Raw genomic sequence first — 57067 nt, forward strand, 5'->3', positions numbered from 1 at the left:
TCGCCCGCCGAGATGCGCTTCGTCATCGACAAGCTCGAAGGCGCCGACGCGGAAGAGATCTGGCAGACCGAGCGCGGCACCACTTTCGGCTACCAGAACCTGGTCGTCGATATGCGCAATTTCGACCTCATGGGCGGCTACAACCACCCGACGATCATCGACGCCACCCACTCCGTGCAGTTGCCCGGCGCCGGCGGCGGCAAGACCACCGGCCAGCGCCAGTTTGTGCCCCTGCTGATGCGGGCGGCCCTCGCGGCGGGTGCCAACGGCGTGTTCGTCGAATCCCACCCGGAGCCGGAGCAAGCCATTTCCGACGGGCCCAATCAGGTCCCGCTCGCCTCGCTGCCCACCTTGGTGGAGCAGGCTCTTGGCATCTGGCGCGCCGCCCGCAACCTTCCGACCCTCACCCTCAGCTGACATCGCCCTCATGAACAAGCTCACGAAATCCGTCCTCGCGCTGCTCGCTCTCGCCTTGTTGCTGACTGCCGGCTGGTATGCCTGGGCTGAGACGCGCCCCGCGCCTGAGCGCACCTTCGATGGCGATCTGGCCGAAGTGCTCCCGCGTGCGCGTGGCGGCTGGACGATGGAAGAGGTGCCGCTGGGGCCCAATGAAGCGGTGGAAGAAGCTTCGCTGGAGATCCTCCAGTTCGACGACTACGTGTTTCGCCACTACCAGGGCTCCGGCAAGGACTTCTTTGTCTACGTGGCATACTGGGAGCCCGGCAAGATGCCGAAGCGCCAGATCAACACCCACATCCCGGATGTCTGCTGGGTCAACAACGGCTGGACGATCCAGCGCCGCGACAACGCCTACGCGCTCGACCTCGGCAGCACAAAGACGCGCGACGGCCAGTGGCGCGAGATGGACTACCGGGGCCAACACGTGGATGTCGTCTTCTGGCACATCGCAGCCGGTAAGGCCGTTACTTACCAAAGCATGGGTTTTGCCGACAAGGTGGTCTCGATCTTCACCGAGCCATTTTCCTCCGGCTTCGACCTGCGCAAGGAGCAGTTTTTCGTGCGCGTGCACACCTCAGGTAACTTCGATCAGCTGAAGCAAGACCCGTTTTTCCGTGAGGTCATGGCTTCGCTCGGCGTGACTTCCATCGTCCCGACGCCCGCTTCCTAGAGCACACTTTCCGTGTCCGCCTCATCCGTCATCGTCATCCCGGCGCGGCTGGCCTCGACCCGCTTGCCCCGCAAGCTGCTGCTGCCCCTCGCCGGCCAACCCGTGCTTTGGCACACCTGGCAGCGTGCCCAGCAAGTGGCGCCCGAGGTGCCTGTCATCATCGCGACCGACAGCGAAGAAGTCGCCAACCTCGTGCGCAGTTGGGGCGGCGACGTCCGCATGACGCCCGCCAGTTGCCAATCGGGCACCGAGCGCATCTGCGCCCTGCTCGACGAACTGGAGGCCGATTTCTTCCTCAACGTGCAGGGCGACGAGCCGTTTATCGACCCCGACCTGCTGCGCAGCCTCCTCCAGCGCGCCCGCGACACCGGTTGCGACCTCGTGACCGCCGTGACGCCGATCCGCAGCCGGGCCGACCTCTTCAACCCCAGCGTGGTCAAAGCTGTGCGCGCCTCCGACGGTCGGGCCGTCTACTTTACCCGCGCGACCGCACCTTACCTGCGCGACGTGAGCTGGGCCGACTGGATCGACCAGCGCACCCACTTCCGCCACCTCGGCGTCTACGGCTACACGCGCGCGGCCCTCCAGTGGTATGCCCAGCAGGCCCCCTGTGCGCTGGAGCAGCAGGAAAAGCTGGAGCAGCTCCGCTTTGTCGACCACCAGTGGAATTTCCAGACCGTGGTGACGGACTACGCGGGCGTCGGCATCGACACCCCGGAAGACCTCCGCCACGCCTCGCGCCTGATGGAGCAGGGCCTGAGCCCCGAGCAACTGATGCAGCCGCCGAGCGTGCACGAGCAGGTGGCCCAGACCACGCTGCTGCACGAGATCGAAGCCCTGCAAAGCCTCCTGCCGCGCAACCGCCAGGAGATCACGCGTGCGGTCGAGCTGATCCTCACCGCCAAGGGCAAGGTCGTCGTGACCGGGCTTGGCAAATCGGGCCTCGTGGGCCACAAGATTGCCGCGACGCTCGCCAGCACCGGCACCCCCGCCGTTTTCCTCAATGCCGCCGAGGCGCTGCATGGCGACTTGGGGCTCGTCAACCCGGGCGACGTCGTCCTGATGCTCAGCAACAGCGCCGCCACGGTCGAGCTGATCAAGATGCTGCCCAGCCTGAAGAAGATCGGGGTCGACCTCATCGGCATCTTCGGCCAGTTGCAGACCCAGCTCGCGCAGGAGATGCGCGTAGTGATCGACATCAGCGCGGTACGCGAAGCCTGCCCGCTCGGCGTCGCCCCAATGAGCACCACCACCAACACCCTCGCGGTGGGCGATGCCCTCGCGGCGGCCCTGATGAAGGCCAAGGGCTTTACGGATGAAGACTTTGCCGTCTACCACCCAGGTGGCTCGCTGGGGCGCAAGCTGCTGCTGCATGTGCGCGACGTGATGCACCCGGCGGAGGCGCTCCCGCAACTCACCCCCGAGGCCACCCTCGACGAGGTGCTGGTGGCGATGACGCAAAAGAACCTCGGGGCGGTCTGCCTGACCGAAGAGGGCCGCCTCGCCGGTATTATTACGGAAGGGGACATCCGCCGCGCCCTCGTGCGCTACCGCGACTTGAACCTCAAGGCCAGCCAGGTGATGACGCCCCGGCCCATCGCCATCGGCCCCGACGAACGTCTCGGCACTGCGCTCGAGCGCATGGAGGCCAAGCAGATTTACGTGTTGCCCGTCGTCGATGCCAGCCAGCGCTACCTCGGCCTGCTGCGCATGCACGACACTCTTTAGGCTCCGCCACGGCGCACCTGCCGTTACGCCATGTCCACCGCCTCTGCCGAACCGCCCTTGCCGGCGCGCGTCTACGCGCCCGATTCGCCCCTGCGGAGCCTGCGGACGTTCCTGGCTGAAGCTTGGGCCGATCTCGCCAAATGTCGCGAGCTAGCCTGGCTGCTGACCTTGCGCGACATCAAGGCGCAGTTTCGCCAAAGTATGCTGGGATACGTGTGGGCCTTTTTGCCACCCGTCATCACCTCGCTCACCTTCATTTTTCTCAGCGAGACGGGCACGATTCAAGTCGGGGAAACGGCGATCCCGTATCCCGCTTTCGTCCTCATCGGCTCCCTTATCTGGCAGATGTTCGCCGACGCCGTGCAAAGCCCCTTGCGGGCGGTTACGGCGGGGCAAAACATGCTGATCAAGATCAACTTCCCGCGTGAGTCGCTGATCCTGTCCGGCGTGGGCATGGCGCTCTTCAACAGCCTTGTGCGGCTCGTTATCCTCGTGCCGGTGCTGGTGTACTACCAGGTCTCGCCCTCGCTCTCGTGGCTCTGGGCGGGCGTGGGCTGCATGGGGCTGATTGCGATGGGCACCTGCATCAGCACGCTCCTGACCCCGCTCGGCGTGCTCTTCAGCGACGTGGCGCGCGGCATCATGCTCATCATGACGTTCTGGATGTTCCTCTCTGCCGCCATCTTTCCGCTGCCGACGGAGGGCCTCAAGGCCCAGTTGATGCATCTAAACCCTATCATGCCGCTGGTGGTGACTACCCGTAGTGCGTTGCTGGGTATGGATTTACCGCTGCTGCCCTATATGTTGGTGGTCATCGCCGTCAGTGTCGCCCTCCTTTTGGTCGGTTGGCTGCTCTACCGCGTGGCGCTGCCCCACATGATCGCCCGACTGGGCATGTAGCGTCCTCTTTTTTCCGCCATGGCTGGAGAAGTCCTCGTTCGCGCAGAAGACGTCGGTAAAAAGTTTTGCCGCGACCTCAAGCGATCGCTCGTCTACGGCGTGCAGGACACGTTGAGCGACCTCTGCCTGCACGGGGGGCCACGCACCCGACTGCGGCGCGACGAGTTTTGGGCTAACCAGGGCGTCAGCTTCGAGCTGCGGCGGGGCGAATGCCTAGGGCTGATCGGCCGCAACGGTGCGGGCAAGACAACCCTGCTCAAGATGCTCAACGGGCTGCTTAAGCCCGACACTGGCCGGATCGAGCTGCGCGGGAGGGTAGGGGCGCTGATCGCGCTCAACGCCGGTTTCAACCCAATCCTGACCGGGCGCGAAAATATCTACGTCAACGGTTCGATTCTCGGCCTCTCGCGGCAGGAGATCAAAGCCCGCTTCGACGAGATTGTGGAATTTGCTGAGTTGGCCGCCTTTATTGATACGCCCGTGCGGTCTTACAGCTCCGGTATGCAGGTGCGCCTCGGTTTCGCGATCGCCAGCACGCTCCAGCCCGATGTGCTGCTGCTCGACGAGGTGTTGGCAGTGGGCGATGTGGCCTTCCGCAACAAGTGCTATACCCGTGTGGCGGGGCTGCTGAAAGAGGCGGCGGTAATCTTTGTCAGCCACAACATGGAGCAGGTGGCGCAGATCTGCACGCACGGCCTGTTCCTCAAACAAGGCCGGGTGGAGGATGCGGGCAGCCTCGATCACGTTGTGCGGCGCTACTTCAGCGACAACATCAACCAGGGCGAGTCGGAGATCTTCGAGCGGGTCAACGCCCCTCTGACGAAGGTAGAGGTGCAGCTATCGGAGCACGTGCCGTATGGCAGCCGGATGCAAGTCGATTTGACGGTGGAGGCTGCTGAAGACTTGAACGATGTCAGCGCCAATTTCTTCGTGCTGACTTCCGAGGTGCAGCGGGTATTTGGAGCCCTTGGCCGGGAGCAGGCCCTCGCTTTCGATCTGAAAAAGGGTACGAACCGCCTCCAGTTCGAGATTGACGCGCTGTATCTGCGGCGTGGCAAGTACTACCTGACGGTCGACTTGGTCGATGCTCGCACGGCGAACCGTCACTATACGGCTTACCTGAAATACAGCTTCGAAGTCCACGGGCCCACCTTCGCCCGCGACATTCAAGTCCCATCGGTCAAGTTGAACGGATAACGCCTCCTGCTTGCGCCGGATCATGGCCTCCAACGCCCTCCATATCCTCCCGTTTTTCACCAGCTTTCGGCTGAGTCGAAACACCGGCGGCAAAGACAAGGCCGGGGCTGCGATTGTGCGCGCCTCTTACCTGGAAGGCATGTCTCCCTTTGTGCTCCCCTTGCCCTGGGGCGGTGTCGATCAGGTGCAGGAGCGGTTTGAGGGGCGCCACGAAATTTATTTCGACGAGCAGAATACGCCGGTGACGCTGTTGCCCACCTATTGCCACCCCAATGGGTGCGACGTGCTGAAGCGGGGCTGGCGTCGGCTCCGCGAAAGTCCGCCGCGCGGGGCGCCGCTCAGTTGGCTCGGCCAGACCTTCCGCGAGGCGAGTTTCGCCCTCGAAACGGTCGTAGAGGCAACATTGGGGCAGGATCGCTTCGCCATTGCGCACAACCACCAGTCGGGCTCGGCCTTCCCGGAGATCGTCCGTCAGCTTGGGAATGCGACCCTGCCTCTTGTGCTTACCAATCACTCCAACGCAATTACTCCATACCTGGACGCTTACGATCATGTGGTCTTCGTAAGCGAAAGCCAGCGCGAGCAGACGCTGAAGGAACGCCCGGAACTCGAACCCAAGACTTCGCTTATCCACTACTACGGCTCGAATGAGTTTCTGACGCATCCCGTGGCAGAGCTGGGGGAAGGGTTTGTGTTTGCGGGCCTGATGCACAACCACCGCAAGGGTTTCGACCTGCTGCTGGAGGCCTACCAGGTGGATCACACGCTGCACGGCACGCCGCTGCGGCTGGCCGGGGATGGCAAACTGTTCGCGGATAACAAGGGGGCGGCGGAGCAGCATGCGCTGCCCTTTCGCTTTTACGGTCACCAGAAAGCGGCGGAGCTGGCGGCGTTGGTGGCGGGCGCGAAGGCGTTTGTCATGCCCAGCCGCGCCGAAGGGCTCGCGCTGGCTTACATCGAAGCCCTTTGCGTGGGGGCGCCGATCATCGGCTATCCGCCCAACGTGTACGAGCTGGAGAACGTGTTGCAAATGCCCGTGGGCCTGGCCTTCGACGCCAACGCGCACGACGGCAAGGCGCTGGCCGACACGCTGCATACTTTCCTCCAACACCCGGAGTTCTCAACCCCCGGCTACCGCCAGGAGCTGGCTCGCCGGGCCCGCGCCAGATTTTCGCCCGAACGATTCATCAGCCAGTATCGAGAGCTGTATCGGCGACTGCTTTACACTTGAAAGGCTCATGAAAAACGCGGTCATCCTCACGGCCAAAGGCGGCAACACTACCGTCCAGAACAAGAACGTGATCCCCATCCTCGGGGTCCCCGTCATGCTCTACCCCCTGCGCGCGGCCAAGCTCTCCGTCGAGACCGACGCGATTTTCGTCTCTACCGAAGACGAGCTGATCGGCAACCTTGCGCAAAAGGAAGGCGCGAAGATCCTCGTACGCCCGCCCGAACTCTCCACCCCCGAGAGCCAGCACCGCGATGTAATCCAGTATGCCGTGCAACAGGTAGAGGCTTTGCACCCTGAGCTGGAGAACGTCATCGTACTGCTGGGCAATACGGTGCAGGTGACGCCGGGCGTGATCGACAAGGCCTTCCGCATGCTGGAAGAAGACGATTGCGACTCGGTGGCGACCGTCTGGAAGGCGCAGGACGACCACCCCTTCCGTGCGATGACGCAGGACGAGCAGGGCTACATGAAGGCCTTTCACGATCTTGACGTCAGCTCCAACCGCCAGAGCTACCCGCCGGTATATTTTTACGATCAGGGTGTCTGGGCCTTCCGCAAGCACTGCGCCTACGAGCAAAAGGGCCCCAGCCCGTGGGTGTGGCTCGGGCAAAAGTGCAAGATGATCGAGCGCCCTTGGGTGACTGGCCGCGACATCCATACCTGGATCGATATTTCCGCCAGCGTCTGGTATCTGAACTCCATCCAGGTCAACGACTTCATGGACTACAAGGATTTGTAGCCTCGCCCTCGCCGGCTTACCTGCCATATGCAGTTCGTCTTGATCGTGTCTCTGCTTTCCCTGTAACTCGCGTCAGGTAATGAAGATCCTGTTTCTCACCAATGTCATGCCCGTATTCCCTGTGCACCACTCGGGTGGCGCCCAGCGGACGAGCCTGATCCTGAAAGCTCTGGAATCGTTCGGGCAGGTCGATTTCGTTTTTGTATGCCCGCAAGGGGTTCCGAGCCGCCAGCGCTGGGAAGGGATGCAGGAGGCGCGCCCCGAGGTCATCCGCGTGCAGTGGCAAGAGCCGAAACCCTTTCGGGGCGCCCATCGTCTCGGTAGCCTTTTGAGTGCTCCAAGCCGCGAATCCTTCCTGGAGAGTGTGGTGGAGATGCGGCGTTTCGAGGTGCAGCCGACCGTGCGAGACCAAGTGCGAATGCGCGTAGTGGAGGGGAAATACGATCTGGTGGTGGCACGTTACATCCGCCCTGCCGCTGTGGCCGGTTTGTTTGATCGCGATTTCCCTGTCCCGGTGCTGGTTGATATTGATGATCTGGATAGCGAGGTCTTGCGCCTGAAGCTGGAGCAGAAGACGGACTTTTTCTCCCGTTGGACGCGCAACTCCAGGGTGGCCCGTCTGGAGCGCCTGATCCGCGAATACGTAAAGCGGACGAAAGGCGTCTTTATCGCGAATCCATCCGATGCCCAGCGAGTTCAGGATACGCGCGGGTGGTTCTTGCCCAACATTCCCTTCCACTTCATCAACGGAGTAAACGAGCCATTGCCGGATGTTTCCGGCAGTCAGGATATTCTCTTTGTCGGCAACCTCGGCTACGGGCCAAACAAGGATGGCCTCAACTACTTTTTGCAAGCGGTGTGGCCGCAGGTGCTGGGGGAAGAGCCATGTGCTCGGTTGCGGGTGGTAGGTTCGTTCCTTAAACCAGAAGACGGCAGTCGCTGGGCGGAGATCGAGAATGTGGATGTGATTGGATTTGCAGAAGACCTCGAAGCGGAGTACGCGCGCTGCGCCTTTTCTATCTGCCCCGTATACTGGGGTGGGGGCTCAAAAATCAAGATCCTCGAATCGCTTGCTTATCAGCGTACTTGTGTCATTTCACCGCATGCGCACGAAGCCTACGCGACCTCCCTGCGTCACCGTGAGCACCTTTGGGTAGGGCACGATGACGCGGAATTTGCTGCCGGCTGCGTGACCTTGCTTCAGGACGGTGCCCTGCGCCAACGCTGTGCACAGGTGGGGCGTGAAACCGTGTGTAAGGAATTCACCTATGAGTCTACCCGGCGGGTAGTCAGTTCTGCGCTCGCCGCATCTGGCTTCACGGCGGTTGCCAACGCGAATGTCTAGGCGATGAAGATCCTCCTTCTCACCAATATTCCGCCTGTGGTTCCCAGTAGCCGGGCTGGGGGCGCTCAGCGAACAAGCTTGTTACTGCGGGCGCTGGAAGCGGTCGGGCAGGTCGACCTTGGACTGGTATGCGCACCCCACTACCCGCCGCGCGAGCGCTGGGAAGAGTTGGTCGCACTTCGTCCTGAGGTTAGGCGCTGGCATTGGCAGGAGCCCAAGCCTTTTCGTGGCGCCCATCGTATTTTCCGGCGATTGCCTCAGCCTTTACACAAGACGATCTGGGAACCTTTGGTGGAGCGCAAACGCTATACCGCCCAGCCGGCGGTTGCCCGTCAAGTCAGGCAATATGTCTTCGACCAAGGGTACGATCTCGTGGTGGCCCGCTATTTGAGGCCAGCAGCCGTAGCAGGTCTCCATGCTAATGATTTTCCGGTGCCCGTCCTCGTCGACGTAGACGATCTCGACAGCGAGGTTTTACGGCTTCGCTTGGAACAGGAGGCGCAGATTAGCAGATTCATCTGGGCAAGCCATAAATATCGGGTGGGCAAGATGAGGCAGCTAATGCTTGAGGTCCTGCACCACTCGGTCGGTGCTTTTCTTGTCAATCCAGCCGATCAGAAGCTGATTGAGCCCACTCCCAGTTGGCTACTGCCAAACATACCGTATCACTTTTTGCAGGGAGTAATACCCCCTCTCGCGCCGCCTGTAGTTGAGTCCAAAGATCTGCTCTTTGTAGGCCAACTCGGCTATGAACCCAATCGTCAAGGGCTTAATCGTTTTCTCCTCAACGTATGGCCTACCGTCATGGCGGCAGTCCCGGGAGTTCGGCTCAGAATTGTGGGAGCCTTCATCCGCCCGGAAGACCAGGAGGCTTGGGGGCGAATCGAAGGGGTGGATGTGGTGGGCTTTGTCGATGACCTGAGAACTGAATATGCCCGCTGTGCCTTCACAGTCTGCCCAGTCTATTGGGGTGGAGGTTCCAAGATCAAGATTCTGGAGTCGCTCGCCTACGGGCGCACTTGTGTCTTGACTCATCACGCCCATGAGGGCCTTTCGCAAGATCTATATCATCGTAACCATGTTTGGGTAGGAGATAAGGATGATGCCTTCGCACAGGGATGTATTGAGCTGCTGAGTGATTTCCAGGGCCGCCAAGCGTTGGCTGAAAGCGGGCGAGAAGTCGTCGATCAAAAATTTACGTTCAGCGCTTTTTGTGAGGTTGTAGAGAACGCCGTGCGGAAGGCGGTTGCAAAACAAGCATGAAACCTCGCGCGCTCATCCTCTACCCTCAGGTTGCTTGGCCGGCCGAGACAGGCTCCCTGCAGCGGGTCGAAGCGGTCAGAAAATGGCTTGCTCAGCAAATGAGTGTCTCATTGGTAACGCCTTCATTTGCAATCCACCCCGACAGAGTTGGTCAACCTCCTTATGAACATGTTTTTGCGCATATAGGCTCTATACGCCAGACGAAGACTCCTGCGCTTGTCCGAAAGTTCAAAGGCAGGATGGGCTATTACTGGGCTCGCAATGCAGGGTTGAACGAGAAGTGTTCGAGGGATACTCGCATCGACGAGGTCTTTCGTTATCGTCGCGTCTTACGCCAGTTACGCCCGTCGTTAGTTTTTTGTGAATACGTATCGCAGCTCCCTAATCTGTATGTGGCTCGGGGCAAGCTGCCAATTTCGATTGTACTGGATACCCACGACATCATTTGGCGCCGCCAACAACATGAAGTGGAGCTTGGTTTGATTGCAAAGGCAGGCATTACACAGGCCGAAGAAGCCTATCTCTGGAGCCTGGCCGATCTTGTAGTGGGCATTCAGCCGGAAGAGGCTGCCGAGATCGCGTCGCTCCTGCCCGGTAAGCCCGTTATCTCGGTCCCACAGGCCTACGAGCCTCGCTTTGTCAATCCAGCGCGGAAGGAGGCGCATCGCTTATTGTTTGTGGGCTCCAAGGCAAGGCCCAACGTCAATGCGTTGGAGGCTTTTTTGCAGACGACTTGGCCTGCGTTGAAGGCGCGGCACCCGCATCTGCAACTGGATGTCTGCGGGACCGTCTGCGGCACTTTGGAAGCTGGGCTGCTCGCCTCCGAGGGCGTGGCGTTTCACGGTCGAGTGGAGGATCTTGAGCCTTTCTATGCGCGCGCGGCCTTGGTCATCAACCCGATGCTGTATGGCAGCGGTCTCAAGATTAAGAACGTGGAGGCCCTCAGCTATGGCAAGGCCTTGCTTACCTCTCCGGTTGGCGCGCAAGGGATGGACCTGCCATCCGGCATTGCGGCAGTGGAGCCGAAGCATTTTGGCGGCAAGATTAGTGAGATTATGTTGTCTCCGGAGACGCTGGCGCGCTGGGAAAAGGACTGCCGCAATTTCTTCCTTGCCACCTACACCCCTGAAGCCTGCTTTGCGCCACTAGCACAGTGGCTGCAGCAGCAATCTCTATGAACTCTCGCACCGTCGCCGTCATTCCTGCACGGGGTGGATCCAAGGGGATCCGCCACAAGAACCTGCGCCCTGTCGCGGGGCGCCCCATCTTGCAACGCAACATCGAGGCGGCTCGCCTTTCCCAGCACATCGATGCCGTTTACGTCTCGACCGACGACCCCGACTACGCTCGCCACGCCCGCGAGTGGGGGGCCGAAGTCGTGATGCGCCCGGCCGACCTCGCCAGCGACACCGCCAGCAGCGAGTCCGCTCTCCTGCACGCGCTCGACGAGATCGAGCGCCGCGAAGGCCAGGCCCCGGAGGTGCTCGTCTTTCTCCAATGCACCTCGCCGCTCACGACGGCGGCCGATATCGACGCCTGCCTGGAGCTGCGCGCGCAGCAAAATGCCGACGTCTCCTTTAGCGCCACGCCCAGCCACAGCTTTCTGTGGAAGAGCGATGAAAACGGCAACGCAGTGGGCGTGAACCACGACCGCAGCTTCCGCCCGCGCCGGCAGGATCGCCAGCCCGAGTATCGCGAGACGGGTGCCATTTACGCCATGAGCGTAGCCGGCTTTCGCAAATACCGGCACCGTTTCTTCGGTCACGTGGCCATCTACCCCGTGCCGGGCGAGCGTGCCTGGGAGATCGACGACCCGGCCGACTTCGCCGTCTGCGAGGCGCTGGCCCACTTTGCCAAGGAAGACGCGAGCAGCCTCCCCTTCCCGAAAGACCTGAAGGCGGTGCTGTTCGACTTCGACGGCGTCTTTACCGACAACCGCGTATGGGTCAACCAGGACGGCATCGAATCCGTCGCCTGCAACCGCTCCGACGGCCTGCGCCTGTCCAACCTCAAGGAGACCGGCCTTGCGCTGATGATCGTCTCCAAGGAGCAAAACCCGGTCGTCACCACCCGCGCCCAAAAGCTGAAGTTGCCCGTGATGCAAGGGATCGACGACAAGCCGGCGGCCATCAATGCCTGGCTGCAGGAGCGCGGCTGGGGCTGGGAACAAGTCATTTACGTGGGCAACGACCTCAACGACGCGGACTGCCTCAAACGGGCGGGCTGCGGCGTGGCGGTGGCCGACGCCTATCCGGAGGCCAAACAGGCCGCCGATTTCATCCTTTCGCGCGCAGGCGGCCACGGTGCGATCCGTGAGCTGTGCGACCTGTTGCTGCAACACCTGAACGCCTAACCTTATCTCTCTGGAATCGTCATGAGCTTACCGATTGAATACCGCACCCCCCGGGTGATCGCCGAAGTGGGCTGCAACCACAAGGGCGATATGAACATTGCGCGCGAACTCATCGCGACCGCGGCCATCTTCTGCAAGGCCGACGTCGTGAAGTTCCAAAAGCGCAACCCGCGCGAGCTGCTCACGCCTGAGCAGTATGCCGCCCCGCACCCCAATCCCATCCACGCCTATGGCAAGACGTATGGTGAGCACCGCGAATTTCTCGAGCTCGATGCCGATCAGCACCGCCAGCTCAAGGACTGGTGCGAGGAATTCGGCCTCGTTTACAGCACCTCGGTCTGGGACACCACTTCGGCCCGCGAGATCGTGCCGCTGAACCCCCAGCTGATCAAGATCCCCTCTGCCTGCAACATGCACTGGGAGATGCTCGGCTACCTCTGCGAGCATTACGAAGGCGAAGTCCACCTCTCCTTTGGCATGACGACGCATGAGGAAGAAGAGAAGGTCGTCCGCTTCTTCGAAGAGCGTGGCCGTGCCAAGAGCCTCGTGCTCTACGCCTGCACCTCCGGCTATCCCGTGCCGTTCGAAGACATCTGCCTGCTGGAAATCACCCGCCTGCGCCAGACTTTCGCCGAGCGCGTGAAGAGCATCGGCTTCTCCGGTCACCACCTCGGCATTTCCGTGGACATCGCTGGGTACACCCTGGGCGCCGAATGGATCGAGCGCCACTACACGCTCGACCGCACCTGGAAGGGTACCGACCACGCGGCCTCGCTTGAGCCCGACGGTATTCGCCGCCTCTGCCGCGACCTCCGCGCCACCCACCAGGCCCTTACCTACAAGAAGCAGGAAGTGCTGCCGATCGAAGAAGTGCAGCGCAAGAAGTTGAAGTGGCAGCCCCGCTAAGATGGCTCAGCACAAGCTCAAGATCCTGTGGATCACCGGCACGTGGCATCTCATCCTGGCACGTGCCGTGTTGGCCCAGCAGGGGCAGACGGTGACGCCGGAAGAGTGGGTCGTCGCGGTTAGCGGCGGCCGATCTTCTCCGGAGTTCCGGCAGCGCCTGGCGGAGCTGTGCCGCCTGGGGTTTCCGGGCGTCGAAGTCATCGACGTCCCTTATACTGCCGCCTGGGATCACGAGCTGTTGCAGTTCTTCCTCGCGTTGATGCGACGTCGCGGCGCGAGCGGATACAGTGATTTTTGGACCTGTTTCCCGACAGAGCCTCCCGTCCGGTGCGTCAATCTGATCAGCCCGGGTTGCCGGTGCTGGGGGATCGAAGATGGGCTGGTGACGTATGCCCCGACCTTCTCCACCTTGCCCCGCACGGCGGGACGCAGCAGGGTGGGCCAGCTTGCGGCGATCACAGGGCCCGCCCTCACACATTCCGCGCTTACGCCATTGTTTGGGGTGAATCAAAAGCTGTACCGCAAAGTCCTGCGGCGGCTTCAATTCAAGAATTCCCTGCCGCTCACCCGCTATTACGGCCTCCTCAACGACTTGCTGCCTGACTTTGCGCGCGGGCATCCGCAAGAGCTTATTCGCCCGGAGATCCTGCAGGCAGAGGTGGAAGCCTTCCGCCAGCTCATTGGCTACCAGCCCCCGGAATTCGATCAGCCCACCTTGCTCTTCCTGGGCGACAACCTGCATGCGATCATGGGCGATCAGGCTGCAGCGGTAGAAGACCTCACGATCCAGTGGCTTCGCCATGTGATCGACCTCGGCTACCAGGTTTACTGGAAACCACACCCTCGGGCCGCTGCCTCGCTGACGGAAAAGCTGATCAGCCGGTTTGACGATCAGGAATTGCGGCGCGCGCCCGATCTGGACATGGCACCGGCCGAAGTGGCTTTCGCGGTGCCGAGCCTGGCCGGCGTCATCTCGATGCTCTCTTCGGCCTGCTTTTACTTCCCGCGTTATTTCGATATCCCCAGCTATCGTTTTCCCTTCCCTTGGGAGGCGATCGACCTGCCGCTGGAGCTCAAGGAAGTCCTTGCGCTCAGTGAGGCGGAGGTGATGCCGATTGACCGTTTACCTCCCGCTACACTTGTCCCTCAATCGACCGAGACCTAAAGGCCCCCTTCCTCTATGGCACATATCCTGATGCTCAGCACGATGGACGGCACCCCTTGGGGGGGCAGCGAATTGCTGTGGGCCGATGCGGCCAGCCATCTCGTCCGGCAAGGCCACCAAGTCTCTGCCTGCACGATGCTGCACCCGGGGGTAACGGTGCCGGCCCTCCAGAAGCTGCAAGGCGAGGGCGTACAGCTGCACCACTGGCGCCGCCTGCCGAAAGTCTTCCGGCTGGTGCGCTCGCCGGAGAGGCTGACTACGCCCAATCCCCAGCATTTTCTGGCCAAGCTCCGGCCAGACCTGTTGCTGATCAACAACGGCTACCAAGTGCCGCCTGCCGTTTGGACGGAGGCCGCCTACGAGTTGGGCATCCCATACGCGCATCTCTGCCACTCGTTCATCGAGTCGATCTGGCCCGATGAAGCTGTCATCTCGCGAGGAGCCAAGGCCTTGGAGCGCGCGGCCGCCGCCTTTTGGGTTAGCGAAAGCAACCAGCGCGGTGCCTACCGGCAGTTTGTCGCAGTTGCGCCCGTCAGCGAAGTCGTCCGCAACCCCTACCAGGTGTCGCGAGACATTCCCTTTAGCTGGCCTGGGAATGAGGGCCTGCAGCTGGCCTTCGTTGGCCGGCTCGCAAACGCCCACAAGGGTTGCGACTTGCTGCTCGAAGTGCTGCAGCAGCAAAAGTGGCAAGGGCGAAACCTGCACGTCAGCTTTTTCGGCACCGGGCCTTCGGAAGCGCGCCTCAAGCTGCTGGCCGAGCGCTGGGGGCTGAACAACGTATCTTTCCGCGGGCACGTCAGCGATGTCGATGGCATCTGGAGAGAGCACCACGCGCTGGTGCTCCCTAGCCGTCAGGAAGGCCTGCCTATCGTGATCGTCGAAGCCATGATGCGCGGGCGCCCCTGCATTGTCACGGAAGTGGCTGGCAACGCCGAGCTGCTCGTGCGGGGTGAGACGGGCTTTGTCGCCGACGGACCCAACGTGCGTGCGCTCGACCGCGCGCTGGAGGAAGCCTGGGCCGCCCGGGAGCAGTTGCGTGAAATCGGCGAACGCGCCTACCAGCAAATCCGTGCTGCCGTGCCGGCCGAGCCGGGTGCCGTCTTCGCCCAGCGCCTCCTGCAGCTGATTGGCCAATAGAGGCCTCTCCTGGCTCCCTTCCCATGTCTTCCTGCCGCATCATCGCATTCAATGGACCTTGGCAATTTATCGTGGCCCGGGCTGCCATCCGTGCGCATCATGGAGCCACCGAAGAGGGCAGTTGGAAGTTGGTCCTGACCGGGGCTGCCGCCAACACGCGGCTTCACCAGCTTCTCTTGCGCCTCGCGGCTCACTACTTCCCCCAGGCGGAGGTATTTGATCTCACGGGGCTGCCACCTGCTCGCATGATGGAGACGATGGCAGGCGCACTCGCCGGCCGGCGACTGCCCGTGGAAGAGGTCTGGTGCGGTTCTCCCAAGACGCATCTGGCTTCCACGCTTTATCTGCTCTTCCCGCGTGCTTCCTTTCATATGTTTGAGGAGGGGCTGCACAGCTACACCGCGTCCTTTTCCTTGAGTTCAGGCCCGGCCATGCCGCAGAAGCTCGGGCGCTGGCTAGGCCCAGGCCTGGGGCGTGGGCGCCACGCCGGGCCAAACCGCCTCTGCCCGCCGCTCTACGACAAGGCGGTGCAGATGTTGCAGAACCGTGCGTTGCCCCCTGCGGCTGCCTTTCACGGCATTCTCTCCGATCAGCTTCCCGTCCAAGCCGATTCAGGGGTGCCGCGGCATGTGATACCAGAGGCGGGGGTGCGAGAAGAAATCGCCTTGTATTGCAGCTTTGTCGGCAGCGAACTCCCTCGTTATGAAGAGCCTTGCATCCTGTTCCTGGGAGAAAACCTGCTTTGGACGCTTCGGCATGATTACGAACGGCTTCTGGATGCTACCGTGGCCGCCTTTCAAGCCGCCACAGAGGCAGGCTATCGTGTCCTCTGGAAGCCTCACCCGCGCATGCCCCGCTTTTGCAGCGAATACCTGGTGCTAAAAAGCGCTTCCCCTCGCGTCACCTGGCTGCCAGAAATGGACCTCTTGCCTGCCGAAGTGGCTTTTGGCCAAAGCGGCCTCCGGGCAGTCGCTTCGCTGATGTCGAGCTGCCTGTTCTACTTTCCCCGCTTTTTTGGGATCCCAAGCTATCACCTGCCTTACCCGGAAAGCCTGCCCGCTCTAGGCGGCGGGTTGGATGAGGTGCTCCAGCTTTGCCAACGCCACAGTGAGCCGCTCGCGCAGTGGCAACCTACTGAATCCGAATGAAATTCTCTGTCATTATTTGTGCCCACAACCCCCGCCCGGAGTTTCTCCAGCGCACGATCGACGGCCTGCGGGGGCAAACGCTGCCGCTCGGTGAGTGGGAATTCATCCTGGTCGACAACGCGTCGGACCAGCCACTGGCGGACCGCTTCGACCTCGCTTGGCATCCCAACGGCAAGGTCGTAGTTGAGCCCAAGCTGGGGCTGACTGCCGCCCGCATCTGCGGCTTCCGCCAAGCTCAGGCACCGCTCGTGGTGATGGTGGACGACGACAACGTGCTCTCCCCCGACTATCTGGAGCAGGGCTTCAAGCTGCTGGAGCAGTTCCCGCAAATGGGCGCCATCAGCGGTCGGATCGAGCCGGAGTTCGAAGCCGAACCGGCGGAAGAGGTGCGCCCCTTTGTGCGCCGTCTCGCGATCTGCCTCATCGACAAGCCAGAGTGGGGTAACATTTACGAGCCCGCGCTCTGCCCCTGCGGTGCCGGGATGATTTTGCGGCAAGAAGTGGCCCTGGAATTCATTCGGCAGCTCGAGAACAGCCAGCTCCGCCAGAGCCTCGACCGAAAAGGCAAAGACCTCGCCTCCTCCGGCGATACCGACATCGCTTTCTGCAGCTGCGACCTCGGCTACGGGATTGGGCGCTTCCCTCAGCTCCGCGCCATCCATCTCATGCCCGCTGGCCGGGTGCAAAAGGACTACCTCCTCCGCCTGGTGGAGCGCGGTTCGGAGACCGAGGAAATGCTGCTGCTCGTTCGAGGCATCAAGCAGCCCAGCAAAGGCCGCGAGCTGAACCATTTGTTGGAGGAATTGACGAGCCCGTTCTTGCTCAAGGGCTTTACCGCCAAGGTGCGCCACGCCAGCGCCAAGGGCAAGCGTCGGGGGCTCCTGCGTTATCGTAAGCTAAAGTCGAGCGGAGCCGCATGAGCCCGGAAACGCCCATCCTGTACGGTTTCTGCTTCCCGCACCACGGGAAGTATTCGTCTTACGCGCGCCTGCTCGACTACATGCCCGAATGTCGGGTGGTGCGCGTCGAAGAAGCCCTGCCAGCAACCGCCTTCCGGGCGGGGTTCAAGAAGGTGCGTTCGTTTTTCTGGCTCCAGGAATGGCGCATCCGCCGCGTCGCGAACCGCTATCCGCAGGCCGTTTTGCACCACATTTATTCGGAGGCGACGGTGCAGCAGGGGTGGCTGCCCCAGCGCGGCCGTTACGTCTTGACGGCTCACCAGCCGCCGGAAGGCCTCGAAGCGACCCGTGAGCAACGTGCGCCTTTTTTCCGTGCAGCGCAGCGGGCAGACGCGATTATCATTCTCGATGCCTCGCAGGCGGAAGACTACGCCCGCGTATTTGGGCACGATCGCCTCGTCGCGATCCCCCACGGCATCGATACCGACCGTTTTGCCCCCGCTGCCACCCCATGCCAGCGTGGTAGCGATGCCCCGCTCGAAGTCCTGACGGTGGGGGCTTGGCTGCGCGATTGGGACCAGTGGCATGCCGTCTTTCGCGAGACTGTCGCCCGCCTGCCCAATGTGCGTTTCACTGTCCTCAGTCGCCCCGAGATCGTGGCCGAGTTGAAGGAGCGGGTGGGTAATGACCCGCGTTTCAACGGCCTCAGCGGCCTCTCCGATGACGAGCTGCTCGATCTTTATCGGGCCAGCGATGTGCTTTTCCTGCCGCTTTCCGGGGCCACCGCCAACAATGCCCTGCTCGAAGCGGCCAGTTGCGGACTCGCCGTGGTGTGTACCGACCTCTCGGCCCTGCGGGGCTATCTTTTTGGCACGACCGGAAACTGTTGGTATCCCGCTAAAGAGCCTGCTACGGCTGCATCCTACCTTCAACAGTTGGCAAACTCGCCCGCACAATGCAGCTTTGCTGGTCAGCAAAACCGGCAGCGCATGCTCGACGTGTTTGGTTGGCCCGTGATCGCTCATCGCCACCTCGAAGTCTACCGCCAAGTGGCAGAAGGCACGCCCTTCGGCTCTGCCTGATTGCCATTGCCTCAGCCGCGATTAAATGCATCCTCACCTTTCTATCGTCCTATGATTCCCGCTCGCCGACCCGCAGGCCTCATGTCGGCCTATCTGCCTCTCTTTGACTTCCAGCGCTTCCGGCTCCCGGATTGGCTGTTCTGGTTGGGGGTAATACAATTTTTCCTGTATTTGCCGAGCGGCTTGCTTCACATTACGTTAGGCAAGATGGTCTACGGGCGCGACCTGCTGTTGCTCTTTAGTAATTTTATTTTCATCTGGTTTCTTTTCTACCGTCAAGGTCGCCACATCCCGCTTGGTTATGTAATTCCATTGGCTCTGTTCCTTGTCGTCATTTTGCCCGGAGCATTTGCGCCGGGCGGCCGGCGTGGATTTCTTCTTATGGCCAAAATTGTGGCTATGTGGAATTTCTTTATTCTCTTTGGATTCCACGTGTTCATGAATCTCACTAAGCGCCATGCGCAGCTGCTTTTTGGCTTGCTAATAATATATCTACTTGGTGAGAGCTTTGTTGGGTTTTTGGAGAGTCGCAGAATTTTCTTAATTAATCGAGCCGCATTTCTAGAAGATTCTACAGCTTTTGGTAAGGATGTCGTGAATCAGAGAAATCTCTATGTTTCTGGATGGCGTCGATTGAATGGGCTGCAGCGAGACTCATATGCTTTTGGCAGTTTAATGTGCATAGGATGGATCCTTTCTTGGGTAGGGATCGTATTCACCCGATTCAAGTCTTGGTCCGCGATTATGCTTTCTTTTTGCTTCGCTGGTATTGGACTTTGGTTTGCCTATATTTCGATTATTTCAGGGATGCGGGCAGGCTTGGTAGGCATCGCGGCAATGGCCCCTCTCGTTATTTTCACGTTGTTTGGGCTTCACCGCAATTCACTGCTCATGAGGGCTTATGCGGTGTTGCTATGGTTTGGGATGACCCTCTTGATTTTCGTGGATTTCCCCATGATTTTCAGTGTCCTCGCGACGCTTTTTCTGGGTGATTTACCGATGGCTGCGATCGGAAGTACTATGGCCCGGATGATGTGGTGGGGGATTATTTTGGCAGATTTCGATAAAGCACCGATGATTTTGCTGTGGGGATTTCAGTGGACGCAAGTCTTCACGGGATTCGTCAGTCGCATTGGTTATTTCGATAACCAGGCACTGTTTCTCCTCTATTACGGAGGTATTCCTCTGTTTATGGCATTTAACCTCATGTTTATCTCCTCGATCCCGAGGCTCCCCAGAATTGCACAAAATCGCGCCGTTCCTGCTTTCTACTATACTTATATTCTTTTTGTGGCTTTCCAATATGGGGAAAGTTTCCCGCGGGAGACACTCATGCTTCCGAGTGCGTTTGTACTGCTATTCTCCATGGGGATGAACATAGCTTTGCAGGAGCAGCTAAGACAGAATCCGCGCCTGGCCCCCATGTTGCTAGGCTTGATCCCGCAAATGCCACCGCCACCGCCGCCAGGCCGTCGCGGTTGGCAAGACCCCACGCCGGGCTGGAATCCTCGACCGCCGATGCGCCCAGGCCCTCGCCCGATGCCGCAGCCGGGGATGCGGCGCCCGATGTCTCGGTAATCCTTTCCACGTTCTATGGGCCTTCTACGCAATCAAAGCCTCTTTGGGGCTGCTGCCGTCGCTTTTGCGTCGGTTTTGAGTGGCGCCCCCGCTTCCGTGGAATCGCTGGAGCCGGGGTGGGGGGCTAATTACGTGTGGTTTCACCACCAGAGCTCTGACACGCTGAAGAGCTACCTTCAGCGGACCGAGGATGCCGACATCACCTATGCTTTCACGACCTTCTGGACGCGGGTGGACGCGCAAGGCTATTACACGCCCGAGTTGCGTCCCCGGCTCAAGCTGTTGCGCGAGGCGGGGCAAGAGCCGGTTGTCATCATCACCCACCCACCTGCGGGTGGCGGTTCGCGGCTGACTACGCAGGAAAACGCTTTTCTGCAGGATGATTTGCTGGCCGTCTTTCAGGCGAGCAAACGCCTCGGCTACGACCTGCGCGACTATGCCCGCATCTATTTTGGAGCCAACGAGCCAGACCTGAGCTGGATCAGCGACTTGCCGGACCGCGTAACGGCGCACCACAAGGCGCTTTACCTTGGCTTGAAAGCAGGGGCCGCCAGCACCGGCCCATATTTGACGCGTAACCGTGGCTACCGGCCCAGCGACCGAGACGCGGCTGCCGTCTTGATGCCCGGCCTCGGCACCGGCGTCGGTCCCTGGCTGGAGGAAGCGGCGGCCAATGGGCTCTTTAGCTATCAGGATGCGCTCAACCTCCATTATTACGGGTGGGAGCCTTCTTTTGGCGATTTCGTCGACAGCATGCGGGCCGTCTACAGCGCCCACCGGGCAGACGATGCCACCCTGCCGGTCGACCCGCCTGTCTGGGTTACGGAAATCAACACCCTGCACCTGCAAGGCGATATCCCGACCGACCCGCTCTTTCGCCGCGAACAAGCCCGCTACATTGCACTGACCGCGAATACCGCCGTGGACAAAAAAGTAGCGGTCTACATCCCTTACGCGCTCAAGGGCTCCAGCGAGAGTAATTTCGACCTGCTCTTTTCCGCCGAAACGCCTTACCCGGCGTGGCAATCCTTCGCCAAGGTTTCGCGCGACCTGAAGCTGAATCCGCCCGATGGACGTGCAATCAAGGCGCCGCAGCAGGTACACCCGGTCGTGATGCAGTGGTTGCCTGCACCTCGCTCTGTCTGGCCAAGCAAGGCTAATGCCGCCTATCGCTTTGTGCCGGAAGACGAAACCAGGCTGCCTGGCGTGGCTTCTCCTGCTACGGCGACCAAGCTCGCAGGTGCTCCGGGAACCCTGACGTGGCAACCCGAATTTGCGCACGAGCGTGGCTTGATTTATGGAGAGCTGCGCGCCTACAATTTCAGCGAAAAACCCGTGAGTGGCTTCGTCCGCTGGAGCTTTGCGGGTTCCCATGCGGCACTGATGGGCCAACCGGTGATCGATGACGCCTTTCAGGTGCTCGACCAGCCTTACCCCTTCGATACGACGGGCCAATCGAGTATGGTAGAGATCGGGCCCCTCTCAGTGGTGCGCCTGCCTCTGGCCTTCCGCCGGGAAGCCGGGCCGTTGCTTGAAGGTGAGTTCAGAGCGGAGTTTATCACCTTGGCTGGCGGGCCGGAGCCGGTGGTCGAGCGCCAACGCCATCAGGTGATCGCCGCTCCCAATCCCGTGCTCGCCTTTTCGGTCGAGACCCTGCCCGAGGCTGACGAACTGGCGGCTATCCCGGTGGCTGTGGTGGATGAGCCACTACCTTTGCGCTACACGGGTGAGCCCTCGAACGGCACCATTTGGCCCGTCCCTCGTAACTTTACCGACGACCGCTTTGCTCAGGCTCGGGATTTGACTGAGCTGCGCGACCACCCTTTGCCCCCTCGTCAGCGAACGGAGACCCTTCGGCTCCGTCCTCATGTCGAAGGGCCCGAAGGGCAGCTGGATTTCTTCAATACCGCTTTTCCCTTCGGGTATGAAGTCACCTCCCGCTCCGGCATCTGGCATGGGATGAACGGGGTAGATGTCGTGGCGCTCGAAGACGACGGGCTGGGCGATATTGCGCTCCAGCTGGAGCTGACACGCGGCAAGATCGACGCCTCGCGTTCTCGGGTGGCAGTGGCGATGGTCGACGGCATGCCCGGCGAGGGTGCATTTCGCCTCCGCAGCGCTGAAGAGTGGAACAAGCGCTTCGACCTGCGCCTGATCCTGATTGACCGCTTTGGCACGATGTGGACCTCGATTGATTCGGAGCCTCTGCCGAACGCGCCAAACGAGCGCTGGTATCGGTGGGAAGATTTCCGCCCGATGTATTTTGGCAATCTCCGCCCCGGGGCTACTCTGCAGGCCGAAGACGTCGTGTCGCTGCACCTTTCGTTCCGCACGCTCTCGATCGGTCGAGCAGTCAAGGTCGGGATCAGCTTTTTCGAAGACCCCAACTACTGACGCGTAACTTGCCAGTTTGATCGTAGCCTCCGCCACTTTTACACAAAAAGTGGCTTTTTCGTGCCTTGCTAAGGCGGTCTGCGCTGGAAATCAGCTTGCATGCCTCCGGCAGACTAACAAACCTTTCAATTATCATGCGGGCAATAGCACTGATTGTTTGGACATCTTTTGCGATGTGCTTCATCGCGTGCAGCGAAAAGCCCGCCCGGATGATGAGCGACGATACCATTCGCCTGCGCTTCGAGACGTACCGTCCGCAGTTGGAAGCCCTGGTGCGCATGATGGAGGCAGATGAGGAGGTGCTGTTTGTCTGCCGGGAGACGTTTAGGGAGCGAGGCGATTCGCTGGAGCACCAGATGGAGCGCGTAGGTAACCGCCGGGTTGAAAGCTACCGCGAATTGCTGCGCAAGGCGGAGGTCGATTTCATCACGCGGGAGGCTGATGGTCGGATTTATCTGCGGCTCGACCACCGCGACGATCTATACGGTTATTGTTCCAAGGGACTGGTTTATACCCGACAGCAGGTGGAGACTACGGATCGGGAGTTGCAGGAAGAGGATTTTGATGAGGCCGCAGTGCAGCAAGGATTGTATCGTCCATTGGTCTCGTTTTGGTATCTCTACCTGGCTCAGATCTAACGTTAATGGACCCAGCCGGTTGGGAAAAGCGGCTGCCCGGTCTCCTCCTTGGCGCGGATCTCCTCGATCGCCGCTTCCATCCGCAGGTAGCGTTCCGCCGTATCCGGGTGCGAGGGAAAGAGCGGCACGCCTTCGGCTTCGCGTGGCGGGTGCAGCAAGCCGATCCGCCGCCAGAAGGGCAGGGCGTCGGCGATTTCCAGCCCGCTCGCGGCTAGCAAATACAGGCTCAGGTAGTCGGTCTCGATCTCGAACTCCTTTGCATAGCGGGTGGCTCCGGCGAGGCCGAGTGCATTGGGGCTGGGGATGCGGGCGACCATCAGCGCGGCGTCGGCCAAGGTGCCGGTCGCGTAATTCAGCAAGGTCTTGCGCACATGGTGGAGCATCACATGCGCGAGTTCGTGGGCGATGACGAAACTCAACTCCGCATCCGTCTCGCAAAATCGGATCATGCCCGCCTGCATCTCGATCTGCGTGAAGCTGGCCCGCGCATTGGCCTCCTGCCGCCAGCTCAGCTGGATGGTAACGTCGGCGATGGGCTGAGGGCGCGCGGTGAACGTCAATTCCTCCTCGCCTCGGCGGATGGTGAGCCGCAGATCGTGCTCAGTGGTGAGCTGGGAGAGCAGGAACGGCAAGCCGTCGGGTCCATCAGGTAACGATGCGTCATCCACTGCCAGCAACAGGTCGTCGGCGCGCAAGCCGGCGGCTTCGGCTGGGCTGCCGGGTGCCACGGCCCAGATCCGGAGGCCCTGCGGCATGGGCCAGAGCGCTTCGGCTGCCGCTCGCAGGTTTTCAGGCGACGCGGAGGGGTGGTAGAGCAGGATGCCGAGGCTGGGGCGGGTAGGCAGTTGCCCAAATGCGACCGCTCCGGCGAACAACGGGTAGGAGGCGCGGAACAGCTTCAAGCGTAGGCGCTTGCTCTCGTGGAGAAAAGCCTCCTGCTGGTAGCGCGTCTCGGTTTCGAGCGCGGCCGCGTCGATGGCGGGGGCCTGCAAGGTGGGGCCGATGCAGCCAGTGGGCAGCGCCGCAATCAGGCAGAGCAGGGCGGAATAGGCACCCCACCGCGCTTTCACGGAGCCTCCGCCGCTGCCAAATGGCGACCGAGCGCGTAACACCAAAGCTTGGCATCGACGACTTCGCCTGCGGCGACTGCGGCCTGCAGACGTGGAAACAACTCTGCCAGCGGCCAGCGCAAGACCTCGATATTCTCGTCATCTTCGGGGGCTGCCGTTGTTTGGCCGGTGATCTGCACCTCCACGACGCAGTTGCCCTCGTTGGTCATGCCGGGGGAACTCATCACGAGCGGGCCGGCAGAGCTGACATGGCCGACGTAGCCGGTTTCCTCCTGCAACTCACGCAGGGCGGCGACCTCGGGTGCCTCGTCGGCGTCGAGGAGACCGGCCGGGAACTCCAGCACGGTCTTGGCAATGGCGGGGCGAAACTGCCGCACCAGGATAACCAGGCGCGGCTCGTCGGTGGTAGTGGCGATGATGCAAACGCCACCCCCCGTATTGGGTCGGGTGACGTAGCTCCAGCTTTTGGGCTCTCCGTGCCGCGTGTGGAAGGTGCGCTCCCGCAGGCTCAGCCAAGGCGTTTCCGCAAGGACGCGTTCCTCCATATGGGCGATCGGTCGGCCGTGGCCGAGGTTACTCCTCGTCTTCCTGGCGAGATACCTTGACGATCAGGCGGCGGCCCTGGAATTCACGGCCGTTGAGCGCCTCGATTGCCTGGTCGGCGTTACCGGGAGGGCTGAGGTGGACGAAACCGAAACCGCGGAAGCGACCCCGACGCTTGTCCATGACGAAGTGGACTTCGGAGATTTCGCCAAAACCGGCGAACAGCTCCTTCACTTCGCTCTCTTGGACCCCGTAGGCCAGATTCCCTACATAGAGGGAGACGGACTCGGGAGGCTCGGGGGCAGGCGTTTCGGTTGCAATGGGTTCAGAAGTCCGAAGCTTCTTGATTTTGGAGCAAACTTCGGAGACTGACGGACGATGCGCGAGAACAGGCATAGGCAATAACCGGGTTGAGAAACCGCCGAAACGTTGAGTGTGAAGATGATAGCATTACCTCGGAGAAGCAAACAAAAAAGCGATTTATCCCGGTAGATGTCACGTGATCGCCACTACTGCAACGATTTGTCACCTTTGGCATAACGGGATAAATGGTCACGGAGGAAAGGTGCCGTAGGGGAGCGGTCGACCTCCAGCAGGCCGTGGAGTGGGCCTTGGTAGAGGATTTCGCCGCCCGCTTCGCCCCCGGTGGGCCCTACTTCCACCACGTAATCGGCCTCGGCGATCAAGTCGAGATGGTGCTCGATTACGACGACCGTGTGGCCTTGGTCCACCAGGCGTTGCAACAGCTCGATCAGACGCTCGCAGTCGCGCAGGTGGAGCCCGATGGTCGGCTCTTCGAGGATGTAGAGGTTGCGCGGCATCACGTCGACGCGCGGGCGCTCGCCGGCATACCGGGCCAGCTCGCTGACCAGCTTCACGCGCTGGGCCTCGCCGCCGCTGAGGGTGTTGCTGCTCTGGCCAAGCGTCAGGTAGCCGAGGCCGGTATCGACCATCAGCTGCAGCATGGCCTGCAGGCGGCTGCTAAAGCTGAAGAACTCGGCCGCCTCCTCGAAATCCATCGCCAGCACCTCGCGGATGTTTTTGCCCTTCCAGCGGATCTCCTCCAGCTCGGGGCCGTAGCGGCCGCCGTGGCAGTCGTCGCAATCCACATAGGTGTCGGGCATGAAGTTCATCTCCAGCTTCACGCGCCCCGCGCCCTTGCACGTTTCGCAGCGCCCGCCCTTGGTGTTGAAGGAGAAGGTGCTGGGACCGTAAGCATGCATCTTGGCTTCCGGCAGTTGGCCGAAGTGCTCGCGGATCAGGTCGAACGCGCCGATGTAGGTGGCGGGCGTCGAGCGCGGGGTCTTGCCGATCGGGCTCTGGTCGACCTCGATCACCGCGCGGAACGGCTGGCCGCCACGCAGGCGCTTGAATGGCGGCAGGTTGGGCAGGGCCTCGCGCCCCTCCGCACCGCTGGCCAATTGACCAGGCAGGCGTTCGAGCTGTTGCTTGATCGCGGCCTCGACGGTCGGCTTCAGCGTGTCGCGGATCAGCGTGCTTTTGCCCGCGCCGGAAATGCCGCAGACCATCACCAGGCGGGCAGTTGGCAGGTGCAGGTCGTGACCCTTGAGGTTGCGCAGGCGCGGCTCCTCCAGCACGAGCCATTCGGGCTGTTCCTTGCGGCTGCGGGGCTTGAAGGGCTTCGGCAGCGGGCGATAGTTGCCACGCAGGGGGTGGGGGATGCCGCGCGCGAGGTAGTGGCCGGTCAACGACCGCTCCTGCTCCGAAATCTCGTCCAGCGTGCCCATGGCGAGCAGTTCACCGCCGTGATGGCCGGCACCCGGCCCAAGGTCGATAATGCAATCGGCGGCGCGCATCGTATCTTCGTCGTGCTCGACGACGAGCAGCGTGTTGCCCTTCTCCTTCAAGCGGTTGAGGGAGGCGATCAAGCGCTCATTATCGCGCGCGTGCAGGCCGATGGAGGGCTCGTCGAGCACATAGAGCACGCCGCTGAGATTGCTGCCGAGCTGCGATGCCAGGCGAATGCGCTGGGCCTCGCCGCCGCTCAGGGTGTGCGTCGAGCGGTCGAGCGTCAGGTATTCGAGGCCGACAGCATCCATGAACTTCAGGCGCTCCTCGATCTCGGGCCGCAGGTCGCGCAAAATGGCCTCCCCGCGCTTGTCCACCTCCAGCTCGCGCATGGTTTCGAGCAAGTCGTTGGGCGTCAGGCGCAGCAGCTGGGGCAGGTTGTATTTGCGCCCGCCGGGCAGGTGCAGGTAGACGGCGCGTGCCTGGGCGTGCAGGCGTTCGCCGTGGCAGGTGGGGCAAAGTTGGCCGTCTTCGACCTCGCCTTCCTCCACGTGCTCCCAGTTTTCGTCGGAGCCCATCCAGCTATACAAGTAGCCGTAGCCGCGACAGGTCGGGCACCAGCCCTTGTTGCTGTTCCAGGAAAAGTGCTTCGGGTCCAGCTCCGGGAAGGCCTCGCCGGTGGCGGGGTCGGTACGCTGGGTCGAGAACCACGTCAGCAGGCGCCCGGTCGGTCCCGCGAGGAAGCACGCGCCCTTGCCCAGCTTGAGCGCGTCGGCCAGCACGGTCTTGGCGTCGACGCTCTCGCCCTTCGATTCCAGCGCGTAGCCCTTGCTGGAGGCGCGGGCGGTGGCGAAGACCACCTCGATGTCGTGCTCGCGGTAGCGGTCGAGCTTCTCGAAGTCTGCCACCGGCACGAGACTGCCGTCGATGCGGAGCAGCTTGAAATCGTGATCGCGGGCCCAGTTGGCCAGCGGCTGGTGGTGTCCCTTGCGGCCCCGGATGAGCGGAGCGCAGAGGTAGAGCAGCGCCTGCCCCTCGTCCAGCCGCTCGCGCAAGGCGCGGTCGAGGTGCTGGGTGAGGGCGTCGGGCGAGAGCGCCACGAGGGGCTCGCCAGTGGTAGGGCTGTGCTGAGTGCCGAGGCGCGCGTAGAGCAGGCGCAGGTATTGCGCGACCTCCGTGATCGTGGCGACGGTGCTCTTGCGGGTGCCGTGGGTCACGCGCTGCTCGATGGCGACCGTGGGCGGGATGCCGCGCAGGTCGTCGATCTCGGGGCGGGGCAGTTGCTCCACGTATTGGCGGGCCCAGGCCGACATCGACTCCATGAAGCGGCGCTGGCCCTCCGCGAACACAATGTCGAACGCGAGCGACGACTTGCCCGAGCCGCTGACGCCCGTGACGACGGTCAGCGAACGGTGCTGGATGTCCAGCGTGAGGTTCTTGAGGTTGTGCTGGCGCGCGCCCTCGACCTCCAGCTTGCCTTGGTAGGCGGCAAAGGGCACGACCTTGCCGTTGCTGCCGTGGTCATGGACGGCTTCCGCCACCTGCAGTTGTGGGGCGTAATCGGCCTCGGCGGCGGCGAGTGCTTCGGCGAGAAAGCCGGAGGTGGCCGTCTTTTCGCGCGCGAGAGCTTCCGGCGTGCCTTCAAAAACGACCTCTCCGCCCTTCGCACCGGCTTCCGGACCCAGCTCGACCACCCAGTCGGCGGCAGCGAGCATGTCCATCTGGTGCTCGATCACGATCAGGCTGTGCTGCTGGTCCACGAGGCGCTGCAACACGCCCAGCAGACGCCGGATGTCGTGGCGGTGCAGGCCGGTGGTCGGCTCGTCGAGCAGGATGAGGGCGTTTTGCGTGGTGGCGTCGAGCTGGCCGAGGTATTTGACGAGCTTCAGGCGCTGGCTTTCGCCGCCGGAGAGGGTGTTGAGCGGTTGGCCGAGCATCAGGTAGCCGAGCCCCACCTCCTGCAGCAGGCCGAGGCGGTGCTTGATCTTACTCTGCTTGGCGAAGACCTGCAGCGCGTCGTCGACCGTCATTTCGAGCAGGTCGGCGACCGAATGGCCCTGCCAGGTGATTTCGAGGATCTCGGGCTTGAAGCGGCGGCCTTCGCAGACGGGGCACTCGACAAACACGTCGGCCATGAACTGCATTTCGACGCGCTCGTAGCCCAGGCCTTCGCAATGGCTGCAACGTCCTTCGCCGCTGTTGAAGGAAAAGTCGCCCACCTGCAGCCCGCGTTGCTGCGCTGCCTCCGTGCGGGTGAACAGCGTGCGGATGGGGTCCCACGCATCGACGAAAAGGGCGGGATTCGAGCGCGGCGTGCGCGTGACGGGCCCTTGATCGATCCGCACGACTTCGCTGAAGCCGGTGTCGCTCTCCAGCCGCTCGATCTGGGCCGGGTCGTCGCTCACACGGCCGCTCTGGTTGAGCCAGCCCTGGTAGAGCACATTGTCGAGCAGGGTGGATTTGCCGGAGCCGCTGACCCCGCTGAGCACGACGAGGCGCTGCAACGGCAAGTCGAGGTCGAGGCCCTGCAGGTTGTGCTTGGTGGCGCCGCGGATGTGCAGCCACGGCAGGTCTTTGGCCTTTTCGACCTTGCGGCGGCGCTTGGGCAGGGCGATGCGCTCCTTGCCGGTCAGGTATGCGGCGGTGATGGAGTTTTCGGCGCGGTGCAGGTCGCGGTGCGGGCCAAAGTAAGTGATTTCGCCGCCCGCTTTGCCCGGCTTGGGACCGACTTCCAGCACGAGATCGGCGGCGCGCATGACGGATTCATCGTGCTCGACCACCACCACCGTGTTGCCTTGATCGGTCAGGCGGCGAAGGATGCCGACAAGGCGGTCGATGTCGCGCGCGTGCAGGCCGATCGACGGCTCATCCAGTACAAAAAGGGTGTCCACCAGCGCGGTGCCGAGGCACGAGGTGAGGTTGACGCGCTGGGTTTCGCCCCCGGAAAGGCTGCGCGAGCTGCGGTCGAGCGTCAGGTAGCCGAGGCCAACCTGGTCGAGATAGCGCAAGCGGGTGAGGATGGCGTGCAGGGCGAGGTCCACCTGACGTTCGCCTTCCACGTGCTCGGCCACGTAGGCCTCCATCAGTTGCAACAGCTCGCTGACCGGCATCAGGTAGAGGTCGGGCAGGCGATAGTCGCGCCACTTCCAGTTGAGGGCCTCGGGCTGCAGTCGTGTGCCGTCGCAGGATTTGCAGGGCATGTAGGCGCGGTATTTGGAGAGGAAGACGCGCACGTGCATCTTGTAGGTATTGCTCTCCAGCCACTCGAAAAAGCGGCGCACGCCATACCAGGCGTGGGGCCATTCCTTACCGGCGGTGCCGTAGCCGGGCTCGCCCTCCATCACGAAGCGCTGATGTTCCTCGCTCAAGTCTCGCCACGGCGTCTTGGTGGGCACACCGTATTTTTTGGCCGCGCGCATTAAATCCTTCTGGCTCTCGCTGTAGACCGCGCCGCTGAAGGCCTTGATCACGCCGTCGGCAATGCTGAGGCTCGCGTCGGGGATGACGAGGCGGTCGTCGATCTCGATCACCCGGCCAAAGCCCCGGCAAGTGGGGCAGGCGCCAATCGGCGAATTGAACGAAAAGAGGTTGGGCTGGGCGGGGCGGAAGATCTGCCCCGTGACGGGCGACTGCAGGCCCTCCATGTATTTCGCTAGCTGCCCGCCTTTGTCGTCGAGGAGATACAGCGTACCTTGGCCGAAGTGCAGCGCCGTTTGGGCCGATTCGATGAAACGCGTCTGCTGGTCGTCCGCCAGCGTCAGGCGGTCTTGCACCACCATCAGGGTCGGGTCGCCGTCCAGCGGCAGGGCTTCGGTGGCGGCAGCGGCTTCGCCCTGCAGGCGGTGGAGCTGCCCGTCGATAAAGATGCGGGTGTAGCCTTGGCCGATGAGCGAGCCGATGACCTCCGTCCAGCTCAGCTTGCCCAGCCGCTCGACGGCGAAACAGAGCAGCACCCGTTGATCGGGGAAGCGCGCGCGGGCCTTGGCCCAGATGCTCGCCGGGTGGTCGCTCTCGATCTTCTCGCCCGTAGCCGGGTCGAAAAGCTCGGCCACATGGTGGAACCAGACTTTGAAGTAGTCCGTCAGCTCCGTCATGGTGCCGACGGTGGAGCGGCTGGTCTTGACGGTGTTGGTCTGTTCGATCGCGATCGACGGGCGGATGTTCTCGATCGTGTCCACCTCCGGCCGGTCCATGCGGTCCATGAACTGGCGCGCGTAGGGGCTGAAGGTCTCGACGTAGCGCCGCTGGCCCTCGGCGTGCAGCGTCTCGAAGACGAGGGACGACTTGCCCGCGCCGCTCAACCCGGTGACCACGATCAAGCGCCCCAGCGGCAAGTCGAGGTCGAAGTTCTTCAGGTTGTTCTGGCGCACCCCACGCAAGCGGATGGCCGAAGGAGCGGCGGCATCTTCCATAAACAAGTGAACAACTTATCACATGTTTCTACCTTGTCTACGGGGATTTTGCGGAAAGTGCAGCGCCTGAGGGAACGGCTTCAGGAGGGTGATCGAGGTAGCCTGCCCTGAACCAAGGCACGGGTGCGGCAGACGCCCACGCTGATATTCGCTCGCCAGCGTGCGTAAGTATGTTAAGTTGAGGCCTGTGAACTGGCAGGAATATATTGTGGCCGATCCGCGCATTCTAGCGGGTAAGCCGACCGTAAAGGGGACCCGCCTGAGCGTGGAGTTTCTGCTGGGATTGCTGGCCAAAGGCTGGACGGAAGAGCAGATTTTTGAATCTTACCCTCATTTGACGCGGGAGGCCTTCCGGGCGGTCTTTGCTTTCTCTGCCGAGGCGATGAGAGATGAGGCGTATTTCGCCCTGGATGCGGCGCAAGCATGAAGCTGCTCGCCAATGAGAATGTGCCCCGGCCGTCTGTGCTTCGGCTGAAGAGCCTAGGCTGGAATGTGGCAAGCGTGATGGACCTTCGGGCAGGGATACCAGATGAAGAGGTCCTTGCTTGGGCGGAGCGGGAGGGCCGGGTAATCTGGACCTTTGACCGCGACTACGGGGAATTGATCTTCAAGAAGCGCCTACCTCCTCCAGCGGGGGTGATCTACATGCGCTTTGAGCCGGATACGCCTTTGCAGCCCGCCGAGGTTCTTCTGGCGTTGGCTGCTTCACCCGCAATCGCCTTCGTAGGTAAATACTCGACGCTGATGAGCCCCAGCCAGCTTCGTCAGCGGCCGTTGTAGACGTATGGCGGACCGTGCCTTAATATTCATGCTTCACCTCCTCGCTTGATAAGCCGAAGCGGAGGGCCTAGCGTGGGCGGCATTTTATGTCTTCGTTGATCGTATCGGGGCTGCCCTTCGTGTATTTCATGCTTGTGGCGTCGCTCACGCCAGGGCCGAACAATGTGATGCTGACGGCCAGCGGCATCAATTTCGGCTACCAGCGCACGTGGCCGCATATCCTGGGCGTCATTGGCGGCTGTGCGATTGTCATGCTGCTGGCGGCGCTGGGGATGGGAGCGGCCTACCACGCCTACCCACCGCTGCAGGTCATCATGAAGGCGCTGGGCTCCTGCTACCTGGTCTACCTTGCATACCGCATCCTGAAGGCGGGCCGCCTCGGTCTGCAGGAAAAGAGCGAACAGACGGCGCGTCCGTTGAGATTCGTGGAAGCTTTCGGCTTCCAGTTCATCAACCCCAAGGCGATCGTGTTTGCCGTCACGGCAGTCAATATCCTGCCCGATTACTATACGGTTTTCGAATGTTGCCTGGTCGCCGTCGTGGGCAGCACCTTGGTCTGCATCCTCTCCACCCACACCTGGACCTTCTTCGGTAAGCTGCTCGCCAAGCTCTTCCGCAACGACCGTAGCCGCCGCATCGTCACTATCCTGCTCGCCCTGCTGCTGCTTGCGACGATCCCGATGATGTGGCGGTGATCAGGGCACCAGCCCAAGTTCGTCAATCAGTCGGGATGAGAAGTGGGGGAGGGCTTTGCCCAGATTGATCAACAGGTCCAACTCCGAGAGGCCCCGCTTGGCGGCAATCGCGGCGACGCGGCTGATCACCTGCTTTGCGTCCATTTCGTAGAGCACCAGCAGGTAGTCTTGTGGGTGGCAGGCGCTGATCCCGTGTGGTTGCAGGTGCTCGGGACGGAAATCTTTCAGGTTGAAGGTGAGGATCAGGTTGCAGTGGCCGTGAAGGGCAGCCGCGAGCACATGCCGGTCTTTCGGGTGGTTTTGAAGTCCGGCGATGATGTGCTCGAATCCGTAGATGCAGCCTTCGGGAAACGTTTGCGTGACTTGATCTCGAAAGTGGTCAGCGAGCTTCGTTGGCCACTTGAGCTTATTGACTTGGGTGCGGTGAGTTTCTTTCAGCACCTCCTGCGACCAGTGAGGTGAGAACTGACGTGGTCGCTCCGCCAAGCAAAGCAACAGGTCGCAGACCTTATAGTTTGCCAGCACACATGCATCCAGAAACACACGAAAATCAGCCCTCAGCATCGCCCGTATAGGACGCGTCGTAAAAGCCAGCCTCGTCAATGGTCTTTCTCAGCTCGTCAAGCGCGATACGGCGTTTCTCATCCCGCTGGCGTTCCCAGGCGAGGAGGTCGCGGAAGTAGATGCGACGGTGCTTGCCAACCCGGTGGAAAGGTAGCTGCCCCGCGTCGAGCACTTGGTCGATCAGGAACTGACGCGACATGCCGAGATAGTTCGCCGCCGCCTGGGTGGTGAACGTTTCGTCCTCGGGGATCATGACGATGGCTTGGCGATCGTTCAACAGGCGCACCAGGCGCATCAGGTGGTGGTAAAATGGTTCCGGGATTTCGGTACGTTGGCCTTCCGCGTCGATAAACGCGACGTGGCCGGGCTTGGAAAACGTGGCCATCAGTTGGGCCAGCTTCTCGTCCTCCATGGTGGAGGGATCGAGGCGCGTATTCGAACTGGTGAGAGTGCTGGTTGCCATGGTGGTGCTCCTGTTGACGCAATAAACACCATAATCGCTATATTCGCTGCAATCAAAATCGTTATATCGAAAACGAACGCAGCCGCAAAAAAACGAGCGGAGCCTGTGCCCCGCTCGTTGCTGTGCTTCATGTCTCGTTTTCGGGTGCTTTCCCCAAAAAACTCAGGGGTTTTGGAAGCGCCACTGTTGGACGTCGCCGCCCCAGTAGGTCCAGATGCCCACGTTGTCGCCATTGGCGGTGCCGAAGGCGTCGACCGCCGAGTTGGGGGCGTTGTTGGGCGTGATGCGGTAGTAGCCGCCCGAGGTGGGGGTGATGGTGAACTGCTGGTTCGAGCCGCCCAGGTAGTCATAGAGCGCGACGTTGGTGCCGTCGGCGCTGGAGGGGCCCCAGACGTCGAGCGAGCGGTTGCCGGGGAGGATGGTACGGATGGTGTAGGTGTTGCCGCCGATGTTCGTCACCTGGAAGCGCTGGGCGTCGCCGCCCCATACGTCGTAGAGGGCGATGTTGCCGCCGTTGGTGTTGTCCCATTCGTAGACATCCATGGCGCGGCCGCTCGCACGGTTGACGATCACTTTTACACCCGTGATGCCGGAGCTGCCGCCGCCGACGGGGCCGGCGCTGGCGATGATGGCAGAGCGGGCAGCGCTGGGGCTTTCGAGCGAGTATGCGTAGGGCGGGGTGAAGACCGAGTCGTTGAAGGACTGTACGTCAGAGCAATTGACCGTGGTATTGCCGGTGGCGCGAATCTTCCCGTTGGGGGCGTAGTACTCGTAGGGAGTGCTGATGTTTTCGAAGTAGTTGTTTTGGGCGAGCACTTCGGACTGGATGCTGGCGCGGATGCAGTAGTTGTTACCGGGAGCGTTGAAGTAGTTGTTGTAGGTGTGCACCCGGCCGAAGCGCACGCGCGGCATGCGCTCGTGGCAGAGCGTCGACCACCAGTTGTGGTGGAAGGTCACGCGCAACCGACCTGCATCTTCGGACGCGTTGTTGTTGCTGTGCCCGATCAGGTTCACGAAGTTGTGCCCACTGTTGTAGGTGTAGGAGAACTTGCACCAGGAGACGGTGATGTAATCGGAGCCGTGCGTGATATCGAGGGAGCCGTCTCCGCAGTTGACGAACGCGCAGTGGGTGACAAACACGTTGGTGCAACCGTCGAGCGTCAGCCCGTCGCCATCGCCTTCACTGTTGGGGTTGGTGAAGTTGAGGTTCTGGATGATGACGTTGCTCTCATCGACGCCTTTGAGGTTGCCGATGAAGCCCGAGTTGGTGCCGACGCCGATGATCGTCTTGTTGGAGCCGAAACGCACGCTCGACGAGCCGAGGTTGATCGTGCCGCTTACCTGCACGATCTGAGGGTTGTCGTGATTGATCGCAGCGGTGAGCTGCGAGAGGTTGGTTACGGTGACGGTGGGGCCGCCTGCGCCGCCGGAGGCGTTGGCAAAGCCGCCGACAGCCTGCAGGTTGGTGGTGAGTGCGGTGGTGACCAGCGCAACCAGCGCCATGCATCTGCGGAGAGAAGATAGAAATGTCTTCATGATAATGGTTTGTTCGGGGGGAACCAGGTTTGCGGATGCGGATCAGTGCCGGGCAAGGCGGGCGCAGGGCTGGCTGCCGCTGCTCGCCGGGTGGTGGGGAAGACGCGCGTAGAAGAAGGCGTCGTCGTGATCGCCTGCGCCTGTCCAGCGATGGGCAGACAAGGTGGGGGTAGCTATCTTGGCGGTAGCTTTTCTCATATGGATCCTAGGTGGGTTTGGGGTTGCGGGGGGATACCGCGGCCAAGAGGAGTAGCTTTGAGAGGCTTACGCTAGCCTTGTTTGGATAGAGCAACCAATCTTCCGAAATCTAACAGTCAGAAAATTTAATGATAGTTATGAGTAAGTCTTGTGCTAGATGATTGTGTATGGTTTTGAGGGCGTTGGGCGGCTCTGCTCAGGCCAGGTCCGTACAATCACTGAAGGGCGAAAATAGAGGCTCTACTCGGTGGATTGGCCGCATGGGCGTCGCCAGAGACCGGAATACGCTTTCATAAGTCGGCTAACGTAATCATAGCCGAAGCAAGGCAGCAACTGCGGCAGCACGAGTGGAGGGAAATCGGATTCAGCCTCTTGGCGCGGAAGGACTTCTGGGCTATGCTGCGGGCTATGAAACTCCAACTCGCCCTCATCGATCTGGACGACACTCTGCTGGGCCCCGACAAGCGCGTGTCGCGCGACAACCTGAAAGCCCTGCGCCGTCTGGAGGATGCGGGGATTCAGCCCGTCCTCGCGTCCGGCCGCCACCTGCTCAGCATGCAACGCATCGCGGCGGAGCTGCCGGGCATCAAGTGGATCATCTCGATGCAAGGGGGGCTGGTGACCGATGTGGCGGGCCAGAATATCATTTTCGAAACGTTGCTCGATGCTGAAAAAGCCGGCAAGGTGATCGAGATGGGCGCGGCGGCGAAATACACCGTCATCGTCTACGCGCGCGACGAGATTTTCGCTCACCGGAGCAACGAATACGTGCAGCGTTACGAACGCCTCTCCGGGCACAAGGTAACGCTGCTCGACCCGGTGGAGCTGCTCAAGCACGAGATCTTCAAGGTGCTTTGGCTCGACCGCACCGACCGGATCGACCAGATCCTCGGCATGGTGGAGCTCCAGGAGCTCGACGCCTACCTCGTGCGGACCCACAACGAAATTTTCGAGTTCATGTCCAAGAGCTCCAACAAGGGCATTGCGGTGGCCGAGCTGGCCGGACACCTCGGCATTCCCCGCGAAGCCTGCGTGGCCTTCGGCGATGGCAACAACGATGTGCCGATGCTCCAATGGGCAGGCCAATCCGTCGCCATGGCCCACGGCTGGGAAGACGCCAGGAAAGCCGCCCGCCTCGTAACCCCCGAAGGTGGCGACCCCAGCACCGCCTTCGCCCGCGCCGTGGATATGGTGCTGGGGGAGTAAGCATATGGATGACCTCGATAACGCCCACCGACGGTAAACGCCGAGGACTTATTCTTTAGGCTTCAACAGTTACTTCCCAAAGAACGCTGCCCACTGGTCTTCCTTGAAGCCGACGATGCCGCGGCCGTCGGCGGTGAGGAGGAAGGGGCGCTTGACGAGGTTGCCGTTCTGCTGCTGTACGGCGAAGGCTTCTTCGGGCGTCCAGGTGTCGAGGCGGTCCTTGAGGCCGGCCTCGCGGTAGTCGGCGCTGCTGGTATTGAAGAGGCGGCGGATGTCGCCCTGATAGACATCGAGCATCTTTTGCAGCTCTGCCGGGGTGGGGGGCGTCTCGCGGATCGGCCGCTCTTCGAAGGCGATGCCGTTTTCGCGCAGCCACTTGGTGGCATTGCGGCAGGTGGAGCACTTGGCGTAGGTGTAAACGACGACATCGGGCATGCGTCCTTTGTGGCGGCTGGGGCCGTTTCGGGCAAGGTCGAAGGCGTTCGGCGGCGCCAAACGGTGCCCGGGTGGATTCGGCAGCCAAATAAGGAACTTCCGGTGCGTAGTAAGTTCCTTTCAGGGTTGCACTTTAGGGCCGACGCGTTTTCCATGTGCGAGTCTTCAACGCGGGTGCCATTGAATGCGCTCACTCATCAGGATGTTTCGTCGAGCCCTCGGATTTTTCAGCAACGATATCGGCATCGACCTGGGTACCGCCAATACCCTCGTCTATGTGCGCGATAAAGGCATCGTTCTACGCGAACCCTCCGTCGTCGCCATCAACAGCGACAACCGCGAAGTGGTGGCGGTGGGGAATGAGGCGAAGAAGATGCTGGGACGCACGCCGATGAACATTACTGCCCTCCGGCCCATGAAAGACGGCGTGATCGCCGATTTCGAGGTGACGGAGGCGATGCTGCGCTACTTCATCAAGAAGGTCAGCAACCACGTGCACGTGGCCCAGCCCCGGGTGGTGGTCGCCGTGCCCAGCGGCATTACCGAAGTGGAGCGCCGCGCGGTGCGCGAGAGTGCGACCCACGCCGGAGCCCGCGACGTGAAGCTGCTGGTCGAGCCCGTGGCCGCCGCGATTGGCGTCGGGCTGCCGATCGAAGAGCCGACGGCCAACATGATCGTCGACATTGGCGGCGGCACGACGGAAGTGGCGATCATCTCCCTCGCCGGCGTCGTCTTCACCCGCTCGATCCGGGTAGGGGGTGACGAGCTGGACCTGGCGATCGTCAACTACATGAAGCGCGCCTACAACCTCATGATCGGCGAGCGCACGGCGGAAGAGATCAAGATCAAGATCGGCTCCGCCGCGCCGCTGGACGAAGAGCTGACCTTGGAAGTGAAGGGGCGCGACTCCGTGGCCGGCCTGCCGAAGACGCTGCATATTTCCTCGCAAGAGATCCGCGAAGCGCTGGAAGACACCATCGCCTCCATCGTGGAACTGGTCCGCAACGCCCTTGAGCGCTGCCCGCCGGAACTTTCCGCCGACCTGGTGGACCGCGGCTTTGTGCTCGCCGGGGGCGGCGCCATGATCCGCAACCTCGACCGCCTGCTCAGCGACGCGACGGGCCTCCCGGTGATCGTGGCGGAAGACTCGCTCAGCGCGGTGGCCAAGGGCACGGGCGTGGTGCTCGAAAACCTGCCCTGGCTGCAGAAAATGAAGATTTAGCGTGCACCGTTGCGCTCCGTTGAGCTAGTACCGCACCGTGGCGCCTGAACGTAGCACCTTCGTCCCCCTGCAAGCCCTGGTATTGGTCGGGGGGCTTGTGGCCGTCTGGTGGCTCCTGCCGCTCGGCATCAAGGCCTTTCTCCGCGTTACCTTCTGGGAATTCCAGGCCCCCAGCTATTACGCCACCTCCCAACTGCACGACTTGCAGGACTACTGGGCGGCGCGCGTGAAGAGCAAGAACGACCTCATCGAGGCCAATATCGACCTCGCGCGCCTCAACGCCGCCTACTCGCTGCGTAACCAGGCCGCCGAAGCGACCGCCGAAGAGCTGCGACGCATCGAAGAGCTGCTCGACCTGCCGCCGCTACCCCGCCACCGCTACGAAGTCGCCCGCGTCGTGCGGCGCGACATGAACGCCTGGTGGCAACGCATCATCATCCGCAAAGGCTCGATGCACGGGCTCGAAGTGGGGCAGGCCGTCGTCTTCCGCGGCGGCGTTGTGGGCCGGGTGAGCGAAGTCTACACCTACACCGCAGCGGTTGAGCTGGTCACGAGCCGGGAATTCCGTGTGGCCGCGCACTTCGAGGGCGACCCGCGTCCGGTGCAGTTCCAGGGCGGGCTCAACGCCACCTTTCACGCGCCCACCGGGGAGGTCAGCACGGTGCCGCCCGATAAAGGCGTTTCGCTGGGGCAACCGCTGACGCTGGTCAGCTCGCGGCTCGGCGGCGTCTTCCCCGACGGCCTCAAGATCGGAGACGTCTACCAGCTCGATCCCGGGGCCGACGGGCTCTTCCAGAGCGGCCTCGTGCGCCTGCCCGATGAGTTGCAGAGCCTCGAAGAGGTGGCCGTGCTCATCCCCCTGCAGCCCAGCGAAGAAGCCGACATCCCGACTTTGCCCACCCGATGAGCGGACGCTTCCAGCTCCTCGTGCTGCTGCTCTGGAACTGGCTGGGCCTGCAGATCGTGACGGAGGTCAACCACTACCTGAGCGCCTTCGGCATCGCCTTGCACCTCGATCTGCTCTGGCTGCTCTTCGTCGCCCTCAACCTTGGGCGCAAGGTGGGCCTGCTCTATACCGTGCTCTTCGGCCTGCTGGCGGAGGCGCATCTAGGCGGGCCCGATGGCATCTGGATCAGCCTCTACCTCGTCTTCTGGGCGCTGCTGGTCACGCTGCGCCGCCACATCCAGCGCGATTCGGCGCTGCAGATGCAGTTCCTCTCCGTCTTTCTCCAAGGGCTGTTGTTTACCCTGCTCTCGGTCTTTCTCGCGGGCGGGCAAGCCGACACCTTTGCCTACTGGCAGCGCATCCTGATCGAAGGTGCGCTCTCGCTCGTCGCTATCTGGCTGCTCTGCGTGCCCTGGGCCGCCCTCCAGTACCGCCTCCTGCAGTCCCTTGGCTGCGACATCTTTGCCGACGTGCGGACGGATTGAGCAGTGGGCATCCAGCTTCTGTAATCTTGATCTGTGGTGCATTCTCCTTTGCTTCAGCAGATTCAGAATCTTTAATGGTGCGTGAACGCCGGAGCCTCTTCACGGTCTAAGGCGGAGAAGGTCCATGACGGTCAATCAGAATGAAGACACCGGTTCGGGTAGGCGCCTGTATCTCCTCTACGGGATCATCGCGCTCTGCATGATCATTCTCGTCTCCGGCCTGGCGCAGAAGCAACTGTTCCAGAAAGAGGATTACGTGGAGCACATGGAGCGGCAAAATTACCGCCGCATCATCCTCCCCGGCCCCCGTGGCAATATTTACGACCGCGACGGTCGCCTGCTGGTCGGCAACCGCCCGCTGTTCTCCGCCGTCGTCTATCTCAACGACTTGCGTCGCGAGTTCCGCGAGGAATACATCCGCATCGTGCGAGACGCGCGCGAGCGCCACCTGACGCTCGACCGCATGGAGACCAACCTCACCGCCCGCCGCAACGTCGTCCAGCGCTACCTCGACGACATCAATGCCGTGCTGGGTTCGACCGATCAGGTGGATTCGCGCGAGATCGAGCGCCACTTCCGCCAAAGCCTGCTGCTGCCCTTTCAACTCAAGAGCGACCTCTCGGGCGAGGAATACGCGCGCCTGATCGAGCAGGTGCCGATCGACTCGCCCGTCCAGATCCTGATCAGCAGCACCCGTTACTATCCCTTCGAGGCGGCGGCGTTTCACACTCTCGGTTACGTCTCGTCCAGCGAGGAGTTCGAGATCGGCGACTTGCCGGGCGACGACCTTTTGACCTTCCGCGCTCCGGCCTGGATCGGCCGTACGGGGCTCGAAAAGGAATTTAACGACCAGCTGCAGGGAGAGACGGGCACCGAGATCTGGACCGTCGACCCCGGCGGCTTCCAGTACGACCGCGTGGAATATGTCCAGCCCCGCAAAGGCAGCGACCTCGTGACGAGCCTCGATGTCGAAATGCAACTGGCGGCGGAAAAAGCGATGCAGGGCAAGACCGGCGCGGTCGTCGCCCTCGATGTCCGCTCCGGCGAGGTGCTGACGCTGGCCTCGATGCCCAATTACGACCTCAACCGCCTCACGCCCTTCATCAGCTTCGATGTCGACGAAGAGATCCGCGAGCAGGGCGGCTGGATCAACCGTGCGACGCAAGGCCTTTACCCGCCCGCCTCCACCTTCAAGCTCATTACGGCCATGGCGGGCCTGCGCAGCGATCACCTCCATCACGACACGGTGATCAATTGCCCGGGCTACCACCGGGTGGGGCGCCGCGTCTTCCACTGCATGAAGCGTTCGGGCCACGGCGACGAGTCCCTCAGCGATGCGATCCGCGACTCCTGCAACGTCTACTTTTACCAAAGCTCGCTCGACATGGGGATCGACGCGATCGTGGAAGAAGCCCGCCGTTTCGGCCTCGATACACGCACCGGGATCGACGTGCCGGGTGAGACCGGTCGCATGCTCGTGCCCAGCCCCGCCTGGAAGCAGGAGCGCCTCTACGAATCGTGGTTCGATGGCGACACGGCCAACGTCTCCATCGGGCAAGGCTACCTGCTCGTCACGCCGCTGCAGATGGCTACCTTTATCACCTCCGTGGCACGGGGCCGGACGATTACGGTGCCGACGATGCTGCACTACCCCCATGGACGTTCGGAGGAAGAGATTGGCGGCGAGCCCATCGGCCTGCCGGAGGAAGACATGGCGGCCGTCTACGAAGGTATGATCGAGGCAGGGCAGACGGGGACGGCCCGGCGTGCCAGCCTCGACGATTTCCCGGCCGCCGGCAAGACGGGCACCGCTCAAGTCCGCAAAGACGGCAAGCCGACCACGCTCGCCTGGTACGTCGGGTTTGCACCGGCAGACAACCCGCAGGTTGCCATTGCGGTGATGATCGAAGGGGTGCCCGAAGAGACCGACTATGGTGGCGGCTCCACCGCCGCCCCCGTTGCGCGCGAAGTCTTCCGCGTCTACCGCGACAAGCTCCAGCGCCAGCAGCCCGCCGAGTCCCCCGCGACCCAGGTGGCAGCCTATTGAGTTTACTGAAATGGACCCGTACAGCAGAGAGCCGCCCCCAGAGGGAAAGGGGCGGCTCTGCAGAGAAGGACTGTCAGCAATATAGACGTCCTAAAGGGTCAAACCTTGAAATTTCTGAGGAGTTTCGCAATGCCTGGACTATAGTGCTTTTCCCCTCCGAGCACAACCTGAATGGCTTTTCTTAATTCCTCAAGGCCGTAGGTTTTTTCGACGTAGCCGTCGGCCCCGTAGCGGACGGCGAGGCGCAGGCTCTCGTTGTCGACCGTGCCGGTAAAGAGGATGATCTTGGTGCCCGGCAGCTTGCGGTGGAGCAGGGTGAGGATTTCGAGCCCGTTGACCTCCGGCATACGGATGTCGACCACCACCATGTCCGGCTTCAGCTCCAGACAACGTCGCATGGCTTCGGCCCCGTCTTGGGAGTAGCCGAGGTAGTCGATCTCGGGCATGGTCTTCACATACTCCTCAAAGAGATCGCACAGCAGTGCTTCGTCTTCGATAAAGTAGAGGCGAGTCTTGGGGGCCGATGGGCTTTCTGCGTTTTGGCTCATGTCTCTGCAACGGGTCGTCCCCGCTTAAGGGATTTAAGGGTAAGATCGGCGGAATTACACCATTCGTTAATCGACTAATCCGCAATTTTCACGGACAGCGCGGGGGGAAATACTTTATCCTTACGTTATTCCAGGCCATAAGCCCAGCTTAAAGGAGGCCGTCGGTGTCCATCGCTTCTCCACCTATAACCTTGTCGACCGTGCGCCGCCAGCGATAAAGGGGAAAGTATTTCTCTTTGCGCAGGTGTTTGTGCAGCGCCTTGGCATCGCGTTTCTGCATCATCAGCTCTTCCACACCCTCGGCCTGACAGTTGAGCAGCTTCAGATAGCCCTTGTACTCGCGGGCGTGGCCGATCACGCGACTCCAGCCCGGGCCCGGCTCTGCGCTTTCCTCCCGGGTGCGGCGCTCCAGCACGAGGAAGCTGTAGGGCAGGGAGCGCAAGTCGATGCCCAGCCATTGGCCGAAGCGCGCCCAGTGCCCCTCCGTAAACGCCTCGACGGGCGCCCGCCCGAAGTGGTGGCACCAGTGGCGATTGTTCTCCTCGGTCAGCATCCCGCAGCCGGCGGCGTGGGTGCAGGGGGCGATGGGGCGGAAGTCCTGCATCAGCGCCTCGCGCAGTTGGATGAGCGCGCGGCTCTCGTCGTAGGAGCCCGGCTCGACCCAGACCACCGCCTGGGCCTGCGCCGCGACATCGAGCAGGCGAGCCCGCCCCGTCGCGTCCAGCTCGTTGAGCACGTGCGAAACGAGTAACACGCCTCCGGTCACGGCACTGGCGGCGGCTTCGGGGCTCAGTTGGCGGATCTCCGGCTGGGGCAGGGAGACGGTTGCGTATCGGGCGCGCAGGCGCTCTTCCGCAAAGCGCATGGCCCGCGCCGAGCGGTCGCTCACGATCAACTGACTCCACCCCTCAAAGCCCATGTGCTGCAGCCAGCGCCGCAGGGCAATGCCGGAGCCGCAACCCCAGTCGACCACAGGCACGTGGCGCGGTGCTTGCCACTGGCGCAGGGCCAGCTCGCGCAGCACGGCATCCCACTTCCAGCCAATGCGCTCGGCAAAGGTCAGGTCGTAGGCGGCCAGGTCGGCGTCGTCGGTCCAATAATCGGCTTCGCCCGCCGTGCGTTCGAGGAAGCGCGCGCGCAGCGTCTCCAGCCGGGCGTAATCAAGCTCGTCCCAAGTCATCATCGGTTACAGGGCTACGGGCGAGAGAGGCTCGTTCCGTTCCAGGCGATGCTTGCGTACACTGGTCTCCACCTGCAAGAGGCTTTCGCGCAGGATGTCGCCCATGCGCTCGCATTGCAGGAATTTGCGGTTCTGGTGCAGGTCGGCCAAGGCGTTTTTCAGCTCCGCCACCTTCTCCGGGGCGGAGAGCTCGTCTTGCCGCATGCAGCGGATGAGGCGGCTGACGCGTTCGTGCGCGAGGCCGATGCGCCGGTAGATCACCGCCTGCTCCTCGCGCTGGTATTGCCGGGCAGTCTGGACGTTGAGCACGTTGGTGCAAAAGGCCACCAGCGGGTTGTTGTCCTTGAAGAACTGGGGGCGGTAAAAGTTGAGGCGACCGCTGTAGCTCTGCTGGTCGAAGTCCATCGCGCGGATGCGGATCTGCACCTCCTCGAAGTCGGGCGTCACATCGAAGACGAAGTTATAGCTGCGCATGTCGCCCAGCAGGCGCACGAAGCAACGTTCGTTGAACTTCACCAGCTCCTTGGCCAGGCGGATCTTCTTGATGTGGTGATCGGCCATCCAGCGGTTGATGAACACGTCGCCCGGGATGCCCACTACATGCTCCTCCACCAGCACGTCTTCAGCTACGAGGTAGTGCATGCGGTTGGGCGTCAGCAAGTGCTCCAGCTCCAGGCCGTAGATGCGCGAGGCGTCGGCCCGCTTGATGTAGTAGTAGTCCTGGTTGTCGTTGTAGGCGTTGACGACGCGGATGCGGAAGGGGTTGCTGTTGCCGAAGACGCAGTAGTCCACCCGGTCGACATACAGTTGCTCGACAAACGACATGTCGCCCTCGGTCTTGAGCATGGCGTACATGGCGGTGAGGTGCTTGTTGAGCCGCTTCCACACCTCCGGCCGATAGATCACGGTGCGCCAAAGGGTATCGCGCATCATGTGGTCGTAGAGCGGCATGGCCTCTTCCCACTCGGTGAGCCGCGAGTACGACACCGGGAGCTTGAAGGTGCGCCCGTATTGTTGCAGGTAGTCGCGGAGGCCGGCGCCGACCGGGTAGATCGGCTTTTTATTGGTCACAAGCTGCATGGATCTCATACCGGGCATAACAGGCCGGGGTGCTGTGGTCAATCCAGTGGCTTTAGTCTCGCCAACGGCACACCCTTTTCCAGTGTGGAAAGCCATGTTGGCGCAGTCTCTCGCTTTTCCGCTTCTCGCCGCCTGGCAGGCCAATCCCACCTTCAACGCCGTTGTCGAGGTGATCCTGACCTCTCTCGGCGTGCTCGAACTCATCGCGGTGGCCGCGTGGTTCGGCTTCAGCATTGCCCGGCTGCGCGCGCGGCACTGGTCCAACACCTTCTGGAACATCATGGTCGTGGGCTCGGGCATCCTGCTCTTCATCCAGGTAGCCCTAACGGTCGTCTTCACCTGGTGGGGGCTGCGCACCAGCCAGGATCAATACGAGATCACCCTCCAGACCCGCGAAGAGCTCGCCGCCGGCCACGTGACTTCGCTCGACCGCCAAGTCCGCCTCTCGGTGCCGCCCGGCTACATTGCGCTTTCCGACGAAGGCAAATACACCCTCCACCTCCAGCTGCAGAACGCGATCCTGGAGATGACGCTGGCCTCCAACGTCAAGGCCGAGATGGGTCTCGATCTCCAGAGCTATGCCGACTACGAGGTGCGTCGCCTGCAGGAAGGCGGCGACCCCATTGAGCTGGTCAGCAGCGAAGCCACCGTGGTCAACGGCCTGCCGGCGATTCGCCAACGCTTTCTGATGGACTACAGCGGCTTCCGCCAAGTCTACCTGCAGGCGGTGATCGAAGGGCCGGAAGAGTATTACCAGCTCGTGCTCAAGACCATCCCCGGCCTCGAAACCAGTGCCGTCGAGCACTTTGAGCGCATGCTGGAAGAATTTGAGGTAGTGGAAAAGTAAAAAAGCGTGTGCTTGAGAGCGGTTGCCTCTTGCTTTGTCAGGGGTTTTGGCCCTAGCTGAAAGCGTCGTTTAAACGGCCTCCGATTTAGTAGTTCTCTTCCGCTCTCACCATGAAAAGCTCACCGTTTCTCGCTTCCCTTCTCATGCTCCCGGCGCTGCTTGGCGCAGCCGTCGATATCGACTTGATCCTCGATGGGGATCAGGCTGTCTTCTCCCAGACTTATGAAATCGTGAGCGGCAGCTCCAATGCCATCGATTATTACACTTGGGCTACGGTGGCCGATTTCAGCGTAACCGAAGCCAGTTCAGCGTGGTCGATCACGCTGAGTGCACCGGAAGGTGGCTATTTTCAGTATGTTCCGCCGGTGAGAGACCCTGAGTCGGGCTACACCGATTTTGGGATGTCGTTCTCGTTTACTTGGGCCACTGATGATTTCTTTACCGGTCCTCCTACCAGTTACTATGGTTTCACCGCTTCTTTTGGAGGTGCCAGCGATAATTTTGCAGAGATCGACCCCCCGGGGAGCGGTTTCGTCCGACGTACATCATCCAGCACCGGAGGGACAGTCGCGCTCTTTGGTAATCTGGGCGGCGCATACGTGCCGGGAGAAGAATATACCTTTGAAAGCGTGACCCTCACCGCTTCGATTCCTGCCCCCCTCCTTTCCAACCTGAGGTTGGCGTCGGTCAATGGGACCAACGGAGCCGGAAATTTCTACGGCCGAGCCAGCACCGCCAGCCAGTTCGAGTATCCGGTACAGCCCGAGCCCGACCAGTTTTTCTTCTACGTCGCGCCGCCGCCCGTCGTGCCCGAGCCGGCACATGCCGCGCTGGCGGGTGGCCTGCTCGCGCTGTTGGGGGCGGCGGTAATGCGCCGCCGCCGAGGCTAGGCTACTCGGCCGTCTCTTCCGGGCCGCTCGGTGCCGCAAAGGTCTCGAATTTACCGTCGCGGTAGACAAAGAGCAGCGGTGTCAGCCGATCTTCGCTGCGCGTCCAGGCATCGACGACGAGCTCTTTCAGGCGCTCGATCCCGGCAGCATCCTCGCTGCCGGTGACGACCAGCGTATCGCGCGTCGGGATCGCCACCACCGGCTCGCCCTTTACCGGTAGGCGCCCGCTGCTCCAGATCGAATCATAGAGCACCAGACTGGCGTCGAACGAGCCGTCGGTCAGCAGCGAATAAGTGCCGTTGCCGCCACTCTGCCTCACCTGTGGGTAGCGAGCCCGCAGGTTGGCCAGCGCCTGCTCGTAAAGCCCACCGGCCTCCAGCTCCAGCGCCGCCACATCGGCCTTGGAGAGGTAGCGGATGGTGTGCTCGCGGTCTTCGGCGTAGAGCACCACCAGCTCGTCATTGAAGTCGTGCTGCGCAAAGTCAGGGAACGTCGTCCCTGCCTGTGCGGCGCGTTCCCTCATCGCCTCCAGCCAGGCCCGCCCTTTCACCACCGGCACAATCCGCTCCACCTCGACCGGCCCCAGTCCGATGCCCAACGTATCGAGCGTCGACGTGATGTTCTGGACGATCTGGGCGTCCTTCTGCGCAGGAGCGGCCTGGTATTGCGCATAAAGGCCGTCCAGCGGCACGAGGGAAGGCGTCCCCTCTCGGTCGACGATGCGCACCTGCAGCTCACCCGCCGCCTCGACCTGCAAGTCTGGCCGCGCCTGCTGTAGCACCGTCATGTAAGCCTGCCCGAACTCAACCGGCGAAAGCACCTCGCCCGATGCCTCCGACTCAGCCTTGGGCCCGCAGCCCAAGAGCAGGCCGCCCAGCAGCCCCAGCGTCGCCCAACGTGTCCAATTCCGTGCCTTGTGCATCCGCCCGAGCATGGGCCAGTGGCGGCAAAGGACAATGCTGGAGTTGGTGGGGCAGGGCCTCGTCATCAATCAACTGGAGACGGCGGATCGGCAGGTGCCGCCATCTCTTCTTTGGTTGGTAGCCCTAGAAAGACTGGGAGTGTGATCGCCTCTCCTGCCACGAATTCGACGGTCAGCCGGCTCTGATCTGCATTCAGGTGCATGTCCCGGATTTTGTAATCACGCAGGTCGGCGTCCGAAGACAAGTCCAGCGCGGTGAAGAGAGGGAAACGCGCTAAAGGTTCGCCAAATCGGTCGATCTCGATGGAAATCTGCGCGACTCCCAAGACCAGAGGAGGACTGTCGAGTACCGCCCGTAAGGTGTAATCTCCCGATTGCTTCTCGTAGAGACGTTTCTCGCTGCAGGCTGTCCAGAGCATCGCGATGCAGCCTATCACCACGAGGGCGATTGCGATCTAGATCAGCCCTTTTCTTCTCCGTTTGGATGCTGTAGGCATGGTTCATGTGATTATGGGCGCGCGGATGCTTGCGACGAGCCGTTTTTGCCCTTGCGACCCTCTTCCGGAAATGGCTTTTTAAACCCTTTCGCGTCCTGCCGTTTGTAGGGCAGCTCGCCAACCCGAAAAGACACATCCCATGAAACAGATGACCCCGCTCGAGGAGTTGCGACATTCGGCGTCGCACATCCTGGCCACCGCCGTTCTCCGGCTTTATCCGGAGGCGCAGCTCGATATCGGACCGCCGACTGACAACGGCTTCTACTACGATATCGACCTCGATCACAAGCTCACTACCGAGGACCTCGAGAAGATCGAGGCCGAGATGAAGAAGATTGTGAAGGAAAACCAGCGCTTCGAGCGCCAGGAGGTGACCCGCGAGGAGGCGACCGAGATCATCAAGAAGTTCGGTCAGGAGCGCTACAAGATCGGCCGCCTTGCGGACGTGCCTGAGGGCGAGGCGATCAGCTTTTACCGCAACGGTGATTTCATCGACCTCTGCGCCGGCACGCACGTCAACTACACCTCGAAGGTCAAAGCCATCAAGCTGCTCAGCATCGCCGGCGCCTACCACCGTGGCGACGAAAAGAACAAGCAGCTCCAGCGCATCTACGGCACCGCTTTCCCGACCAAGGACGAGCTCGAAACCTACCTCAAGAACCTGGAAGAAGCCCGTCAGCGCGACCACCGCAAGCTGGGCCGCGAGCTGAAGCTCTTCCACATCGACGACGCGGTGGGGCAGGGCCTCATCCTCTGGACGCCCAAGGGCGGCATCATTCGTCAGGAGTTGATGAACTTCATCAGCGAAGAGCTGCGCCAGCAGGGTTACGACCAGGTCTTTACGCCCCATATCGGCAAGCTCGGCCTCTACCGCACCAGCGGCCACTTCCCCTATTACAAGGAAAGCCAGTTTGCCCCCATCGTCGAAAACGACGAGCTGGAGCACCTGGCCCACGAGGGCTGCTCGTGCGCGCAACTGAGCAACATGGTCGATAAGGGCGAGGTCGACGGCTTCCTGCTGAAGCCGATGAACTGCCCGATGCACATCAAGATCTTCGACAGCCAGCGCCACAGCTACCGCGACCTTCCGATCCGCCTCGCCGAATTCGGCACGGTGTATCGCTGGGAGCAGAGCGGTGAGCTGAACGGCCTGACGCGTGTCCGTGGCTTCACGCAAGACGACGCCCACCTCTTCTGCACCGAAGAGCAACTGGGCGACGAGATTCGCGGCTGCCTCGACCTCGTGAAGAAGGTGTTCGGCACCCTCGGCATGAACGACTACCGCGTGCGCCTCAGCCTGCGCGACCCCGACAGCACCAAGTATGTCGGCCGCGCCGAAGCGTGGGACAAGGCCGAAGCCGCCCTGCGCGAAGCCGTGCAGGTGCTCGGCGTCGCCTACACCGAGGAGCCGGGCGAAGCCGCCTTCTACGGCCCGAAGATCGACTTCGTGGTGCGCGACGTGATCGGCCGCGAGTGGCAGCTCGGCACCGTGCAGGTCGACTACAACCTGCCCGAACGCTTCGACCTCAGCTACATCGGGGCGGACAATCAGGAGCACCGCCCCGTGATGGTCCACCGCGCGCCCTTCGGCTCGCTGGAGCGCTTCACCGGCGTGCTGATCGAGCACTTCGCGGGTAACTTCCCCGTCTGGCTCGCCCCCGAGCAGGTCCGCATCCTGCCGATTACCGACGACCAGCTACCCTTCGCCGAAGAGGTGCGCAAGAAGCTCAACGCCGCCAAGGTGCGCGTGAGCATCGACGACCACAGCGACAAGTTTGGCGCCAAGGTCCGCCGCGCCGAGCTGGAGAAGGTGCCGTACATGTTCGTGATTGGTAAGAATGAGGCCGCGGAAGGCCAAGTCACCATCCGCAGTCGCGTCAACAAGTCCCACGACGGCGCCCGCCCGGCCGACGAAGCCATCGGCCTCATCCTCACCCAAATCGCCGAAAAGGCGCTGCCGGTGATCGAGGCCAAGTAGTTGGTGAGGTCGGACGGTTAGAAATTAACCAGAGAAGGCAGAAAATTCAGAAAAAATGAATGAAGAGCACAAGGACCTCATAGATGCGGTTCGCCAAACCGGCTACGAGGTCCATGTGTATTTCAAAAACGGTTTTCTGGAAAAGGTCTATGAGAATGCCTTGGCCAATCGTTTGAGAAAGCAGGGATACAAGGTCGAACAGCAGCGGCAGTTGATGGTTTACGATGAAGACGGCTCCATTGTCGGTGAGTATTTCGCCGATCTGTTGGTGGAAGGCGTTTTGGTCGTTGAACTCAAGGCTGCCTCTGCATTGGCCGATGCCCATGTGGCCCAAGTGCTTTCTTATCTGAAGACCTCTCGTCTACGCCATGCCGTTTTGATGAACTTCGGTGCGCCCAAGTTTCAGGTCAAAGCTTTCATCACGTAGCCGTTTCTCTGCTTTTTCTGCCCTTCTCTGTTTTTTCTGGTTAAAATACTACTCCCGCATCCCCAACAACCGTTCGACCAGGGCCGGCACGAGTTCGCTGGCGGGGCCTTGGTGGTATTCCTGGAATTCGTGTTCGTTGGCGGGAGGGTCGAGCGTGAGGCAGATGGTGTGCGCTCCGGCTTGGTGCCGCGCGATCTGCACCAGCCCGGCGGCGGGATACACGACCCCGCTCGTCCCGATGGCGATAAACAAGTCGCAGTGCTCGACCTGCTCCACGATGTGGTCGAGGCCGAGCGGCATTTCGCCAAACCACACCACATCGGGCCGCAGCGTGCCCACCTCCTTGCACGCCGGGCAGGCATGTGAGGCATCGAGCTCGCCCGGCCAGTCGCGTTCGGTATTGCAGGCGGTGCAGCGGGCCCGGGTCAACGAGCCATGCATGTGCCAGCATTGGCGGCTGCCCGCGCGCTCGTGCAGGTTGTCGACGTTTTGCGTGATCAGCGCCACGTTGCCGCCCCGATATTCGCGCTGCAGACGCGCGATCGCCTCGTGCGCCGCGTTGGGGCGGATCTCCGGGCTCTGTAGCTGCTGCCGCCTCTCGTTATAAAAGCGGTAGACCAGCTCCGGGTTGGCCAGAAATGCCTCGGGCGTGGCGACATCTTCGAGGCGGTGGCCCTCCCACAGGCCCTCGTCGCCGCGATACGTGCGGATGCCGGACTCCGCCGAAATGCCCGAACCGGTCAAGATCACAATATGCTGAAACATGGCTGGAAGAGAGGAAGGTGAAGCCCGATTCGCTCACATTTGCTGGCGGATGTCCAACCGCTTTGTCGAAGCCGCTCTCGCCCTGCGGACATAAAAAAGCCCGCCGACCACAGGGGCCGACGGGCGAAAGGGTGCCGTAGGGCGGGCCTACTCGACTTCGAGCGAGTCGAAGATCAGGGACTCCAGTTGCGGGGTCTCGATGATCACGTGGTAGACGCCGGCGTTGATGCTGTCGCAGGTGCGGAGGCGGGTCAGGCCCCACTCACCGCGCTCGGTCGGCTGGAACACCACATCGTCGTCGCACACCAGCGCACCGTCGGCCGTGTTGATGATCGTCATCTTGGCCGGGATGGGCTCGTTGGATCGGCTCTGGTAGCGGAAGTTGAGGCCGTAGCGGTCGCCCACGCCCACCGAGATTTCAAACGGGAACTGCGTGAGGCCCGAGCCCTGGAGGTCCACATAGCCCTCGCCGGTATAGCCGGGCACGCTGGCGGCGCGGTAGCCGGTGGCTTCCTTCTGCCCCTCGGTCTGGAGGGTGAAGGCGGCGCGCACGGTCTGGATCACACCCACATACATGCGGGCAGGCTCGCCGTTGGGCAGCTTGGCGTTGGGCCCCAGTTCGACCGTCTCGCCGGGCAGGAAGCGCTTTTTGCGGAAGCGGTAGCCCGTCTCGCCGTCGTCGGTGGTGAAGAGCTTCCAGCCGCGCGAGTCGATCCAGTCGCTCATCCACGCCGGGAACTCGGTCACGCGGGCGTCGAGGCCCACATGCACCTCGGTGTGGTCTTCCACGCGGAAGCGCACGCGCAGGTCCGGGTTGTCGGCATCGGCCTGCGGGAGCTGGATCCAGTCGGCATCGCTGAGGCGCGATTCAAACTTGGCGATGGCCGGGCCGCCGTCGCTGTAGAGCGGCTGACCGGCACGGAGGTTGCCCACCGCACGCACGCCATCGGGGCGCTGGCTGCCGCTGGCGACAAAGTCGAACACTTCGGCGGCCGGGGGCGGCGGGAAGCGGCGCTCGGCCAGCAGGGCAATCGGCAGGGTGGGGAGGGTCACGGCGTCGCCCGCGCTCACGCGCTTGCGCACCAGCGAAACGGCTTCGTCACGCGCCGAAGTCTCCAGTGTAAAGGGCGTGCCCTCCCAGTCGGCGAACTCACCGGCCAGGCTGGCGTCGACCGCCGCGTAGAGGTTGGTATCGACGGCCACGGAGAACGACACGGCCTGCTTGCCAGCCTTGGAGGGCAGTTGCAGCCAGTCGGCTTCGCGCAGCTCCCAGGAGAGGTCGGTCAAGGTGGTCGGCTGGTCGATGTGGAGCTTCACGCCCGTGTCGAGCCAGGTGCGTGCAGCGGCTCCCTTCACGTCGCGGAAGAGCGTGGAAGGCGTCGGCGCGGCGATTTTCACCGGGCTCTTGCTGGCCACGGCGATGGCGGAGATCACGGCCTGCCCGGCCTCGATCTGCGGGAAGTGGACCACCAGCTTGCCGTCCTTGGCCTGGGCGGTCACGGTGCGCTTCAAGGCCTTGGCGCGACCGGCTTCAGCGAAGAGGTCGAGCCTTTCGAGCACTGTCTCGTCGTTGATCGCCACGTCGAACAAGCGCCAGCCCTTGGACTGGGTGTTGCCGAGGCCATACCACGGTTCGATGAAATACAGCTCCACTTCGTAGGTGCCGTTGGGGACTTCGAAGACGTATTGCAGCTCCTGCCGCCCGTAGCGGAACGACTGGAAGAGCGCGTCGTCGGAGGTGCCGAGCACGGGGTCGAAAATGCGGCGCTTGCTGCCGAAGCGCGGGTCGACGTTGGCGAAGCGGCTGCCCCAGGAGACGGAGCCCCAGGTGTCGCCCTCTTCGTAGACGCGGTCTGCCGCCCAGACACGGCCGGCGTGGTCGGCAAAGGCCGGGCCGCCAGCGTTGACGCGGTAAAGGTAAGTCAGCTCCTGCTTGGCTGCGGTCGGCTCCTTCTTCGGGGCCGGGTCGAGCTTGGCAAGGGTGTCGTCCTTGGGCAGGTGGTGGAGCGTGATCCAGTCGCGCGCCACCACTTTGCCGTCGATGCGGCCTTCGGCGTAGAGCAGGTTGGTCTGGATGTCCGCGCCGTCCCACTTGAAGTGCGTGCCGGGCCCGTTGCGCGTGCGCTTGCCCAGCGAGCGGGTGCGGAAACCGTTGTACAGCTCCACCTCGTCCACGTTGCCATAGACGACGATGCCGTCTTTCGCGCCCGGTTGCACCCAGCGGTCGGGCCAGGTGTGGGACGAGATGTAGACCATCGGTTCGTCGCTGCCCTCCACGTAATTGCTGCGATACATGTAGAAGGCGTCGAGCGGCTCACCCCAAATCGTTTGCAGGCCCTTGTTGTTGGCCGGGCCGATCTGGTCGAGCGGGCGGATGCCGTCGGTCGTCTGCTGGCCGAGGGCGCCCACGTTGCGGCCCGGGTTCTGGTGGGTGGTAAAGGGCCAGAGGAAGTGCCCGATGATCTGATCGCGGACCTTTTCGGCCTCGCCCAGCTTGATTTCGAGCAGGCCGGTCATGCGGTCTTCGGTCAGCGGGGCGTCGTCGTAAAAGCCGCCTTCGGAGTGGGCGTCGATGCTGCGCCAGGCGCCGTATTCGCCCACCATGCGCTGGCGGATCAGCTCCTCGCCATACTTGTAGGGGTCGCCGCCGTATGTGCCCGACCAGTTTTGCGGCACATCCCAGTCGGTGCCTTCGCCGCCGTTGCAGGTGACGATGGGGCGCTGGACGCTCGCGGTCGGGTCCAGCTCGCGGATGATCTCGACGCACTGCTCGGCAAACCATGCGGGTAGCTTGCTTTCGTTTTGCAGGCCGTAGAGGAAGATCGAGGGGCTGTTGCGGCGTTCCTTGATCCAGTCGCGCAGGAGAGCCTTGTAGTTGTTGTAAAAGTCTTCCTTCTCAAACCAGATGTGCGCGCCGAACTGCGTCCACCACAGCACACCCTTTTCGTCCCAGTGCTCGTTGAAGCGCAGATTGTGCGGGTGGTGGGCATCGCGGAAGGTGTTGAAACCGGCGGAGAGGATCTTGCTCACCCGGGCGTCGACCTGCTCGTCGGAGAAGGCGTGGCTCTGGCCGAGCAAGTGCTCGTAGTCGGCGACGCCGCGCACAAAAAAGGGCTCGCCGTTGATCTTGAGCGGCTGGCCCGGCTCGCCGTGCACATCGGGCCACTCGATATACCGGATGCCGAAGCGCGTTTGCGTGCGGTCGACTACCTTGCCGCCTTCGATGATCTCCGTGACCACCTGGTAGAGGTAGGGATTCGCGGGCGACCAGAGCTGCGGATTCTCCAATTTGGGGAAGTCTTGTGCCAGCTCGGTCGTGGCACCGGGGCGGAGGAAGGTCTTGGTCTCGACTTCGGCCACCGTCTGCCCATCGGCGTCGACCAGGCGATTGCGGATGGTGAAGTCGCGGCGCTCGTCGCGGTGGTTGCGGACTTCGGTCGTCAGGTGGACGTTCTCCACGTCTTTCCCGTTCCAGGCGTGCACACCAAAGGGCGTCACGCGCAGGGAATCCGTCACGACGACGGAGACCGGGCGGGAGATGCCGAAGGGCTGCGTGCCTTCGGAAAAACCGTAAGCCAGCTCACAGCCGCCGCAGACCCAGGGCAGGTCGCGGATGCCCTCGGGGTGATCGGCGCGGACGGCCACCGTGTTGGGGCCGTCGTAGTCGATCACATCCGTGACGTTGAGCGTAAAGGTCGTGAGGCCGCCGCCGTGGTGGCCGACCTGTTTGCCGTTGACCCACACCGAGGCATAGGAGCCTACGCCCTCGAAGAAGAGGAACACCTCGCGGCCATCGTCTTCGGGCTCGAGCGTAAAGGTGTTGCGGTACCAGGCCGAGCCGTGGAACACGCCGTGTTTCACCTGGCGGAAGCCCTCGTAGCTATCCCAGTTGTGCGGCACGCGCACCACTTCCCAGCCTGCGTCGTCAAACTCCGGCTGCTGGAAGGCCTGTTGCTCTGCCGAGGTATCTTCGGTGGCGACGGTGCGCCAGCCGTCGAGCAGGTAGGCTTGACGGCGCGTGTCGGCATCGGCCAGCACGGTGGAGGCCAGCGCCCATCCCAGGGCACCGGCTAGCATCGTTTGGGTAAAAGTCATGTCTCTATTGCTCGGCGGGGAACTCGAATTTCACGTCGTCGATCTGGAATACGGCGCGCTTGGCGCGTTCGTCGGCCCCGGGCAGCTCGTGGCCACCGGCGCCGCGTCGGCGGTATTCACCGGTGCGGAAGGTCATGCGCTCGACTTGCGGGATGTAGTCGCTGAAGTAGGCGTCGCGGTAGAGCGTCTCCTTGCCGTTGACGAGGATGCGGAACTTTTCGGTGTTTTTCTCGGGGTTGACCCAGATGGTCAGCTCCGACCACTCACCGGCCTGGTAAGTGCCGGCGTCTTTCCAGATGCCCTCATGGCGGGCTTCGATCTTGCCGTCGGCGGTCAACGCCACCTGGACGGGGCGCATGCCGTTGGGGCCGGTAAAGTCGATTTCGAGGCGGGCGTCGGTCTGCTCGGCCTTGAAGTTGAAGGTGGTCTTGACGCTGCGGCTGGCCGGGAAGGCGCGGGTGGCGCTGGCGTAATCGTAAGGGTCTTCGTCCACCAGTTGCAGCACGCGGCCATGCGTCTCATCGGCCTGAACGACGGTGACGGGGGCCCAGACGGGGCGGTAGATGTTCCAGAGCACCGGCATCTTGTTGATGTTCGTCTGCTCAAACTCGTCGTTGGCGGGCACCGGGGCGTCTGCGGTGATGGGGGTGGGCGTGCGGCTCACCCAGAGGTCTTCCTTGTTCACGCTGTAGGTCAGCCACAGGTCGTTGCCCGGCGGGTTGCCGTTGCCTTCGGAGATGCCGCGCACGTATTGCGGCCCCATGTTCTTGTAAAGGCCGGGCCAGCGTTGCACGGGCAGTTCGCCGTGGATGCTCAGCAGCTGGTCGAAGTTTTGGCCGTCGTCGCTCAACATCACGGCCAGCGGGTGGCGCAGGCGCGTGGTGGGGTTGTAGACGAGCGCATACTTGCCGTCGTCGGTCTTTTGCGCCCAATACTTCGAGCCGTTGACCTCCAGGCCGGGGATGAAGCCCTTGCGCTCCCAGGTCTCGCCCTCGTCGTCGGAGATCGAGGCCTGCGCGTCCTTGGCCAGGCCGACGACCTTGCCGTCGGGGCGGTGGTAGGTCATAAAGGCCTTGCCCTTCACGCGGTAAAAGCCGTCTTCGGCGCGGTCTTCCTCCCACCATTGGGCGGTGGCCAGCTTGTCGTTGAGCAGGGCTTCGCAAGCTTCCTTGAAGGCCGCATCGCCCGACTGGGTGTAAAAGGGATACTGCTTGGCCTTCGCTTCGTCCCAATTCGGGCCCGAGTTGTAGCGGATGAAGTAGATCGGGCCCAATTCGCCATTGGCCTTCACCTCGCGCACGACCCGGCCGATGCCGCTGCCGTCGTTGGGGTTGGGGGCCTCGCCGTGGAAGCCGGTGGCGAGCAGGCGGCCATTGGGCGCCACATACCACACCATGCGCTGGTGCGTCAGCGTCCACGAGCCGTCGGGCAGCTGGTAGGCGGGGAAGAGCAGCTTCGGCGCGCTCCAGTTGACGCCGTCGAGCGACGTCATGAAAGAGGTGTCGGTCGGCGTGTCGTGCTCGTTGACGGCACCGCTGAGGTAGGCGAGCAAAAACTTGTCCTGCCAATAGGCCAGCATGGGCGCGTGCAGGTAGGTATGGTCGAGCCCGTCCTGGTGCTGCGGCTGGGTGCGGTTGGCGCGGTAGACCTGGATGTTGTGGGTACCTACGGCCCAGCGCAGGCCGCCGTCGGCATTGGTGTTGGCCACCTCATCGCCGTTGAAGATGACGGGATGTTCGATTTCCGAAATCGGCTGCGCAGTGGCAGTGCAGCCCGCGAGCAGCGGAAGGGCAAAACAAGAAACGAGATAGGGGAGCTTCATAACGAATCGGGTCAGGGGGATGGACTCGGGTAAACCGCCGCCTACGACGCAAGTTGCGCCGCCAGCTTCAAAGCGGCCAGCAGGCTGCGGGGATCGGAGCGGCCCGTGCCGGCCAGATCGAAATTGGTGCCGTGCTCGACGGAGGTGCGGATGATGGGCAGGCCGAGGGTGATGTTCACCCCGCGCCAGATGCCGAGCATCTTCACCGCGACGTGGCCCTGGTCGTGATACATGGCCACCGCAGCGTCGAACTCGCCGTTCATCGCGCGGAAAAACACCGTGTCGCCCGGGTGCGGGCCGGTGACTTTCCAGCCGCGGCGGCAGGCTTCGTCGATTGCCGGTTGGATAAATTCCTCTTCTTCGCTGCCAAAGAGACCGTGCTCGCCCGCGTGGGGGTTGAGGCCGGCCACCGCGATATTGGGCTCTTCGATGCCCAGGCGCTGCACGGCTTCGCGGGTCAACTCCAGCACCTTCAGGATTCGCTCCGGGCGCACGCGGTTGATCGCCTCGGCTAGCGAAACGTGGGTGGAGACGTGGCTGACCCGCAGCTTCTCGGCCGCCAGCATCATCGTGGCACCCGGGGTCTTGCACAGGTGCGAGAGCAGCCCCGTATGGCCGTCGTAGTGGTGCCCCGCCTTGTTCAGCGATTCCTTGTTGATCGCAGAGGTGACGATCGCGCCTACCTGCTTGGCCAGCGCGGCCTCGGTGGCCGTCTTGATGTATTCGTAGGCGGCCTGGCCGGCGGGCGGGCTCACCTTGCCCAGCTCGAGCGTGGCAAGATCGACGTTCTGGAGGTCGAGCACTTCGATGTGGTCGGCATCCGGCGCGGCGGC

50 protein-coding genes (2 of these 50 only partly in view) are annotated in these 57067 nt (G+C 62.2%); 32 read left to right on the plus strand and 18 right to left on the minus strand.

The window, feature by feature from the left end; translation table 11 throughout:
• The 20 genes from kdsA to Q7P63_11885 form a co-directional block, all read left to right on the plus strand.
• A protein-coding gene (gene kdsA / locus Q7P63_11790) for a 3-deoxy-8-phosphooctulonate synthase (GenBank protein ID MDP0500767.1) crosses the window boundary here: on the plus strand, positions 1-417 show its 3' portion. 402 nt of this gene lie to the left of the window's left edge; 417 of the gene's 819 nt are visible here — the last part of the coding sequence; its start codon lies off the left edge, out of view; the stop codon is at positions 415-417.
• Positions 418-427: 10 nt separating this feature from the next.
• Positions 428-1129 carry an exosortase-associated EpsI family protein gene (locus tag Q7P63_11795; GenBank protein MDP0500768.1) on the plus strand — a complete coding sequence of 234 codons (702 nt, stop codon included), beginning with the start codon at positions 428-430 and terminating at the stop codon, positions 1127-1129.
• 12 nt (positions 1130-1141) lie between these two features.
• Positions 1142-2857 carry a 3-deoxy-manno-octulosonate cytidylyltransferase gene (gene kdsB, locus Q7P63_11800; protein ID MDP0500769.1) on the plus strand — a complete coding sequence of 572 codons (1716 nt, stop codon included), beginning with the start codon at positions 1142-1144 and terminating at the stop codon, positions 2855-2857.
• 30 nt (positions 2858-2887) lie between these two features.
• A complete protein-coding gene (locus Q7P63_11805; protein ID MDP0500770.1) occupies positions 2888-3757 on the plus strand; it encodes an ABC transporter permease in 870 nt (289 codons plus the stop codon).
• A gap of 18 nt (positions 3758-3775) precedes the next feature.
• A complete protein-coding gene (locus tag Q7P63_11810) occupies positions 3776-4954 on the plus strand; it encodes an ABC transporter ATP-binding protein (protein MDP0500771.1) in 1179 nt (392 codons plus the stop codon).
• A gap of 22 nt (positions 4955-4976) precedes the next feature.
• Entirely contained in the window at positions 4977-6185 is a 1209-nt protein-coding gene (locus Q7P63_11815) for a glycosyltransferase family 4 protein (protein MDP0500772.1), read from the plus strand.
• Between the two features lie 7 nt (positions 6186-6192).
• A complete protein-coding gene (locus Q7P63_11820; GenBank protein ID MDP0500773.1) occupies positions 6193-6924 on the plus strand; it encodes an NTP transferase domain-containing protein in 732 nt (243 codons plus the stop codon).
• A 79-nt stretch (positions 6925-7003) separates the two neighbouring features.
• A complete protein-coding gene (locus Q7P63_11825; GenBank protein MDP0500774.1) occupies positions 7004-8269 on the plus strand; it encodes a glycosyltransferase family 4 protein in 1266 nt (421 codons plus the stop codon).
• 3 nt (positions 8270-8272) lie between these two features.
• Positions 8273-9532 (plus strand): glycosyltransferase, encoded by a 1260-nt coding sequence (locus tag Q7P63_11830; protein MDP0500775.1) that lies wholly within the window; start codon positions 8273-8275, stop codon positions 9530-9532.
• A complete protein-coding gene (locus tag Q7P63_11835; protein MDP0500776.1) occupies positions 9529-10710 on the plus strand; it encodes a glycosyltransferase family 4 protein in 1182 nt (393 codons plus the stop codon). Before Q7P63_11830 ends, Q7P63_11835 begins: the two co-directional genes overlap by 4 nt.
• The gene (locus tag Q7P63_11840) at positions 10707-11885 is read left to right on the plus strand and encodes an acylneuraminate cytidylyltransferase (protein MDP0500777.1); all 1179 of its coding nucleotides are present in this window, start codon (positions 10707-10709) and stop codon (positions 11883-11885) included. Before Q7P63_11835 ends, Q7P63_11840 begins: the two co-directional genes overlap by 4 nt.
• Positions 11886-11906: 21 nt before the next feature.
• A complete protein-coding gene (locus Q7P63_11845; GenBank protein ID MDP0500778.1) occupies positions 11907-12791 on the plus strand; it encodes an N-acetylneuraminate synthase family protein in 885 nt (294 codons plus the stop codon).
• A gap of 1 nt (position 12792) precedes the next feature.
• Positions 12793-13956 carry a polysialyltransferase family glycosyltransferase gene (locus Q7P63_11850; protein MDP0500779.1) on the plus strand — a complete coding sequence of 388 codons (1164 nt, stop codon included), beginning with the start codon at positions 12793-12795 and terminating at the stop codon, positions 13954-13956.
• A 15-nt stretch (positions 13957-13971) separates the two neighbouring features.
• Positions 13972-15093 carry a glycosyltransferase family 4 protein gene (locus Q7P63_11855; GenBank protein MDP0500780.1) on the plus strand — a complete coding sequence of 374 codons (1122 nt, stop codon included), beginning with the start codon at positions 13972-13974 and terminating at the stop codon, positions 15091-15093.
• A 23-nt stretch (positions 15094-15116) separates the two neighbouring features.
• Entirely contained in the window at positions 15117-16241 is a 1125-nt protein-coding gene (locus Q7P63_11860; protein ID MDP0500781.1) for a polysialyltransferase family glycosyltransferase, read from the plus strand.
• Positions 16238-17161, plus strand: coding sequence for a glycosyltransferase family 2 protein (locus tag Q7P63_11865; GenBank protein MDP0500782.1), 924 nt, complete (start codon positions 16238-16240; stop codon positions 17159-17161). Before Q7P63_11860 ends, Q7P63_11865 begins: the two co-directional genes overlap by 4 nt.
• A complete protein-coding gene (locus Q7P63_11870) occupies positions 17158-18222 on the plus strand; it encodes a glycosyltransferase family 4 protein (protein ID MDP0500783.1) in 1065 nt (354 codons plus the stop codon). The genes Q7P63_11865 and Q7P63_11870 overlap by 4 nt, the downstream gene beginning before the upstream one ends.
• An 81-nt stretch (positions 18223-18303) precedes the next feature.
• Positions 18304-19800 (plus strand): hypothetical protein, encoded by a 1497-nt coding sequence (locus Q7P63_11875; GenBank protein ID MDP0500784.1) that lies wholly within the window; start codon positions 18304-18306, stop codon positions 19798-19800.
• Between the two features lie 75 nt (positions 19801-19875).
• The gene (locus Q7P63_11880) at positions 19876-22194 is read left to right on the plus strand and encodes a hypothetical protein (GenBank protein ID MDP0500785.1); all 2319 of its coding nucleotides are present in this window, start codon (positions 19876-19878) and stop codon (positions 22192-22194) included.
• Positions 22195-22367: 173 nt separating this feature from the next.
• Positions 22368-22832, plus strand: a complete 465-nt coding sequence (locus Q7P63_11885; GenBank protein ID MDP0500786.1) for a hypothetical protein — start codon at positions 22368-22370, stop codon at positions 22830-22832.
• A gap of 2 nt (positions 22833-22834) precedes the next feature.
• Here Q7P63_11885 and Q7P63_11890 read toward each other — a convergent pair whose 3' ends face one another.
• The 4 genes from Q7P63_11890 to uvrA form a co-directional block, all read right to left on the minus strand.
• Positions 22835-23902: a M48 family metallopeptidase gene (locus Q7P63_11890; GenBank protein ID MDP0500787.1), complete on the minus strand. Its 1068-nt coding sequence runs from the start codon at positions 23900-23902 to the stop codon at positions 22835-22837.
• Complete coding sequence (locus tag Q7P63_11895; protein ID MDP0500788.1) at positions 23899-24447, minus strand: NUDIX hydrolase; 549 nt, start codon at positions 24445-24447, stop codon at positions 23899-23901. Before Q7P63_11895 ends, Q7P63_11890 begins: the two co-directional genes overlap by 4 nt.
• Positions 24448-24475: 28 nt before the next feature.
• Complete coding sequence (locus Q7P63_11900; GenBank protein ID MDP0500789.1) at positions 24476-24841, minus strand: hypothetical protein; 366 nt, start codon at positions 24839-24841, stop codon at positions 24476-24478.
• Positions 24842-24954: 113 nt separating this feature from the next.
• Positions 24955-30606: an excinuclease ABC subunit UvrA gene (gene uvrA / locus Q7P63_11905; protein MDP0500790.1), complete on the minus strand. Its 5652-nt coding sequence runs from the start codon at positions 30604-30606 to the stop codon at positions 24955-24957.
• 187 nt (positions 30607-30793) lie between these two features.
• Between uvrA and Q7P63_11910 the strand changes: the two genes are divergently transcribed.
• From Q7P63_11910 to Q7P63_11920, 3 genes are all read left to right on the plus strand, one after another.
• Positions 30794-31033 (plus strand): DUF433 domain-containing protein, encoded by a 240-nt coding sequence (locus Q7P63_11910; GenBank protein MDP0500791.1) that lies wholly within the window; start codon positions 30794-30796, stop codon positions 31031-31033.
• Complete coding sequence (locus Q7P63_11915) at positions 31030-31386, plus strand: DUF5615 family PIN-like protein (protein MDP0500792.1); 357 nt, start codon at positions 31030-31032, stop codon at positions 31384-31386. Before Q7P63_11910 ends, Q7P63_11915 begins: the two co-directional genes overlap by 4 nt.
• A gap of 86 nt (positions 31387-31472) precedes the next feature.
• Positions 31473-32081 carry a LysE family translocator gene (locus Q7P63_11920; protein ID MDP0500793.1) on the plus strand — a complete coding sequence of 203 codons (609 nt, stop codon included), beginning with the start codon at positions 31473-31475 and terminating at the stop codon, positions 32079-32081.
• Here the strand turns inward: Q7P63_11920 and Q7P63_11925 are convergent, their stop codons facing one another.
• From Q7P63_11925 to Q7P63_11940, 4 genes are all read right to left on the minus strand, one after another.
• Positions 32082-32645 (minus strand): PIN domain-containing protein, encoded by a 564-nt coding sequence (locus Q7P63_11925; GenBank protein ID MDP0500794.1) that lies wholly within the window; start codon positions 32643-32645, stop codon positions 32082-32084.
• Positions 32632-33108, minus strand: coding sequence for an excisionase family DNA-binding protein (locus Q7P63_11930; GenBank protein MDP0500795.1), 477 nt, complete (start codon positions 33106-33108; stop codon positions 32632-32634). The genes Q7P63_11925 and Q7P63_11930 overlap by 14 nt, the downstream gene beginning before the upstream one ends.
• A gap of 162 nt (positions 33109-33270) precedes the next feature.
• A complete protein-coding gene (locus Q7P63_11935) occupies positions 33271-34611 on the minus strand; it encodes an RICIN domain-containing protein (GenBank protein MDP0500796.1) in 1341 nt (446 codons plus the stop codon).
• Positions 34612-34686: 75 nt separating this feature from the next.
• Positions 34687-34842, minus strand: coding sequence for a hypothetical protein (locus Q7P63_11940; GenBank protein ID MDP0500797.1), 156 nt, complete (start codon positions 34840-34842; stop codon positions 34687-34689).
• A 408-nt stretch (positions 34843-35250) separates the two neighbouring features.
• On the opposite strand from Q7P63_11940, the gene Q7P63_11945 reads away from it, so the two are divergent.
• The gene (locus tag Q7P63_11945; protein MDP0500798.1) at positions 35251-36048 is read left to right on the plus strand and encodes a Cof-type HAD-IIB family hydrolase; all 798 of its coding nucleotides are present in this window, start codon (positions 35251-35253) and stop codon (positions 36046-36048) included.
• Positions 36049-36117: 69 nt separating this feature from the next.
• Here Q7P63_11945 and Q7P63_11950 read toward each other — a convergent pair whose 3' ends face one another.
• Positions 36118-36483, minus strand: coding sequence for an arsenate reductase family protein (locus Q7P63_11950; GenBank protein MDP0500799.1), 366 nt, complete (start codon positions 36481-36483; stop codon positions 36118-36120).
• A gap of 202 nt (positions 36484-36685) precedes the next feature.
• On the opposite strand from Q7P63_11950, the gene Q7P63_11955 reads away from it, so the two are divergent.
• From Q7P63_11955 to mrdA, 4 genes are all read left to right on the plus strand, one after another.
• The gene (locus tag Q7P63_11955; protein ID MDP0500800.1) at positions 36686-37705 is read left to right on the plus strand and encodes a rod shape-determining protein; all 1020 of its coding nucleotides are present in this window, start codon (positions 36686-36688) and stop codon (positions 37703-37705) included.
• A gap of 37 nt (positions 37706-37742) precedes the next feature.
• Complete coding sequence (gene mreC, locus Q7P63_11960; protein ID MDP0500801.1) at positions 37743-38612, plus strand: rod shape-determining protein MreC; 870 nt, start codon at positions 37743-37745, stop codon at positions 38610-38612.
• A complete protein-coding gene (locus Q7P63_11965; GenBank protein ID MDP0500802.1) occupies positions 38609-39136 on the plus strand; it encodes a hypothetical protein in 528 nt (175 codons plus the stop codon). Before mreC ends, Q7P63_11965 begins: the two co-directional genes overlap by 4 nt.
• 124 nt (positions 39137-39260) lie before the next feature.
• A complete protein-coding gene (gene mrdA, locus Q7P63_11970; protein ID MDP0500803.1) occupies positions 39261-41183 on the plus strand; it encodes a penicillin-binding protein 2 in 1923 nt (640 codons plus the stop codon).
• 98 nt (positions 41184-41281) lie between these two features.
• On the opposite strand, the gene Q7P63_11975 is transcribed toward mrdA, so the two are convergent.
• The 3 genes from Q7P63_11975 to Q7P63_11985 all read right to left on the minus strand — a co-directional run bounded on the left by Q7P63_11975 (position 41282) and on the right by Q7P63_11985 (position 43991).
• Complete coding sequence (locus Q7P63_11975; protein ID MDP0500804.1) at positions 41282-41731, minus strand: response regulator transcription factor; 450 nt, start codon at positions 41729-41731, stop codon at positions 41282-41284.
• Positions 41732-41879: 148 nt separating this feature from the next.
• A complete protein-coding gene (locus Q7P63_11980) occupies positions 41880-42914 on the minus strand; it encodes a small ribosomal subunit Rsm22 family protein (protein ID MDP0500805.1) in 1035 nt (344 codons plus the stop codon).
• A gap of 3 nt (positions 42915-42917) precedes the next feature.
• Positions 42918-43991, minus strand: a complete 1074-nt coding sequence (locus tag Q7P63_11985; protein ID MDP0500806.1) for a hypothetical protein — start codon at positions 43989-43991, stop codon at positions 42918-42920.
• Positions 43992-44085: 94 nt separating this feature from the next.
• Between Q7P63_11985 and Q7P63_11990 the strand changes: the two genes are divergently transcribed.
• Positions 44086-44838, plus strand: a complete 753-nt coding sequence (locus Q7P63_11990; GenBank protein MDP0500807.1) for a hypothetical protein — start codon at positions 44086-44088, stop codon at positions 44836-44838.
• 110 nt (positions 44839-44948) lie between these two features.
• The gene (locus tag Q7P63_11995; GenBank protein ID MDP0500808.1) at positions 44949-45728 is read left to right on the plus strand and encodes a hypothetical protein; all 780 of its coding nucleotides are present in this window, start codon (positions 44949-44951) and stop codon (positions 45726-45728) included.
• A 1-nt stretch (position 45729) separates the two neighbouring features.
• On the opposite strand, the gene Q7P63_12000 is transcribed toward Q7P63_11995, so the two are convergent.
• Together Q7P63_12000 and Q7P63_12005 are read right to left on the minus strand one after the other, a co-directional pair.
• Positions 45730-46716 (minus strand): DUF1444 family protein, encoded by a 987-nt coding sequence (locus tag Q7P63_12000; GenBank protein ID MDP0500809.1) that lies wholly within the window; start codon positions 46714-46716, stop codon positions 45730-45732.
• Complete coding sequence (locus Q7P63_12005) at positions 46716-47069, minus strand: hypothetical protein (protein ID MDP0500810.1); 354 nt, start codon at positions 47067-47069, stop codon at positions 46716-46718. Before Q7P63_12005 ends, Q7P63_12000 begins: the two co-directional genes overlap by 1 nt.
• A gap of 217 nt (positions 47070-47286) precedes the next feature.
• Here Q7P63_12005 and thrS point away from each other — a divergent pair, with 217 nt between their 5' ends.
• Both thrS and Q7P63_12015 read left to right on the plus strand, forming a co-directional pair.
• Entirely contained in the window at positions 47287-49125 is a 1839-nt protein-coding gene (gene thrS / locus Q7P63_12010; GenBank protein MDP0500811.1) for a threonine--tRNA ligase, read from the plus strand.
• A gap of 55 nt (positions 49126-49180) precedes the next feature.
• Entirely contained in the window at positions 49181-49552 is a 372-nt protein-coding gene (locus tag Q7P63_12015) for a GxxExxY protein (GenBank protein ID MDP0500812.1), read from the plus strand.
• A 48-nt stretch (positions 49553-49600) separates the two neighbouring features.
• On the opposite strand, the gene Q7P63_12020 is transcribed toward Q7P63_12015, so the two are convergent.
• The 4 genes from Q7P63_12020 to pdxA all read right to left on the minus strand — a co-directional run.
• Positions 49601-50317: an NAD-dependent deacylase gene (locus Q7P63_12020; GenBank protein MDP0500813.1), complete on the minus strand. Its 717-nt coding sequence runs from the start codon at positions 50315-50317 to the stop codon at positions 49601-49603.
• Positions 50318-50464: 147 nt separating this feature from the next.
• Positions 50465-54412 carry a malectin domain-containing carbohydrate-binding protein gene (locus tag Q7P63_12025; protein ID MDP0500814.1) on the minus strand — a complete coding sequence of 1316 codons (3948 nt, stop codon included), beginning with the start codon at positions 54410-54412 and terminating at the stop codon, positions 50465-50467.
• 4 nt (positions 54413-54416) lie between these two features.
• Positions 54417-56234, minus strand: a complete 1818-nt coding sequence (locus Q7P63_12030; GenBank protein ID MDP0500815.1) for an exo-alpha-sialidase — start codon at positions 56232-56234, stop codon at positions 54417-54419.
• A gap of 41 nt (positions 56235-56275) precedes the next feature.
• Positions 56276-57067, minus strand: the 3' portion of a protein-coding gene (gene pdxA, locus Q7P63_12035; protein ID MDP0500816.1) for a 4-hydroxythreonine-4-phosphate dehydrogenase PdxA. It continues 204 nt past the right edge of the window; the window shows 792 of its 996 coding nt (coding positions 205-996); its start codon lies beyond the right edge, outside the window — the gene reads right to left on this strand; it ends in the stop codon at positions 56276-56278.

Source organism: Verrucomicrobiota bacterium JB022 (assembly GCA_030673845.1).
Lineage (GTDB): Bacteria > Verrucomicrobiota > Verrucomicrobiia > Opitutales > Oceanipulchritudinaceae > WOUP01.

Coding starts and splice junctions, on each gene's coding strand:
- Q7P63_12000 (MDP0500809.1), bottom strand. CDS start 46,716: ATGACGAGGCCCTGCCCCACCAACTCCAGCATTGTCCTTTGCCGCCAC.
- Q7P63_11810 (MDP0500771.1), top strand. CDS start 3,776: ATGGCTGGAGAAGTCCTCGTTCGCGCAGAAGACGTCGGTAAAAAGTTT.
- thrS (MDP0500811.1), top strand. CDS start 47,287: ATGAAACAGATGACCCCGCTCGAGGAGTTGCGACATTCGGCGTCGCAC.
- Q7P63_11980 (MDP0500805.1), bottom strand. CDS start 42,914: ATGATGACTTGGGACGAGCTTGATTACGCCCGGCTGGAGACGCTGCGC.
- Q7P63_11805 (MDP0500770.1), top strand. CDS start 2,888: ATGTCCACCGCCTCTGCCGAACCGCCCTTGCCGGCGCGCGTCTACGCG.
- Q7P63_11875 (MDP0500784.1), top strand. CDS start 18,304: ATGTCGGCCTATCTGCCTCTCTTTGACTTCCAGCGCTTCCGGCTCCCG.
- Q7P63_11990 (MDP0500807.1), top strand. CDS start 44,086: ATGTTGGCGCAGTCTCTCGCTTTTCCGCTTCTCGCCGCCTGGCAGGCC.
- Q7P63_11855 (MDP0500780.1), top strand. CDS start 13,972: ATGGCACATATCCTGATGCTCAGCACGATGGACGGCACCCCTTGGGGG.
- Q7P63_11870 (MDP0500783.1), top strand. CDS start 17,158: ATGAGCCCGGAAACGCCCATCCTGTACGGTTTCTGCTTCCCGCACCAC.
- Q7P63_11915 (MDP0500792.1), top strand. CDS start 31,030: ATGAAGCTGCTCGCCAATGAGAATGTGCCCCGGCCGTCTGTGCTTCGG.
- Q7P63_11975 (MDP0500804.1), bottom strand. CDS start 41,731: ATGAGCCAAAACGCAGAAAGCCCATCGGCCCCCAAGACTCGCCTCTAC.
- Q7P63_11830 (MDP0500775.1), top strand. CDS start 8,273: ATGAAGATCCTCCTTCTCACCAATATTCCGCCTGTGGTTCCCAGTAGC.
- Q7P63_11825 (MDP0500774.1), top strand. CDS start 7,004: ATGAAGATCCTGTTTCTCACCAATGTCATGCCCGTATTCCCTGTGCAC.
- Q7P63_11955 (MDP0500800.1), top strand. CDS start 36,686: ATGTTTCGTCGAGCCCTCGGATTTTTCAGCAACGATATCGGCATCGAC.
- Q7P63_11925 (MDP0500794.1), bottom strand. CDS start 32,645: ATGCTGAGGGCTGATTTTCGTGTGTTTCTGGATGCATGTGTGCTGGCA.
- mrdA (MDP0500803.1), top strand. CDS start 39,261: ATGACGGTCAATCAGAATGAAGACACCGGTTCGGGTAGGCGCCTGTAT.
- Q7P63_12015 (MDP0500812.1), top strand. CDS start 49,181: ATGAATGAAGAGCACAAGGACCTCATAGATGCGGTTCGCCAAACCGGC.
- Q7P63_11940 (MDP0500797.1), bottom strand. CDS start 34,842: ATGAGAAAAGCTACCGCCAAGATAGCTACCCCCACCTTGTCTGCCCAT.
- Q7P63_11995 (MDP0500808.1), top strand. CDS start 44,949: ATGAAAAGCTCACCGTTTCTCGCTTCCCTTCTCATGCTCCCGGCGCTG.
- Q7P63_11885 (MDP0500786.1), top strand. CDS start 22,368: ATGTGCTTCATCGCGTGCAGCGAAAAGCCCGCCCGGATGATGAGCGAC.
- Q7P63_11850 (MDP0500779.1), top strand. CDS start 12,793: ATGGCTCAGCACAAGCTCAAGATCCTGTGGATCACCGGCACGTGGCAT.
- Q7P63_11985 (MDP0500806.1), bottom strand. CDS start 43,991: ATGCAGCTTGTGACCAATAAAAAGCCGATCTACCCGGTCGGCGCCGGC.
- Q7P63_11900 (MDP0500789.1), bottom strand. CDS start 24,841: ATGCCTGTTCTCGCGCATCGTCCGTCAGTCTCCGAAGTTTGCTCCAAA.
- Q7P63_11865 (MDP0500782.1), top strand. CDS start 16,238: ATGAAATTCTCTGTCATTATTTGTGCCCACAACCCCCGCCCGGAGTTT.
- Q7P63_11920 (MDP0500793.1), top strand. CDS start 31,473: ATGTCTTCGTTGATCGTATCGGGGCTGCCCTTCGTGTATTTCATGCTT.
- Q7P63_12005 (MDP0500810.1), bottom strand. CDS start 47,069: ATGCTCTGGACAGCCTGCAGCGAGAAACGTCTCTACGAGAAGCAATCG.
- Q7P63_11950 (MDP0500799.1), bottom strand. CDS start 36,483: ATGCCCGATGTCGTCGTTTACACCTACGCCAAGTGCTCCACCTGCCGC.
- Q7P63_11840 (MDP0500777.1), top strand. CDS start 10,707: ATGAACTCTCGCACCGTCGCCGTCATTCCTGCACGGGGTGGATCCAAG.
- Q7P63_11815 (MDP0500772.1), top strand. CDS start 4,977: ATGGCCTCCAACGCCCTCCATATCCTCCCGTTTTTCACCAGCTTTCGG.
- Q7P63_12030 (MDP0500815.1), bottom strand. CDS start 56,234: ATGAAGCTCCCCTATCTCGTTTCTTGTTTTGCCCTTCCGCTGCTCGCG.
- Q7P63_11935 (MDP0500796.1), bottom strand. CDS start 34,611: ATGGCGCTGGTTGCGCTGGTCACCACCGCACTCACCACCAACCTGCAG.
- Q7P63_11945 (MDP0500798.1), top strand. CDS start 35,251: ATGAAACTCCAACTCGCCCTCATCGATCTGGACGACACTCTGCTGGGC.
- uvrA (MDP0500790.1), bottom strand. CDS start 30,606: ATGGAAGATGCCGCCGCTCCTTCGGCCATCCGCTTGCGTGGGGTGCGC.
- Q7P63_11845 (MDP0500778.1), top strand. CDS start 11,907: ATGAGCTTACCGATTGAATACCGCACCCCCCGGGTGATCGCCGAAGTG.
- Q7P63_11965 (MDP0500802.1), top strand. CDS start 38,609: ATGAGCGGACGCTTCCAGCTCCTCGTGCTGCTGCTCTGGAACTGGCTG.
- Q7P63_11860 (MDP0500781.1), top strand. CDS start 15,117: ATGTCTTCCTGCCGCATCATCGCATTCAATGGACCTTGGCAATTTATC.
- Q7P63_11835 (MDP0500776.1), top strand. CDS start 9,529: ATGAAACCTCGCGCGCTCATCCTCTACCCTCAGGTTGCTTGGCCGGCC.
- Q7P63_11930 (MDP0500795.1), bottom strand. CDS start 33,108: ATGGCAACCAGCACTCTCACCAGTTCGAATACGCGCCTCGATCCCTCC.
- Q7P63_11795 (MDP0500768.1), top strand. CDS start 428: ATGAACAAGCTCACGAAATCCGTCCTCGCGCTGCTCGCTCTCGCCTTG.
- Q7P63_12020 (MDP0500813.1), bottom strand. CDS start 50,317: ATGTTTCAGCATATTGTGATCTTGACCGGTTCGGGCATTTCGGCGGAG.
- Q7P63_11820 (MDP0500773.1), top strand. CDS start 6,193: ATGAAAAACGCGGTCATCCTCACGGCCAAAGGCGGCAACACTACCGTC.
- Q7P63_11895 (MDP0500788.1), bottom strand. CDS start 24,447: ATGGAGGAACGCGTCCTTGCGGAAACGCCTTGGCTGAGCCTGCGGGAG.
- Q7P63_12025 (MDP0500814.1), bottom strand. CDS start 54,412: ATGACTTTTACCCAAACGATGCTAGCCGGTGCCCTGGGATGGGCGCTG.